Origin of the sequence: Kitasatospora sp. GP82 (genome assembly GCF_029892105.1) — a bacterium.
Lineage (GTDB): Bacteria > Actinomycetota > Actinomycetes > Streptomycetales > Streptomycetaceae > Kitasatospora.
Map to the genome: position 1 here is coordinate 56,246 of NZ_JARZAJ010000027.1, position 40,660 is coordinate 96,905.

The following is a 40,660-nucleotide window of genomic DNA, read 5'->3' on the forward strand; positions in this document are numbered from 1 at the left end:
GTCCCCGGCTGCCGGTCCACCCGCTGCGGATCAGCCGTCTGCAGGTGGATTCGATGACCTCCACCCGCCGGTTCGACACCATCCTCTCCGGACTGGAACCAGCCGTGCAGCGCTGGCGCAGGCACCCCGGGGACTGATCCGCCGATGCCGGCCGAGGGGGCGATGGGGCCGGATCGGGGCCGGGGCTGCGGGCGCCGCGTCCAGGCCCTGTCCGGCCGGTCCCGGGTGCGCGGCCGGCCCTGCACCCCTCGGGCGGGCGCGGCCCTGAGGAACCGCAGGGTCCGCGCCCGTTGAAGGATCGGCCGGGCGGGTCGGCAGTCGAGTGCCTGTCCGGCGGTCGAGTGCGGTCAGCTCACTGCGGGGACGGGGGTGGCGAGCAGACGGCCCTCTGCGTAATGGGCGGCCGCGGCCGACAGTTCGGCGACCCGGCCGCTGTGCAGAACGGTCAGGCGGGCGGTGCCGGTACCGAGGGCGGCGTCGCCGATCCTTCGCAGTGCCTGGGCCGCGACGGCCTCGGCCGAGCCGAAGCAGACCGGCCCGGTGGCACCGGGGCCGCCGACGGCCGCGCGGATCCGGTCCCCGACCAGTTCGTAGTGGGTGCAGCCGAGCACGATGGTGTCCGTGCCGGCAGGCGTACGGGAGGCGGCGTCCGCGATGGCCGCGTCGATGGCGGCGTCGTCCCCGTGCTCGATGGCATCGGCCAGCCCTGGGCAGGCGATCTCCGTGACCTCCTCGGCTGCGCCGCCGAAGTCCTTGATCAGCCGAAGCTGGTACGGGCTGCCGGTGGTGGCCGGGGTGGCCCAGATAGCGACTCGCCCGCCCAGTGCGGCGGCCGGCTTGATTGCCGGGACGGTGCCGATGACCGGCAGCTCGGGCTCCAGTTCGGCCCGCAGCGCCTCCAGGGCGTGCACGGAGGCGGTGTTGCAGGCGACCACGAGGGCGTCCGGGTGGTACGCGGCGGCCGCCCGCGCGCAGGCGAGGGCGTGCGCGGTGACGTCCTCCGGCGTACGCGGGCCCCACGGCATGGTGTCGGGGGCGGAGGAGAGCACCAGGTCCGCGTCGGGCCGCAGATTTCGCACGGCTGCCGCAGCGGCGAGCAGGCCGAGTCCGGAGTCCATCAGTGCGATCTTCACAGGGGATGACTCTACTTGATTCGGGGGGTGCGGCTGCGGCGGACGGCCGTCCTCGGCACGCGCTGCGGAAGGCGCCTGCGGCGCAGGAGTGGGGGGCTTGAAGGCACCTCGTTGCGGTGGTCCGTCGGCGGTGGGGCCGGGACGGGTGCGGCCCGGACGTCCGCGTTCCTCGGGGATGTACCTGTGGCAGGGGCGTCCTGTTAGAAGGCGGGCGACGGTCTGCGGGGGTGGCTGGGCGCGGGAGGCGGGGGTTCGGGACGGGGGTGGCTGGGCGCGGGAGGCGGGGGTTCGGGACGGGGGTGGCTGGGCGCGGGAGGCGGGGGTTCGGGACGGGGGTGGGGCAGACTGCCGGGGTGACCGTGCTGCTGTGGCTGTCGGTGGTGTCTCTGGTCGGGTGGCTCTGGCTGGCGTGCTGCCACGGCCTGTTCTGGCGGACCGACCAGCGGCTGCCGCCGCGCCGTCCGCCCGTGCGCTGGCCGGAGGTCGCGATCGTCGTCCCGGCGCGGGACGAGGCCGAGGTGCTGCCGGTGAGTCTGCCCGGCCTGCTCGCGCAGAAGTACCCCGGGCGGGCGCGGGTGATCCTGGTGGACGACCACAGCGGGGACGGCACCGGCGCTCTCGCCCAGCGTCTGGCCACCACCGAGGGTCTGCCGCTGTCCGTCGCCGTCCCACCCGCACTTCCGCCCGGCTGGACCGGCAAGCTGTGGGCACTGCGGCACGGCGTCGCCCTGGCGGGCCCGGTGGAGTACCTGCTGCTCACCGACGCCGACATCGCACACGGCCCGGACTCGCTCGCCGAACTGGTCGCCGCAGCCGAGAGCAACCGTCTCGACCTGGTCTCGCAGATGGCCCGGCTGCGCGTGGCCACCGGCTGGGAGCGGCTGATCGTCCCGGCGTTCGTGTACTTCTTCGCGCAGCTGTACCCGTTCCGGTGGAGCAACCGGCCCGGAGCGCGAACGGCGGCTGCGGCGGGCGGCTGCTCGCTGGTGCGGCGGGAGGCGCTGGAGCGGGCCGGCGGGGTCGCCGCGATCCGGGGAGCGGTGATCGACGACGTTTCGCTGGCCCGCGCGGTGAAGTCCACCGGCGGCCGGATCTGGCTCGGGCTGGCCGACCAGGTGGACAGCGTCCGCCCGTACCCGCGGCTCGCGCAGCTGTGGCGGATGGTCTCGCGCAGCGCGTACGCCCAGCTGCGGCACTCGCCGCCGCTGCTGCTCGGGACGGTGCTCGGACTCGGGCTGGTCTATCTGGTGCCTCCGGCCTCGGCCCTGGCCGGGCTGTTCGCCGGTCGGCCCGCCGTCGCGTTGGCGGGCGGGGCGGCGTGGGCGCTGATGGCGGGCACCTTCCTGCCGATGCTGCGTTACTACCGGCAGCCCGCCCGGGCCGCACTGCTGCTGCCGTTCACGGCCTTCCTCTACCTGCTGATGACGGTGGACTCGGCCGTGCAGCACTGGCGTGGCCGAGGCGCCGCCTGGAAGGGGAGGACGTACTGACGCTCCGCCGGAAACGGTGCGCCCGGCACGACGTAAATGGGGCGACACTGCGACCCCGCTGCCACACACTGGCCCGATGGACCGTCACCTGATCTCCCGCATCGCCCACACCGATCACCCCATCGCGGCGCCGCTCTTCGACGACTCGGTGCAGCGGCTGCTCGACCGCGCCCTGACGGGCGACGCCGAGCGGCTGCTGGATCTCGGCTGCGGCGAGGGCCCGTGGCTGCTGCGCGCTCTGGCGGCGCGACCGAAGCTGCATGCCGTAGGTGTGGACCTGGACACCAGGGGGCTGACCATCGCCCAGCAGGCTGCCGCGGCGCTCGGTGTCTCGCAGCGCCTCGGCCTGCACCACCAGGACGCAAGGGAGTTCAGCCACCCCGAGCCCTTCGACGCGGTGCTGTGCGTCGGCGCGACGCACGCCTTCGGCGGCCTACTGCCGACGCTCACCGCGATCGACCGGCATCTGGCGCCCGGCGGTCTGGCGCTGGTCGGCGAGGCGTTCTGGGCGCAGGACCCGGACGAGGCGGCGCTGGCGGGGCTGGGCGGGATGGCCGCCACCGACTACGACGATCTGGCGACCACCGTCGACCGTGTCGTCGCCGCGGGATGGACGCCCGTGTACGGGTACGTCAGCAGCCGGCCGGAGTTGGACGACTACGAGTTCTCCTGGACCGGCTCGCTCGCCGCCTGGGCACTGGACCACCCCGAGGACCCGGACAGCGCAGAGGCTGCGGCGGTCGCCGCCGAGCACCGCACCGGGTGGCTGCGCGGCTACCGGGGCACCTTCGGTTTCGTCACCCTGGTGCTGCGACGGGCCGAGTAGCCCCGGCACACCGACGGCGTACCGGGGCCCTGTGGCCGGCCGGGCGACCACAGGGCCCCGAAGTGCCGAAACGAACCGGTGCTCAGTGGCGGGCCACCAGGTCGTCCATGACCGCCGGCATCTGCTCCACGCCGCCCGCCTTGCTCGGGGAGGTCCGGTCGCCGCCCTCCACCACGACCGTGGGGACTTCGCTCACCCGGTAGCGGACCAGGAGGTCGGCCGCTCCCTTCGCGGACCGGTCGACCTCCGGCGAGCGGTAGGCGGCGCGGAACTTCGCGGCGTCCAGGCCCTGTCGCTGAGCCCAGGCGGTGGCCAGTTCCTCGGTGGTCAGATCGGCCTTCTGCCCGCGCACCGCGCGGAAGACGGCGAGCTGCAGGTGGTCGACCTCGCCGAGCCTCTCCAGCGTGTAGTACAGCCGGGCGTGCGCCAGCTGGACCTGCTCGGCCGGTCCGCCGGGCCAGACCGCGGGGACGCGGCGCAGGGTGACGTCGGAGCTGTGCCGGGCGGCCCACTGCTCGAGCGGGGCCTCCAGCTGGTGGGAGTGCACGCAGTCGTACCAGAAGAACTCGACCGCCTCCCGGTGTCCGACGGCCCGCACGGGCTGGGGGTGGCCCAGATGGACGAAGTGGGCCCCGTCGTGCGGGACGTCGGGGGCGGCGACGGCGTTGGGGCCGGTGAGCAGTCCACCGGCGAGGGCGATCAGGGCGGCGGTGCGCAGCAGAGAGTTCACGGGCGTCAGCCTGCCAGTTACGGAGAGCTATCGGCCATCACCGGGCGGGCGCGTACGGCCTCCTCACCCGTTCGGAGCAGTTTGAGAGCGCTTGGCACCGTATGTCCGTACAGACCCGGACAGGCGTTCCCCCTGGCGCTGTGGACGATCGTCCGTTTTACCCGAATCGCCCCGAGTCGAATCATGAACAAGGTCGGTGCATCCCCTCCCACCGTGCGACCGGCGGCCGCCCCTCCGGCCGTTGTGCAGAGCGCATGGAAAGACCACCCCGCATGTCGCAATCCCCTGCCGCCTCGCTGCTTGAACAGCATGGTGTCGAGACGATCCCCCGAGGCCGAGCGGACCAGCACACCGCGTGATGTGCTGAGCATCCTGGTCGGATCCGACCTCGCCTTCGGCGTGGTCGTCTTCGGCTGGCTCCCGGTCTCCTTCGGGCTCTCCTTCTGGGCCAGCACCGCCCCGCTGGCGCTGGGGACCGCCGTGGGGTGTCCGTCCTGCTGGTGGCAGGCCTGTTCGCCTTCGCCCCGCATCTCGACGCCTCCGCGCACGGGCACTACCTGCTGGGCGGGTTCTGGCAGACGTGGCTGCTGGCCGTGGTCTCGGCGGGCCTCAGCGGCCCGATCGCCTTCATCACCCTGCTCGGCGACTACGCTGCCGCTGACGGGTGGGATCGACATCAGCTTCCTGCTCTCCGGGCTGGTCTCGGCGGTCCTGTACCTGGTGCTCTCCCGCTCCCGGCGCGGGCGGGCCGGTGGCACGGTGGCCCCGGTCGTCGCCGGCGCCCGGCCGATGGACGAGCGGCGGCAGGCGGGCCGGGGGCAGTCCGTCCGAGTCGACTCCTGAGCCGCACCCGCGCGACAGCATGCGTACGGTTCGGCCAGCAACCCTGCCCGACAGCATCATTGACGACGCATCATCTCCGGAATCGGTGAACCGGGCTGCGCCGGCCGGGTCTTCGGACGGGCAAGCGCATTCGAGACTGGGACATGGCTGCGACGGTTAGGCAGATCAGGTGAACTCGGCTGGACCGCAGGCCCGTTGAGTCGGCAGGATCATCCGCCGGGCCCATCGGCCCCGTCCTCGCCCCATCACCCTCCCGCCATCACCCGAGTTTGGAGTTCCCGGTGTTCAAGGGATTCCGCAGCTTCCTGCTGCGGGGAAACGTCGTCGACCTGGCCGTCGGTATCGTCATCGGCGCAGCCTTCACCGCCGTCGTCACCGGGTTCGTCACCGCCTTCCTCACCCCGCTGATCGGCGTCGCGACCGGGGCCGTGGGCGACTTCAGCCAGAAGCACTTCTCCATCGCGGGAACGACCTTCCCGTACGGCGCGTTCCTCAATGCCCTGGTCAGCTTTGTACTGATCGCGGTGGTGATCTACTTCGTCGTGGTCGTGCCGGTCGGCAGGCTGCAGGACCGCTTCCACCCGGTGAAGGACACCCCGGTCACCACGACCGACTGCCCCGAGTGCCTGAGCAGCGTCCCGGTCGCCGCCACCCGCTGCGCCCACTGCACCTCCGGACTTGCGGGACGCCCCGGCTTCCCCGCCCAGGCCCTGCATACCCGCTGACGCCGGTTCAAGCCTCCGCGGCCACGCCCTCACGGCCTGTTTCCAGGGGTCGTTCGTCCCCGCTCGGCCCGGCAGGCCCGCTGCCGGGCCGAGCGGCACGACGGGGGCGCCGGATGGGGGCTCGCCAAGGGGGTCCACGCGCCCTCGGATGTGCACCGGGAGGCCGGAATGCGTCCGGAAGATGCCGTTCGTCCACTGTTCGACTGCCCGTCAGGCGTCAGATCTGGCCGAATCGGATCCTTGAAATGTCGGATCTACATACTTTCGAGCGGATTGTCCTAGCGAAGACTCTGTAAACACTCGAACTCCTGGGCCTCCCAGTCTCCTCAGCAGGCACAGTTGGGCTTACCGTATGCCCCATGACCTCGCCCCGCTCCTACGACGGAGTCGGCTACCCCTCTCCGTCCTACTCCTCCGGCACGCCCATCTACGACAGCCTGGTCGCTGAGCGCGGAGTGCCGCAGATCGCCCCCATCAACGTGCCGGCGGCGCTGCCTCCGGCCCTCACCTCCGGCTACGCCTCGGCCCCCGCCTACGGCGCGACCGGTTACGGTCCCGGAGCCCAGGGCTTCGGCGCACCGGGCCAGGCGGCGCCCGGCTTCGGTGCGCAGAGCTTCGACAGCCCCGCGAGCAACCTGCCCGCGCTGCCCCCGGCCCGCCTCGCGCTCGGCCCCGGGCCGAGCAACAGCGGACCGGCCACCGCGTACCTGCCGGCCCAGGCCGCCTACGCTGCCGCGCCGCAGCCGCCGGCGCCCGGTTACGGCGGCATGCAGCCGCTCGTTCCGTCCCAGCGTCCGCTCGCTCCGGCGCCCGCACCCGCTCCGGTCCAGAGCTTCCAGCCGCAGGCCGGCCAGAGCTTCGGCGGGCAGGGCTTCGGCGGCCAGAGCCTGGGCGGGCAGAACAGCTTCGCCTCGGCCCCGCAGGGTTTCGCCGGGCAGCCGTCCGTCGGCCAGGGCCAGCCGGGCCAGGGCTTCGGCGGCCAGCCGTTCGGTGCCCAGGGCTTCAACGGCCAGGCGCAGCAGGGCTTCGCGGACCAGAGCCTGGGCGGCAACCAGTTCCGCGCAGCCGCGCCGGTCGCACCCGTGCGTCCGGTCCAGCCGCAGCGCCCGGTGCAGTACGGCGAGCAGCAGTACCAGCAGGCCGCGGGCCAGCAGTTCACCAACCCGCAGTCCGGTCTCCAGGCGAACGCCTACTGACCGACGGGGCAGCACACCCGGAGAACCACAGGGCCCGGCGAACGAGGGCGCCGGGCCCGGCAGGGCAAGGGTCGTCACCGAGGGCCGTCCCGGTCGCAGCGAGGCTGTGACCAGGACGGCCCTCGTACATATGCACCAGCGGTACTGGCAGGATGGGCCTATGCCACAGTTGACCGGACTCCACGTCTACCCGCTCAAGTCCGCCTACCGACTGAGCCCCGAGAGCGCGCACGTCGAGCCCTGGGGCCTGACCGGGGACCGGCGCTGGATGCTCGTCGACGAACGCGGCAAGGCATACACCCAGCGCGAGAACCCGGCGGTCGGCCGGTTCCGTACGCTGCCCGCGCCCGACGGTTCGCTGACCGTCATCGCCCCGGACGGCTCCCGTCTCGAGGTGGCCGCCCCGTCGAGCGCGGACGGCGCCGAGGTCGTCAAGGCGGACATCTTCGGTTCGGTCTTCGAGGCGGCACAGGCGGCCGAGGAGGCGCAGCAGTGGTTCGGGAGCCGGCTCGGCGCCGTCCGTCTGCTGCACCTGGACAACCCGCTCAGCCGCGCGACGAGCCCGAAGTACGCCGGCCCCGGCGACACCGTCTCGATGGCCGACGGATTCCCGCTGCTGGTCACCACCACCGCTTCGCTGGCCGCACTGAACGAGCTGATCGCCGCCGACCACCCGGGGGACGAGGTCAAGGGCGCCGCTCTCCCGATGGAGCGATTCCGTCCCAACCTGGTGGTCGACGGCACCGACGCCTGGGCCGAGGACGGCTGGCACCGGATCCGGGTCGGCGAAATGACCTTCCGGGTGGTCAAGCCCTGCGGCCGGTGCGTGATCACCACCACCGACCAGGAGACCGGCGCCCGCCCGTCCCAGGAGCCGCTGCGGGCCCTGGCCAAGTACCACCGCTTCGGCAAGCGGCTGGTCTTCGGTCAGAACCTGATCCCCGAGCGCCCCGAGGGCGTGAGCGGGGATCTGCTCGGCACCGTCCGCCTCGGCGACGAGGTCACCGTGCTCGAGGAGGGCCCGCGCCCGGAGCCGGACCGGCGGGGCTGAACCGGCCCGATGGGAACGACACTGCCCGGCGGGGCCGATACTGCCTCCGGCGGGGCTGGTACTGCCTCCGGCGGGGCTGGTACTGCCTCCGGCGGGGAACTGGATGTCCGCTCGCTCGTTGTCCTCGGTGAGCGTCCGTGGAGCCGGGCCGGGCACGCTACCGTGGGCACGGGGTGGGCAGGTTCGACGAAGGTGGGATGACGGATCGTCATGGGTGAGCACAGGGTCCGGGTCACGCAGGACAGCGCCTCTCGCTGGCGGCGGCGCGCCGGAGAGTACGAGACGCTCCGCGAGGCCCTGGAGGTGGCCGAGCCCGGCGACACCCTGACGGTCCGTCCCGGTACCTTCCGGGAGGGCCTGGTGATCGACAAGCCGGTCACCGTCCTGGCCGCCGAGGGACCGGGCACCGTCCGGATCGACCCTCCCGGCGGGGTCGCACTGCTGGTCACGGCCGCCGTGACGGTGCGCGATCTGGTGATCGAGGGCGCCGAGCTCTCCGTCCCCGCCGTGCTGGTCACCGGCCCCGAGGCAGCCGCCGAGCTGCTCAACTGCCGGGTGGCGGCCAGGTCCTCGGTGGGCGTCGAGATCGCCGACCGGGCCAGCGCCACCCTGCGGGGCTGCACCGTGCACAACCCCTCGGGCCTCGGTGTGAGGCTGCGCGCGCAGGCCACCGCCGTGATCGAGGACAGCGAGCTCGCCGAGGCCGGGCAGGCCTCTCTCGCCGTCCTCGGCGGCGCGAGCGCCCGGCTGGAACGCTGCCGCCTGCACCACGCGAGCGGGGCCGGTCTGGTCCTCGCCGACCAGGGCAGCGGCGCCGAGCTGACGGACTGCGAGATCTACGAGATCCGGGGCAGCGGGGTGCAGGCGGAGGCGCAGGCCGTCGGCCGGCTCACCGACTGCACCATCCACCGGGTCTCGGGCAACGGCCTGACCCTGGACACCGAGGCCGAACTCACCCTCACCGGCTGCCGGGTGCACGACCTCCCCGAGAACGCCGCCGACCTGCGCGGCCGCTCCCGGCTCGTCCTGGAGCACAGCACCGTCCGCGACTTCGGCCGGGGCGCGCTCTCCATCTGGGACCAGGGCACCCACGCCGAGGCGCTCGCCAGCGAGATCCACAGCAGCGACGGCGACTACCCCGCCGTCTGGGTCAGCGACGGCGCCCAGCTCACGCTCACCGACTGCGCGCTGCACGACCTGCCCGACGCCCTGTTCGTCCTGGACCGCGACTCGCGCGCCACCGCCAAGGACTGCTCGTTCAGCCGGATCCGCAGCTCGGCCGTCTCGGTCAGCAGCGGCGCCACCGTCACCCTCGCCGACTGCCGCATCCAGGAGGCGGCCACCGGCCTGTGGTTCCGTGACCACGGCAGCGGCGGGCGGCTGACGGCCTGTGAGATCTCCGACGTCGCCACCGGCGTGATCGTCACCAAGGGCGCCGACCCCGAGCTGCGCGGCTGCACCGTACGCGGCAGCGTGGACGCCGCCGTGTACATCTCCGCGCAGGGGCGCGGCAGTTTCGAGGACTGCCGGGTCTCGCACGGCAAGGGCTTCGGATTCCACGTCATCGACGGCTGCCGTACGGTGCTGACCCGCTGCCGGGCCGAGCAGAACGGCCGGGCCGGCTTCGAGTTCTCCGAGCCGGGGCCGATCACCGAGGGCTGCGTCTCCGACGACGTACCGGCCGCTTTCGACCTGCCCTCGCCGCGCACCGGGCAGGTCTCCACCGCCTCCGCCGTGTCCACGGCCCAGGCCGTCCTGGCCGCACCGCTGGCGGCCGCCGCCTCGGCGGCGCAGATCTCGCCGATCCCCGACTGCCGCCCGGCCGACGAGGCGCTGGCCGAACTCGACAGCCTGGTGGGCCTGTCCACCGTCAAGCAGGAGGTGCGTACCCTGATCGACCTGATCTCGGTCGGCCGACGGCGCCGGCAGGCCGGTCTCAAGGCCCCCTCGCTCCGCCGCCACCTGGTCTTCACGGGCGCCCCGGGCACCGGAAAGACCACGGTGGCCCGCCTCTACGGGGAGATCCTGGCCTCACTGGGCGTGCTCCAGCGGGGCCACCTGGTCGAGGTCGCCCGGGTCGACCTGGTCGGCGAGCACATCGGCTCCACCGCGATCCGCACCCAGGCCGCCTTCGACCGGGCCAGGGGCGGGGTGCTCTTCATCGACGAGGCCTACGCACTGGCGCCCGAGGACGGCGCCAGGGACTTCGGCCGGGAGGCGATCGACACCCTGGTCAAGCTGATGGAGGACCACCGCGACGAGGTGGTGGTGATCGCGGCCGGATACACCGCCGAGATGGAGCGCTTCCTCGGCACCAACCCCGGTGTCTCCTCCCGTTTCTCCCGTACCATCACCTTCCCCGACTACTCGGCGGACGAGCTGCTGCAGATCGCCCGCGCCCAGTGCGCCGAACACGAGTACGCCCTGGCCGAGGCCACCGAGTCGGCGCTGCTCGACCACTTCGGCTCGCTGGAGCGCGGTCCCTCCTTCGGCAACGGCCGCACCGCCCGGCAGGTCTTCGAGACCATGGTCGAACGCCATGCCATGCGCATCGCCCAGCTCCCGGACGCCTCCACCGAGGATCTCCAACTCCTCGTCCCGGCCGATCTGCCCTGCTGACCATCTGCGAGGATGGTCCGGGACGACTTGACGGGAGCCTGTGGACGTGACCGACAACAGCAACCTGCTGGCCGAGCAGCGGCGCGCGCTGATCCTCGACGAGGTGCGGCGGCGCGGCGGTGTCCGGGTCAACGAGCTGACCCGGCAGCTGAACGTCTCCGACATGACGATCCGTCGGGACCTGGACGCGCTGGCCAGGGGCGGCGTGATCGAGAAGGTGCACGGCGGCGCGGTGATGGTCGAGGAGGCCCGCACCCACGAGCCGGGATTCGAGGCCAAGTCCACGCTTGAGCTCTCCGCCAAGGAGGGGATCGCGGTGGCCGCCGCCGGACTCGTCACTCCCGGCAGCGCGGTCGCCCTCTCCGGCGGCACCACCACCTACGCCCTCGCCCAACACCTCACCGAAATCGGGCAGTTGACGGTGGTCACCAACTCCGTCCGGGTCGCCGACGTCTTCGAGCGGGCGCAGCGTCAGAACGGCGCCCCCGGTGCCACCGTCGTCCTGACCGGCGGCGTGCGCACCCCCTCCGACGCCCTGGTCGGCCCGATCGCCGACCGGGCGATCCGCTCGCTCCACTTCGACCTGCTCTTCCTCGGCGCCCACGGCCTCTCCCCCGAGGCCGGTCTCTCCACCCCCAACCTCGCCGAGGCCGAGACCAACCGGAACTTCGTCGCCTCGGCCCGCCGCGTCGTCGCCGTCGCCGACCACACCAAGTGGGGCGTCGTCGGCCTCTCCACCTTCGCGGCCCTCACCGAGGTCGACACCTGGGTCACCGACTCCGCCCTCCCGCCCGAAGCCGCCGCCACCGCCCGCGACCACATCCGCGAACTCGTCCTGGCGAGCTGACGCCTGACCGCCGTTGTCGACGACGTGGCCGACGAGCCCTGCGGGCCGCTCCGGGCAGGGGGCGAGCACGGTGGGCTGTCAGCCCAGGAGGCCGGTTCCGTTGAGGAAACGTTCCATCTCCTGCCGGTAGGGCTCGATGTCGATGCCCTGCCCGGCCAGCCAGGCGTCGGAGTAGTACTTGTCGAGGTAGCGGTCGCCCGGGTCGCAGATCAGGGTGACGACGCTGCCGTGTTCTCCTGCCGCCCGCATCTCGGCGACGATCCGCAGCGCGCTCCACAGCCCCGTGCCGGTGGAGGCGCCGGCCTTCTTGCCGAGGTGGTGCTCCAGGACCCGGATCGCGGCGATCGAGGCGGCGTCGGGGACCTTCATCATCCGGTCGATGGCCCCTGGCACGAAGCTGGGCTCCATCCGGGGGCGGCCGATCCCTTCGATCCGTGAACCGCTCTCGCAGGTCGCGGACTGGTCGTGGTTGACCCAGCCCTCGAAGAAACAGGAGTTCTCCGGGTCGGCGACGCAGATGCGGGTGTCCTGCAGGGTGTAGTGCACATACCGGGCGATGGTGGCGGAGGTGCCACCGGTGCCCGCGGTGGCGACGATCCAGGCGGGCTCGGGGTGCGGCTCCAGCCGGAGTTGGGCGAAGATCGACTCGGCGATGTTGTTGTTGCCGCGCCAGTCGGTGGCCCGCTCGGCATACGTGAACTGGTCCATGTAGTGGCCGCCGGTCTCCTCGGCGAGCCGTGCCGAAACCTCGTACACCTCGGCCGGGTTGCCCACCAGATGGCAGCTGCCGCCGTGGAACTCGATCAGGTCGATCTTGGCCTGGCTGGTGGTCTTGGCCATCACCGCGATGAACGGCACACCGATGAGCTTGGCGAAGTACGCCTCGGAGACGGCGGTCGAGCCGCTGGACGCCTCGATCACCGGCTTGCCCGGTCTGATCCAGCCGTTGCAGAGTCCGTGCAGGAAGAGCGATCTGGCCAGCCGGTGCTTGAGACTGCCGGTCGGGTGGGTCGACTCGTCCTTCAGGTAGAGGTCGATGCCCCACTCCTCGGGCAACGGGAAACGCAGCAGGTGCGTGTCGGCGGAACGGTTGGCGTCGGCCTGCACCCTGCGGACGGCCTCCTTCAGCCATGCCCGGTACTCGGTGTCCGAACGGTCGACATCCAGTGTCTCGACGGCCATTTCAGTCTCCTCGGCTCTGCGGATTCAATCAACCGAGTGTAACAATCGACTACGAAAAGTAATCGTTGCAGTTCCTCCAGCTTCCGCTTATCGCAGCTGTCGAGCGCAGGGCCGGAAGCTCACAAGCAGCGACGCCGGTCGGGCGTGGGCCCGACCGGCGTCGTCAACTCCCGGTTCGGCGTTCGGCGCCTACGGTTTCGGCTGCTTGCCACGGCCCTCGTGCTGCTCGGTGAGCACCGCGCGCCGAGCCCGGTACTCGTCGGCGTCGATCTCGCCCTGTGCGTAGCGGCGGCCGAGCACCGCGAGCGGGCTGTCACCGAACGGGGCGCAGTGACGACGCAGGACCGTACGCCGCAGGAGCACCACGGCGAAGAAGATCAGGGCCAGCCAGAACAGCGGGACCAGCAGCAGCCACGGGCCTGCCCAGTGGTGGTATTCCGCGATCGGCATTGCGTACAGCATGGTGGACATCGAAGGCATCTCCTCGGGGTGGTTCACGTTCCGGGACAGTTCGAGCATCCCGCTGGAGCCGCTGCCGGTCGTCGTACCGGCAGCGGTAGTTGTGCTACTCCCGGGGAAGTAGCACGGGGCTGCGCCGTCCGCCGGGCCGCTCGGAGCCGACGAGTGCCGACGAGTGTCGTCCGGAGCGGAGGGTGCCTAGCCTGGTGGGAGGAGGTGGTGGAGATGTTGGCAGATGCCCCCGTCTACGCCGTGATCCCGGCCAGCGACCTTGAGCGGGCCACGGACTTCTACCGCGACACCCTGGGCCTGAAGCTTGCGGTCCAGAGCGAGGAGGAGGTCCGCTTCGAGAGCGGCGGCACCCTGTTCTCGGTCTATCGGACACCCAGCGGCGGGAAGGCCGCCCACACCCTGGCCAGTTGGAAGGTCTCCGACCTCGACGCCGAGATGGCCGACCTGCGGTCGCGCGGAGTCGTCTTCGAGGACTACGACCTGCCGGGCCTCAAGACCGTCAACGGCGTCGCGGAAGCGGAGGGCATGCGCTGCGGCTGGTTCAAGGACAGCGAGGGGAACACCCTCTGCATGGCCGAGGAAAGGACGCCATAGGGCATCGCGCCCCTGGACAGTGCAACCGACTCCGACGAATGCCGACTGGCGGAGCCTCTCGGCTGGCAGCGGCTGTGGGGTCAGCCGAGCCAGCCCGGTCTGACCAGGCCGGTCTCGTACGCGAGCACCACCAGCTGTGCCCGGTCGCGGGCGCCCAGTTTCACCATGGCCCGGCTGACATGGGTCTTGGCGGTGAGCGGGCTGACCACCAGGCGGCGGGCGATGTCCTCGTTGGACAGGCCCATGCCGACCAGTGCGAGCACCTCCCGCTCCCGCTCGGTGAGCCTGGCCAGGTCGGCCGCAGCCTGGGCCGGGGCCTTGGAGCGGGCGGCGAACTCGCCGATCAGACGGCGGGTCACGCCCGGCGAGAGCAGTGCGTCACCGGCCGCGACGACCCGGACGGCGCGCAGCAGGTCCGCCGGTTCGGTGTCCTTCACCAGGAATCCGGCGGCGCCCGCGCGCAGTGCCTCGAAGACGTACTCGTCGAGTTCGAAGGTGGTCAGCACCACCACCTTGACGTGAGCGAGCGAGGTCTGGGCGCCGATCCGGCGGGTGGCCTCCAGGCCGTCCAGGCGGGGCATCCGGATGTCCATCAGGACGACGTCGGGCATGAGCCGGGAGGTGAGCTCGACGGCCTGCCCGCCGTCGTCCGCCTCGCCGACCACCTCGATGTCGGGCTGGGCGTCCAGCAGCGCCCGGAACCCCGCGCGCACCAGCACCTGGTCGTCGGCCAGCAGCACCCGGATCATCGCCCGCCTCCCTGCCCGCCGCCGGACGGGCGCGCGCTGTCGCCCGGGGGCGCGCTGTCGCCCGGGCCCGCGTCGCCGGTCGGCAGCCAGGCGTGGACGCGGAAGCCGCCGTCCGCTCGCGGCCCCGTCTCCAGCGTCCCGCCGAAGGCTGCGACGCGCTCCCGCATCCCGACCAGTCCGCTGCCGGAGCCGTCGGCGTCGTTGCCGCGCCCGGCCGGGCCCGGGTCGTCCACCTGGACGGCGAGGCCCTCGGGCGCCTGCCAGTCCAGCAGGACGTCCGCACCGCGGGCCGCCGAGTGCCGGATCACGTTGGTGAGCGCCTCCTGGACGATCCGGAAGGCCGCCAGGTCGAGACCGGCGGAGAGCTGACGCGGGGTGCCCTCGGCCCGGACGGTCACCGTGAGGCCGGCGTGACCGGCCTGGCGGACCAGCTCGTCCAGCCGGGCCAGGCCAGGAGCCGGGCTGCGCGGCGCACTTGCGTCGGGCCCCCGCAGCCGGCCCAGCACCTGACGGACCTCGCCCAGCGCCTCCTTGCTGGCGGCCTTGATCGTCACCAGCGCCGTCCTGGCCTGTTCGGGCCTGCTGTCCAGGAGTTCCAGGGCCACGCCCGCCTGGAGGTGGATCAGCGAGATGCTGTGGGCGAGGATGTCGTGCAGCTCGCGGGCCATCCGCAGCCGTTCCTCGTCGGCCCGGCGGCGCTCCGCCTCGGCTCGGGCCGCCCGGTGTGCGGCGATCTGCTCCCGCCGGAAGCGCATGATCTCGGCGGCGGCCAGAATCAGCAACAGCCAGGCCGCCACCCCGAGTTCCGACCACCAGCTGGGCCGGGGCACCGGCCCGCGCTGCCCACCGGCCGGCACGACGTAGGAGAGCAGCAGGTGCGCGGTGTAGAAGGCGGCCGCGCTCAGCCACGCCGCCCGCCGGTGCCCGCACTGCACGGCCACGAACAGGGCCACCACCGGGCTCAGGAAGACCGGACCGTACGGGTAGCCGGCGATCAGGTAGACCACGGTGACGGCGGAGACGGCGCCCGCCACCACCGCCGGCCTGCGCCGGCGGAACAGCAGCAGCGCCGGGCCGAGGAGCAGCAACAGGTACCCGAAGGCGTCCAGTCCGGGCCGGCCGCTCTGGTGGGCGGCGGCGCCCTTCGTCCCGGCCACCTGGACGAAGGCCACCAGCACCGAGGAGGCCACCGGCCAAGGCGCCCGCGCGGTACGAGCCCACGGCGGGCGCCAGGGCGGGCGTTCATCGGTCATGCCGGGAAGGCTATCCGCGCGACCCGCCGTCGGACGTCAGCCTGACGCGGTGCGCGTGCCTACTCCCGCCGTAGTACGTACGCGGGCCCTGGCCCTGAGCGCATGGGGCGTTCCGGGGGCGCAGGCGGAGGAACTCAGCGCCAGGCGTGCACCCCCCCCCCCCCCCGGTCCCGCGCCCTGCACATGTCCACGCGCCGCCCCCGCAGCGCCTGCGCGTTGCCCCGCCGGCCCTGGCGCCTGCGTTCGCTCGCAAAGCCGTGCCGCCTACGCCGTCTCGGTGTCCGGGATGCGCACCGCTGCGCCGCTGACCCGGATCCTCGGATCGCCCGGGCGCAGCTCGACCCGCAGGCGGCCGGGGCGGCCGAGGTCGTCGCCCTGGTGCAGGGTCAGCACGGTCACCCCGGCGGCGCCCGGCTCGCCGGCCTCGTCCGTCGGGCCCGCCTCGCCGAGTTCCCGCAGGTACGCGCCGAAGGCGGCGGCTGCGGCACCGGTGGCCGGGTCCTCCACGACGCCACCGACCGGGAACGGGTCGCGGACGTGGAAGGTGCCGGCCGTCTCCCGCCAGACCAGCTGAAGGGTGGTCAGGTCACGTGCCGTCATGAAGTCGGCCAACCGCCCGAAGTCGTACGCCAGGTCGGCGAGGCGACGGCGGGTCGCCGCCGCGAGGACCAGATGCCGCGCGCCGGCGTACGCGATCCTGGGCGGCAGCGTCGGGTCGAGTTCGGCGCGGCGCCAGCCGAGTGCGGCGAGCGCCTCGTCGACATCCGCGTCGGTGATCGCCTCGACATGCGGCTCGACGCTGGTCAGCGTGGCCTCCAGCACTCCGCCGGGGCCGGAGGTCACCTCGACCGGAACGGCCCCGGCCCCGGTCTCGAAGACCACGCGGCCAGGGCCGATCCGCTCGGCCAGCGCCACGGCGGAGGCCACCGTGGCGTGCCCGCAGAAGGGCACCTCGGCCTTGGGGCTGAAGTACCGGACGGCGTAGGAGCGTTCAGACCCAGGGGTGAGGAAGGCCGTCTCGGAGTAGCCGAGTTCGGCGGCGATGGCAAGCTGGGCGGCATCGTCGAGGCCCGTCGCGTCGAGCACCACGCCGGCAGGGTTGCCGCCGTTGGGATCGACGGTGAACGCGGCGTATCGCAGCACCTCTGCAGAGATCGTCATACCCGAACGCAACACGGCCCCACGCCGGTTGATTCCGCGGCGCTGCGCACGTGCGGCTCCGGCAAGCGGGACGTCAGCCCATGGCGGTGAACCACAGCGCGGCGCCGTTGAAGAGCGTGGACGCCGAGGCGGCGAGCACCGCGCAGCAGGTGGTGACGGCGCGGTTGGCCAGCGCGCCCATCACCTTCCGCCGACCGGTGAAAGCCACCAGGGGCCAGAGCGCGAAGGGAATGCCGAAGCTCAGTACGACCTGCGAGATCACCAGCGCCTGCCCGGGTTCGACGCCGGCACCCAGCACGACCAGAGCCGGCACCAGCGTGATCAGGCGTCGCCCGGCGAGCGGGAACGCGCGTCCCAGGAAGCCTTCGAGGATCACCGCTCCGGCGTACGTTCCCACGGCCGTCGAGGCGAAGCCGGAGGCCAGCAGCGCGAAGGCGAAGAACGCCGCGGCCGCCTGACCGAGCGTGGCGGCCAACTCGCCGTACGAGGACGCCATCGAGTCCCCGGCCTTTGGGGTGAGTGCGGCGGCACCGACGACGAGCATGGCCAGATTCACCAGCCCGGCGATGCCCATCGCTGCCAGCACGTCGAACCGGGTGGCGGCGAGCAGACGCGACTCGCGGCCCCGGGTGTCGCCGTGCCGGTCGCGGACCAGCGCGCCGTGCAGGTAGATCGCGTGCGGCATGACGGTCGCACCGAAAATTCCGCACGCGAGCACCAGGCTGTCCCCGCCGGCGAGCCGCGGGGCCAACCCCGAGGCGATCCCGCCCAGGGAGGCTCCGCTGCCGACGGCGTCGTAGACGAACCCGATGGACACCACCGCCAGCAGAGCGACGACGACGGCCTCGAACGGCCGCTGTCCGCTCCGCGACTGCACGACGATCACCACCCACGACACCAGCCCGGTGAACACCCCTCCGGCCAGCAGGGGAACGCCGAAGAGCAGGTTGAGTGCCGCGGCTCCGCCCACGACCTCGGCGAGGTCGGTCGCCATGGCGACGATCTCCGCCTGGGCCCACAGCAGCAGTCTCGCCGGCCTGCCGAAGCGCCGTGCACACATCTCTGGCAGGGTGAGGCCGGTGGCGATCGTGAGCTTGGCGGACAGGTACTGCACGAGCAGAGCCGTGAGGTTGGCGCCGACCAGGACCCAGACGAGCAGGTAGCCATAGCGTGCGCCGGCGGCGAAGTTGGTGGCCACATTGCCCGGGTCCACATAGGCGACGGCCGCCACGAACGCGGGACCCGCCAGCCGCACCAGGGTCAGGGCCCGGAAGCCCGCGACAGCTGTCGTCACCGGGCTATCGCGCTTCTCGTTCCGGCAGGCCGACCGCCGGTCCGACATCACGGCCGATCCTGCCGACGGTCATCGCTCCCCCGGGCGAGCCGAGCCCGGCGAAGAACTCCGCACCGGCCTCGGTGTAGGCCGACCACTTCTCGGGCACGTCGTCCTCGTGGTAGACGGCCTGCACCGGGCAGGCGAATTCACAGGCGGCGCAGTCCACGCACTCGTCCGGCTGGATGTACATCATCCGATCGCCCTCGTATATGCAGTCCACGGGGCATTCGTCGACACATGCCTTGTCGAGCACGTCCACGCAAGGCTCGGCGATCACGTAAGCCACTTGCTCACCCTCTCATCCGTGTTGAGGCTTCCGTACGGCGGATTGCCCGTGCTTTCCAGGTGGTTGTGACCAGAGCGACCAGGGTCATGGCGGCCAGTACGCTCCAGCCCGGCGTGTAGCTGTGGGTGAGGTCCTTGAGAAAGCCCAGGGCCGGCGGAGTGAGGATGACCGCGATCTGGTTCACGGCCATCGCGAACCCGAGCGCGAATCCGGACTTCCCCGATGCCGCGGACTCCGCCACGTACGTCACCCACGGGCCGTACCAGCCGAACCCGAAGAATCCGAGCCACGCGAACAGTCCGCCTACCGCGAGCGCGGAATGCAGTGGAACGGTCATCAGCCCGACGAGTCCGAGCACCACCGCGCTCATACAGACCAGGACGGGGACATAGCGTCCGGACTTGCAACGGTCGCTCCAGGCGGCGAGGGAAATTCGCCCGGCGATGCCGGCGCACTGCGCGACGAGCAGATACAGCGCACCCTGCTCGATCCTCATCGACGCCTTGTCATGCAGGTAGAGCTCGGTGAGGACCAGAATTCCGTACTGCACGGCGATCAGGCTCGTGCCGGACAGCACGATGTTCAGCATCGAGGGCTCGCGGATCATCGCGAGACGTGAGCCCAGCTCCGCCCTGAGCGACCTGCCGGACGCCTTTCCGACGGGCGCGGTCGCCGGTTCGGGCACCTGCGATTCCGGCGTGCGGTAGAAGCCCATGAACACGCCGGCCCCCAGCAGCGCCACCAGCCCGCCGGTGGCGAGGGACGAGCGCCAGCCCAGGTGGTCCGCCAGATAGGGCAGCAGCGCGGCGGCGAGTGCTCCGCCGAGCGGCAGGCCCGCCTGCCGGATCCCCATCGCGAATCCGCGCTGGGACGCGGCGAACCAGGTGGCCACCGACTTGCTGCCGCCGGGCTGCGCGGTGCTGTACCCCGCGCCGACGACGATCAGGAACAGCAGGAGGGACAGGTACCCGGTCGCCAGGCTCCCCGCGAGGAGCGCCAGAGCCACCGCCAGGGTGCCGATTCCCACCACCCAGCGTTCGCTGTAGCGGTCCAGCAGCTCGCCGGCCACCAGCAGCCCGACGAGCGGAACGAGCTGGGCCGCCGAGACGAGCAGGCCGACCTGACTCGTACTCAGCTGCAGATCCCGCTGCAGAAAGCCGCTGATCGCCCCGATCCCCTGGACGAAGAAGCAGGCGCTGGCCTGGGCGAAGGTCGCGATGGCCAGGATGACCCAGCGGTACCCGGAGAAGCGGCCGGCGAGTGCAGCCGAGCTCATCCGACCAGCACCGGCGTCGCCGGACTGTCCACGGCCTCGCCGAGGGGACGCTGCCGCTGCGCGGACAGCAGTTCGCCCTGGACCTTCCGCAGGCCCATCCGCTCGAAGATCACGTCATGGTCGAGCTCGACTCCGGCGCCGTTGACATCCAGCTCCTCCAGGGCGTGGCTGAGCAGTTGGAGATTGTCGGAGAGTTGCACCCGCCCCTCTCCGTCGACCGCGTAGGGCGTGTCCTCCATACCGACCCGCAGGATGTCGACCTGGCTGTCCGGCTGGGCGGCGTACGCCGCGAGGCGGCGCAGCGCCGGGACGGGCGTACCGCGGCGCGGCCCGACGTCCAGCGGCTTGAAGTGCTGGGAGGCCTGCTGCGGCAGTACGGCCGCACCCACGGTGATGGTGACCTGACGCTTCTTCACCCCGGGCTCACCCAGGTCGTACTCCAGGCTCTTCGCCGCCTCGACGACGTTCCTGAACTCGGCGTAGCTCTCCGGGAACGGCAGCCGCGGCGAGAAGCCGAAGAGCAGTGTGATGTTCAGCTGCCCGGAACTGCCCAGGCGAATGGCCGGGTGCTCGATCGCGTAGCGGGTCATGGCGAAGCTCCGGAGCAGCTGCACCCACTCCACCTCGTGGAACAGGCCGAGCCGCTGCCGGGCCTGAACGGCGTTCCGATAGACCTGGTACTGGACCAGCGGCGAGGTCTTGCCGTAATCCGAACCCTTGCTCGTCGAATGGGTTTCCAATTGGGCGTCCTGGACGAGACCGGACGGCTCATAGCCCTCGACCGCCTCCAGGAAATCCGGAGCGGAGATGTAGTCGAGGCTTAACGGCCGGCTCAGCTGCCGTTCTAGCTCGCAGATCACCTGAAGCTCGACGGCGGCCTGAATGGTGACGAAATGCGCGCCGCCCAGGTGCAGCGGAACAGCGCACTGGCTGACGCGTTCCCATTCTCCGAAGCGGAGGATTCGCTCGCGGACCTCATTTCCGTTCCGGCTGGCACCGAAGCTGATCAGCATGTCGCTGCAGCGGCGCTGCACACCCCGGCTGATCTCCTGGTAGATCTCGTTGTCGGTGGTCTGTTCGTGCGTCAGGGGATTTCTGGCATGGTAGTGGTAGTACCGGCATCCCATTCCATAGAGCGCTTCGGCCTCGGCAATCGACGCCCGCGCCGATGTCCTTATAGTGGCGCCGGTGCAGATACTGTCCAGGACCACGTCTCCGGTCAGCCGGTGGTTGTTCGGGGTGAATTTGGCCCCCGTCGAAGCGCAGCCGATGATCAATTTTTTCAACGTCCGCCCCCTGTAAAACGGCATGGGTCATTCTCGGATCGCTCGAACGATCACAACCCTAACCGATGGCAACGAACTGGCAATATGATAATTTTGATACAAAGCGGAATGATCAGTTATCATTTCACGCAGCGTCACCGCACTCCAGAAAGAGAGCCTCGGGCAGGCGACCCCTGTAGCGCTGCGTGGACGAGGTGACAGAGATCACAGATATCACGGACGGCAGGTCGGGGGCCCGTCCAGGGCTGACGTGGCGTCACCGCGATGCATCCGTCAGCGGCAGAAACGCCGACCCCGGCTCTCCTTCGCCCGCCGGAACGGCCGTCAGGAGGCCGCGACCGCCTGAGGATCGTGCAGGTACGGCTCCCAGGCGAGTTCGGCCGCGCCGACCAGGCCCGCATGGCCGACCTCGGCGGGGACGATCGGCACTCGGCCGCTGCGCCCCCAGAGGCAGCGGTCCGCGACCACCGAGGCGAGGCGCTCCGGTGCGGCGGCGAGCAGGTCGCGGTGCAGGCCGCTGAGCACGATGCGGTCGGGATTGAGGATGTTGACCATCCCGGCGAGTCCGAGGCCGAGGCGGTCCACCACGCGTTCGACGGCGGCGAGGGCGTCCGGGTCCTCGGCGGCCGACCCGGCCAGCTCGCGGGCCTGGGCGAACAGCGGGCGCTCCGGATCCGGGGTGCGACCTGCGGCGGCGAACAGGGCGTCCGGATCGGTCTCCGCGTTGAGGCAGCCCCGGTTGCCGCACTGGCACGGCCTGCCCTGCGGATCCACCGTCAGATGGCCGACCTCCAGGGCCAGTCCGGCGCTGCCGGTGTGCAGGCGACCATCGATGACCAGCGCCCCGCCGACGCCCCGGTGGCCCGAGGTGACCAGTAGCAGGTGCCGGGCGCCGCGCCCCGCGCCGTGGCGGTGCTCGGCGAGGGCGGCCAGGTTGGCGTCGTTGGCGACCGCGCTGGGGAAGGGACGCGGGACACCGGGGCCGAGGTCGGCCTTGCGCATCTGCTCGGCGAACAGATCGGCGACCGGCGTACCGCTCGGCCAGGCGAAGTGCAGCGCGGCCAGCGCGGTGCCGTCCGGCTCGGTCACCGGATTGGGCAGCGCGAGCGCGGAGCCCAGGCAGCGGCGGCTCGACGCCCGGGCGAGTTCGGCCCCGGTCCGGGCGACCGCCCGCAGCAGCCGCACCGGGTCGGTCGCGCCGGGCAGCGGCAGATGGACCGGCTGCTCAAGTCGCCCGCCCAGACCGGCCAGTGCCACGCTGAGTCCGTCCGCGTGGATCTGCGCGGCGATCACCACCGGGCCCGCCGGGTCGATGGCCAGCCGGTGCGAGGGACGGCCTCGTCCGCCGCCCGCCGGGCTGGAGTCGACGGTGATCAGGCCGAGCGCCTCCAGTTCTCCGCTCACCGCGCCTGCGGTGGCGCGGGTGACGTCGAGGGCGCTGGTGAGCGCGGACCGGGTGGGCGCCCGGCCCGTGTGGATCAGCGCGAGGGCCGGGCCCAGCAGGGTGCGACCCCGGTCAGGCGCGCTCCGGCGCACATCGCCTGCCCCGGGCCGGCGTTCGACCGCTGCGGCGCGCGGGCGCTCGGTCGGAGCGTTGCGCGGTTGCTCGGTCAGGTTGCGCGGGCGCTCGGCCGACGCGTTGCGCGGGCGCTCGGCTGGTCGGTCGCGCCGGTGCGGGGCAGGCGTCGCAGGCGGGCCTGGCTCCGACGCCGCGAGCGGGCGCGTGTCCGGCGTCGCGTGGCGCGCAGCCGTGGTCGGGCGCTGGGCGGCTCCGGCGCTCCTCGGAGTCTCCCGGTCGGCCTGCCTCCCCTGGGCGGCTTCTTCCCGGTCGCCGCCGGGGCGGCCCTGGGCTCCACCGGGCGGATTCGGACTTGTTGGTGTGTGCGGCACTCCCCTATTCTGACTTTGTGCCGCTCCTAAACAAAACCCGCGCCCGTTCAGAAGCCCACAACCCCCCGATCGGCCGATCCGGCACCGCTCGCAGCCGCACCTGGTCTGCCGCCCGGACCGCCCTCACCACCTTCTTCGCCGTCGACGGCTTCCTCTTCGCCGCCTGGGTGGTGCGCATCCCCGACATCCGCGCACAGGTCAGCGCCTCGCACAGCGCGCTCGGTCTGGCCCTGCTCTGCATATCGGCCGGAGCGGTCGCCACCATGGCGCTGATCGGCCGACTCTGCGTCAGATACGGCAGCCGCCGGATCACCGTCGGCTCGCTGGTGGCACTCAGCCTCTCCGTACTGCTGCCCGCCCACCTGCACTCGGTGCTCGGACTCGGCCTGGTCCTGCTGCTGTTCGGAGCAGCCTACGGCGCCGCGAACGTCAGCATGAACAGCGCGGCCGTCGATCTCGTCGCCGAGATCCGGCGCCCCGTCATGCCGAGCTTCCACGCGGGGTACAGCCTCGGCGGACTTCTCGGCGCGGCGGTCGGCGGGCTGCTCGCCGGCCACCTCAGCGCGGCCTGGGCGCTCAGCCTCAGCGGGGCCCTCGGCCTGCTGGTCATCGCGCCGGCCGGTACGGCCCTCCTCCGCAGCCCGGCCCCCGCCTGGACCCCGGCTCCCGTCACATCCGTCGCACCCGTCGCACCCGTCGCACCCGTCGGATCCGCCTCGCCGAAGCGGCCGAAGCCCGTCGGCGCCGCCCGGCTGCTCGTCCTGCTGCTCGGCCTGACGGCCCTGTGCGACGCATACGGCGAGGGCGCGCTCGCCGACTGGGCGACGCTCCACCTCACCGACGACGTCCACGCCGGTGCGGGCCTCGCCGCAACCGGCTTCGCGGCCTACGCCTTCGCGATGACCGCCGGGCGGATCAGCGGTACCTGGCTGTCCATGCGGCTCGGTCAGACCCGGGTGATGCTCTTCGGCGGCCTCACCGCCTGCACCGGCATGCTGCTCGGCGCCCTCGCGCCGAACGTGCCCGTCGCGCTGGCCGGTTTCGTCCTGGTCGGTCTTGGCCTGGCGAACATCTTCCCGCTCGCCATCGCCCAGGCCGGAGCCGCGGGCGGCCCCCGGGGAGTCGCCACCGCCTCGACCCTCGGCTATGCGGGCATGCTGATCGGGCCGCCGGTGATCGGCTTCCTCGCCGACGCGACCACCCTCCCGGTCGCCCTCACCACCGTCGCCGCCACCTCCGCCCTCGCGGGCCTCCTCGCCTTCACCGTCCGCCCCACGCGCTCCCACGGGCACACCGATCACGGTCAGCGGCAGTCCCTTCACTGACGCCCGGCGCCCCCGGCCGGGCCGGCGTCGGCCCGGCTCTCCGGTCCGCCGATCGACCGGCCCGGCTTCCGTCGGTCAGGGCACGATCCGGGTGACGACCGTCTCCACCAGCCTGTCCAGCTCGGTTTCGGAGAGCACCTCGGGCAGCGTGAAGTGTTCCAGCAGCAGGCCCGTCATCGCGAGGTGGAGGACGAGCACGGTGTCCGCGTCGCCGGGGAGCCCGGCGTCCAGATGGAACCGGACGTTCTCGGCTAGGGCGGCGCGGACGGCACGGTTGAGCTCGTTCTGGAGCGCCGGGCGGCGGGTGGCCTCCAGGCGGAGTTCCAGCATGGCCAGATAACCGGTTCGCTCCTCGGCCATCCGGCGAACCAGCCATTGCATCAGTTCGACGACCAGCTCACGCGTGGGTGCCGGGCGCATCGCCTCGTCGACCACGGCCGGATCCGGGGCCATCCGGACCTGGATCCGCCCGCCCGCCTGCGTGAACAGATCGTCCCGGCTGGCGAAGTAGTTGGACGCCGTCCCGACCGGGACACCTGCCTGGGCGTCGACGGCGCGGAAGGTGAGCCCGCGGGCACCCTCGCGTGCCAGCACCTCGATGGCGGCATCCACGAGGGCTGTCCTGCGCTCCGGGTTTCTGACCATCCGATACCTCCTCGATCCCTTCGGAAAAAGGGACTTGTTCAACCACTACAGATGAAGCACTATATTCGAAGTGGTTGGCCGGGGACACCCGCCGCCACCCCCTTCCTCCGAACCTCAAGGATCAGCTTGCGAACGCTCACCTACTTCATCGCCACCTCGATCGACGGCTTCATCGGGGCTCCGAGCGGTGATGCGGAGTTCTTCACCCGGTTCATGGACGAGGAGTTCTTCGACTTCCTCAAGACGGAGTACCCGGAGACCCTGCCGACCCACGTCCGCCAGGCGCTGGGCCTCGACGACCTGGAGAACAAGCGGTTCGACACCGTCGTCCAGGGCCGGGCGAGCTACCAGCTGGCACTCGACGTCAAGGTCACGAGCCCCTACGCGCACCTGCGCCAGTACGTGGCCTCGCGCAGCATCGAGGAGTCGCCCGATCCCGCGGTGGAGATCGTCTCCGACGATGTGATCGGGAGGATCCGCGAGCTCAAGCAGGGCGACGGGCTCGGGATCTACCTCTGCGGAGGGGCACAGCTGGCCGGCGCGCTGCTGGAGGAGATCGACGACCTCGTCATCAAGACCTACCCGGTCGTACTCGGCTCCGGTATGCCGATGTTCGCCTCGGACTTCCGCCTCACCGACTTCGCACTCGCCTCGGTCCGGACCTTCGACAACGGCGCTCTGGTCCGGAAGTACAGCCGCAGGCGTTGATCCCGCAGCGGTACGGGTCACGAGGAACCAGGACGCACCTCATAGCCGTTCCGGCCTCCTCCCGTCCACTTGTCGGCAGCCTCCGGGCGCAGCTGTGAGAAGCTCGCTCGCAGCACAGGGGCACTACCGGCAGGACGGGGTGAGTGATGGCGGTTCAGGTACTTCGGGCCGATGAGCGGGTGGCGGCGCCGTGGCTGAACGGTGGCGGGGTGACCCGCGAGGTGGCCGGGTTTCCGGCGGGTGCCGGGCTGACCGAGTTCGTGTGGCGGGTGAGCCTGGCCGATGTCGCGCAGGGTGGTCCGTTCTCCCGCTTCGAGGGCGTGGACCGGGTGATCACGGTGGTCGAGGGCGCCGGAATGGCCCTGACGGTGGCGGGTGCGGAACACCGGCTTGCGCAGCCGTACCGGCCGTTCGCCTTCTCTGGGGAGGCGGAGACCGAGTGCCGGCTGCTCGGTGGCCCGGTGGTCGACTTCAATGTGATGACGCGGCGCGGCCGCGCGAGGGCCGAGGTCGAAATCGCCGACTACCAGCGGCCGGTGAAGGTCCCGCACTCCGCCGTCGTCCTGCTGGTCTGCCTCTCCGGCACCGCCGAACTTGGCGCGGCCCACCTCCGGCTGGCCCGCTACGACGCCGTACTGCTCGACCGGGGCGAGGACCTGCTGCGGGTGGACGGCGTTGCGGCGGTGGTGACGATCCACCAGCTTCCTTGAAGTGCTCTCCCGCGTGAGTGCGGGGGATTCCTGCTTGCCTTGCGGTAGCGGGCTTGGCGCGGTTCGCGCGCCTGACGGCTGCCCTTCCGGCAGCCGGGACGAGCGCGTGGCCCATCCGGTACAGGTGCAGGATGTTCCGGGCCGCGTTCCAGTCGGCGTTGCCCGACCAGCCGCAGCCGGGGTTCCTGCACACGAACACGGCCAGGCTCTCCCGGCTGCCGGGTGTGGTGTGACCGCATATCGAGCAGCGTTGGGAGGTTCCGGGGCGGGGACTTTGGCGAGGACGCCACCGTGTCGGGCGGTCTTGTACGTCAGCCTGGTCAAGGTGCCGCTCCATGCCTCCCGGCTGATGGAGCGGTTCACTCGGACTTCGCGAGGCCGGCCTTCCGGATCGTCATGCGGCCGAGCGTGTCAGTGGGGTGTGCCGGCGGGCAAGGGGTTTTTCCGGTCCGCATGCCGTCCCGCCGCCTGGCGGTGGGTCAGCTCGGCTCGTCGGGGAGGCGGAGGTCCCAGCCGACCAGGGCGCGGAGCTGTTCGGCCGTGATGCCCTCGGGCAGGGGCCTGGGCGGGTCGTGGCGCAGCGGGGGCTGCCAGCCGTCGGCGCTGGTCCAGTTGCGGACGACCTTGGCCGGGGCGCCTGCGACCACGCTGTGGTCGGGGACCTCGCCCCGGACGACGGAACCGGCCGCGACCACCACGTTGCTGCCGATCCGCGCGCCGGGCAGGATGACGGCCCCGGTGCCTATCCAGGAGCCCGAGCCGATCTCGACCGGCTCGTTGCGCGGCCACTGCTTGCCGATCGGCAGCTCGGTGTCGTGGTACGAGTGCGCGGTGTCGGTGATGTAGACGTACGGTCCGGTCCAGACGTCGTCGCCGAGCACGATCGACTGATGGCCGACGATGTGGCTGCCGCGTCCGATCACGCAGCCGCCGCCGACCCGGACGATCGGTTCCGGTCCGAGGTCCAGGCCGGGCAGGAAGCCTGCGGAGATGGTGACGCGCTCGCCGATGATGGAGAACGGCCCGATGGTGATCCACTGTTCGTTGAAGACGGCGCCGAGCGGGAAGGCCAGCTTGGTGCCGTCGCCGAGTTCCCGGAACCGGTACGGGCCCGGGTTCTCGTTGGAGACCGCGCCGACGCCCTGCACCCACTTCCAGCCCCGGTGCACCAGGTGGCCGGCCACTCGGCGCCCTCGAGTGCGGACGGCATTCAGGAGCGTACGGGCGTTCGACATGCGCCCACGCTAGCTGGCGCGCGGCCCGGCCAGGGCGACAGGGGACCAACATCACAGCAGAAACCGGGGCCGGCAGCCGTGCCCTCTCCGGGAGGACGGCTGCCGGCCCCGGCCGGGCGGACTACTCGGCCCAGCGGGCAGGGCGGCGCTCCAGGAAGGCGCGCATCCCCTCCTGTGCCTCCGCCGAGCCGAACAGGCGGGCGGACTGGGTGACCCGCTCGTCCGCGTCCCGCTCGAAGGAGGCCACCACCTCGGCGTTGGCGAGGCGCTTGGACTCGGCGAGACCCTGCGGCGAACCGAGCCGGACGGCGTCCAGCAGCACCTTCAGCGCCGCCTCCGGATCCTCGGCCGCCTCGGTGATCAGACCGATCCGTGCCGCCTCGGCGGTGTGGAAGGTCTCGCCGGTCAGGTAGTAGCGGGAGGCGGCGCGCGGGTCGAGCTTGGGGCGCAGCGGGAGCGAGATCACGGCAGGCGCGAGGCCGAGCCTGACCTCGGTGAAGGCGAAGGTGGAGAGCGGTCCCGCGATGACCATGTCGGCGGCGCCGAGCAGCCCCAGGCCGCCCGCCCGGACATGGCCGTTGACCATGGCGATCACCGGCTTCGGGTTGTCGATGACGGCGCGTTGGAGGTCCACCAGGCCGCGCGGACCGACCGTCGGGTCGGCACCGGTCGCCTCGGAGAGGTCCGCTCCCGCGCAGAACACCTTGCCGGTGTGCCCGAGCACCACCGCCCTGACCGCCGGGTCGGCGGCCGCATCCGCGAGGCCCTTGGACAGCTCGGCCATCAGCCGGGTGGAGAGGGCGTTGCGGTTGTGCGGGGAGTCCAGCTCCAGGGTGGTGACGGCGTCGGTGGTGCTGATGCGGACGAGCGGTACTTCGCGGGTCATCGCGGCTGGGCCTGCTTTCCGGCTGAGGGTGGGTCGGACGGCGTGCGCAAAGCTCTGGGAACGACCGGCGGTTGTCGGCCGTCCAGCAGGAGACTCTGGCATGCGCAGGCACCCCGGAACCAGAGCCCGGGACAAATCCGCTGGTCCGCGCCGTGGTCGGCGTTGCGGTATCCCCTCGTGACCAGAGGCCGCCCGCTCCTCCTCGTACCGCGGATCAGGCCCTGCTCAGGCCGGGGCGGCCGGGGCCGCGTTGCGGCGCCGGGCCCAGCGGACGGTCGGGGTCATCGCCGACCCGCCGACCACGAAGACGGCGGCCAGCACGGTCCAGCCGATCAGTCCGTGCGCGATGACGACCGTGGTGACGAGGGCGGGGCCGAGCATCTGGGTGGCGGACATCCCCATACCGAAGACGCCCTGGTAGGCGCCGTGGGCGCCCTCGCCCGCCAGGTCGTAGCTCAGCGCCCAGCCGGCGGCCTGGGAGAAGACCACGCCGAGTGCCTGGAGGCCGACGCCGCCGACCACCAGCAGGGCGGCGGCCCAGCCTGGCACGCCGCTCGCGAGGGCCCGCACCAGGCAGGAGGCGGCGACCAGGAATCCGCCCCGGCCGAAGATCCGGCCCTCCGCCTCGGGCTTCTCGGTGCCCCTGGTGGCGCGCAGTTGGAGGGCGACGACCAGTACGGTGTTGACGATCATCGAGCCGGCGACCATCACTCGCGGCGCCTCGGTGTGCTTGACGATCCACAGCGGGACGCCGACCTCCAGCATCGCGAACTGCAGGCCGAGCAGGGAGTTGAGGACGGTCACGGCCAGGAACGGCAGGTTGCGCAGCGCGGGGTTCCTGCCCCCGGGCCGCTCACCCGCTTCGGCAGCCCTGCGCCCGGCCCGTGCGGGCACCGGGATCAGCGAGAACAGCACCGCCACCACTGCGAAGGAGAGCACATCGCCGAGGAAGGCGGTGACGTACGCGGACCTGGTGTCGGCCTGGAGGGCCAGTGCGGCGAGGACGGTGCCCGCTCCGATCCCTACGTTGGTGACGACCCGCAGGTACGCCCGGCCGGCCACCCGGCGGTCGGCGGGCAGGACTTCGGCGTAGAGCGCGTTGCGGACGGCGGAGGCGCCCCGGTCGACGGCCGTGACCAGACAGGCGAGCAGCAGGAACGCGACATAGGCGTGGACCACGACGTACGCGGCGGTGCCGACGGCCTCGACGGCGACCAGGGTGACGAGCACGGGCTTGCTGCCCCAGCAGTCGGCGGCCCGCCCCGCGGGGATGTTGGCGAGTACCCCGCACAGTCCGGCCGCGGTGAGCGCGCCGCCGACCTGGGCGGCTCCGAAGCCCAGGACCCGGGTGAAGAAGAGGACGCTGAGGGTCCACCACCGAACTGGCGGCCCGGCTGGGTGTCACCCCGGGTGCGGTGAGCCAGCATCTGGGCGTGCTGTTCGCGACCCGACTGGTCGGGCGCACCCGGCACGGCCGGGTGGTGCTGTACGCGCGTACGCCGCTCGGCGACGAGCTGAACGGCTGAGCGGACACGGTTCGCCGGCACGGGGCTCCGACAGCGGCACGGCCGGTCGGCTGGCCGAAACTCCGGCAGCGTCCGTCAACTCCCCTGCATTCTGGACCCGTTGACTCATTGGTCCAGTCCTCCCACAGTGCCCGGGAGACTCCCCCGAAGCACCCCTGTACGGATCCCCACACCAGACAGGGAGAACCATGTCCGACCGGTTGAGAGGCCCGGGCGCAGCCCTCCGCCCGAAGCCCCGCCGGGCCGATCCCCGCACCCCCGAGGAGTGCGGGGATCAGCCGGACAGGGTCTGATCCGAAGGCCCGGCTGCCGGGTCAGCGCCCCGCGAAGGAGGCCAGCTTGCGCGCCGCCCGGTGGTCGCGCATCACCTGGGCGAAAGTGGTGTGCCCCTGCGTGGCCCGGGCGAAGGCGCGCCAGGCCGGGTTGATCAGGCAGACCGCCGCGTGGAACAGGTGCGGCCGCCGCTCGAAGGCGTTCAGCATCACCTTCCCGGCGCGCATCTCCACGCCGAGCCCGGCCTTGATGGCGAAGGCGTAGTTGAGCGCCTGACGGCGCACGGCCGTCGTACCGTGCGCCTCGGCGACCTTGACCGCCCACTCGCCCGCAAGGCGGCCCGAGCGCAGCGCGTACGAGATGCCCTCGCGAGTCCACGGCTCCAGCAGTCCGGCCGCGTCACCGGCGACCAGGACCCGGCCGCGCGAGAGCGGCGAGTCCTCGGCGCGACAGCGGGTCAGATGGCCGGACTCGATGCTCGGGGTGAACCCGGCCAGGCCCAACTGCCGGATGTAGTCCGCCAGGTACTGCTTGGTCCGCTCACCGTCGCCGCGCGCCGAGATGACGCCGACGGTCAGCGTGCCGGAGTCGGTCTTGGGGAACACCCAGCCGTAAGAGCCGGGCAGCGGGCCCCAGTCCAGGTGGATCTTCCCGGCCCAGTACTCGGAGACGGATTCCGGCACCGGGATCTCCGCCTCAAGACCCAGGTCGATCTGGTCGAAGCTCACTCCGACGTGCCGGCCGATCCGGCTGGCGCTGCCGTCCGCGCCGACCACCGCGCGGGCCTCGATCCGGCGTCCGTCGGCGGTGGTGACGAAGGCGGTGTGCGCCTCCTCGTCCTGCTCCACGCCGCTGACGGTCACTCCGGTGACCAGCACCGCACCGGCCTGCTCGGCTGCCTGCACCAGGCGCAGGTCGAACTCGTCCCGGTTGACCAGGCCGAACAGCATGCGCTTCGAGCGGCGGGTACGGCTGAAGCGGCCGCCGAGGGCGAAGGTGACGGCGTGGATCCGGTCCTGCAACGGCAACTTGAAGTCCGGCGGCAGGCTGTCCCTGGAGGGGCCGACGATGCCGCCGCCGCAGGTCTTGTAGCGGGGGTGCTCGGCCTTGTCGAGGAGCAGCACCCGGCGCCCCTGCGCGGCTGCGGCGTACGCGGCGGAGGACCCCGCCGGTCCTGCGCCGACCACCACCACGTCCCACACGCCCTCCAGCGGATCGGGCTCGGCGGGGATGTCGATACGGTCCTGGTCGTGGGAGCTACCGGAGTCAGTCACGGGCAACAATCTTAGACCGCCCGGCAACAGGGCCGGCAGCGTCGCGTTCCGGTCGGTCCCACCGCGCGCATCCGCCCGACCCGCCCAGCGGGTTCGGGTCCATGCGGTGCCCGTCCCGTGGCCCACCTATGATCGGGAGACCCCCGAATGACCGTCCCCGAACACCCCTCGGAGAAGTTGATGACCCAGCAGCCCCTGGCGGCGGCCGTCCGTTCCCTGATGCCGCGTGCCAAGGCCGACCTCGCCGAGCTGGTGGCCTTCCCCTCGGTCGCCGACCCTCGCCAGTTCCCGGTGGAGGAGTGCGAGAAGGCGGCCCGCTGGGTCGCCGACGCCTTCGCGGCAGAGGGCCTGACGGGCATTCGCCTGATCGACACCCCGGACGGCACCCAGTCCGTGTACGCCGAGCTGCCGGGCCCCGAGGGTGCCCCGACCGTCCTGCTGTACTCGCACTACGACGTCCAGCCCCCGCTGGACGAAGCCGCCTGGCAGAGCCCGGCGTTCGAGCTGACCGAGCGCGACGGCCGCTGGTACGGGCGCGGCGCGGCCGACTGCAAGGGCAACATCCTGATGCACCTGACCGCCCTGCGCGCCCTGCGCGAGGTGGACGGCGGCTTCCCGGTCGGCCTGAAGGTGATCGTGGAGGGCTCGGAGGAGCAGGGTACCGGCGGCCTTGAGCGCTACGCCGAGCAGCACCCCGAGCTGCTCGCCGCCGATGTCATCGTCATCGGCGACACCGGCAACTTCGCCCCCGGTCTGCCCACCGTCACCGCCTCGCTGCGCGGGATGACCGTGGTCGAGATCGCCATCGAGACCCTGGCGGGCAACCTGCACTCGGGCGCCTTCGGCGGTGCCGCGCCGGACGCACTGCAGGCGCTGATCCGGGTCCTGTCGACCCTGCACGACGAGCACGGCGATGTCGCCGTGGCCGGGCTGAAGGCCGACCAGAGCTGGCAGGGAGTCGCATACCCCGAGGAGCAGTTCCGGGCCGACGCCAGGGTGGCCGAGGGGGTGGCGCTCACCGGCACGAGCTCCGTCGCGGACCGGCTCTGGGCCCGCCCCTCGGTGACGGTCCTGGGGATCGACGCTCCCCCGGTGGTCGGCGCGACCTCCTCGGTGCAGGCCACCGCCAAGGCCAGCGTCAGCCTGCGGATTCCGCCGGGCACGGGCCTGAAGGAGGCGCAGGACGCCCTGGTCGCCCACCTGGAGGCGGCCGTCCCGTTCGGCGCCCGGGCCACCGTCAGCCGGATCAGCGGCGGCGAGGCGTTCAGCGCCGACACCACCGGACCGGCGTACGAGGCGATGGGTGCCGCGATGCGCGAGGCGTTCGGCACCGAGATGGTGGCCTCCGGCGAAGGCGGCTCGATCCCGCTCTGCAACTCGCTGCGCACCCTCTTCCCGCAGGCGGAGATCGTGCTGATCGGCGTCGAGGACCCGACCACCCAGATCCACGCGGTCAACGAGAGCGTGGATCCGCAGGAGCTGGAGCGGATGGCCCTCACCGAGGCCCTGTTCCTGCGCAACTACGCGGCTTCCTCGGCCTCGTAGGGATTTCCCGAGGCACCCGGCAGCGGCCGGTACGGAGGACGCCTGAACCCCTCCCGTACCGGCCGGCCGGGCAGCACGGTCCCTGCTCGCGAGTCCTTGTCCGGGCACAGCGACGACAGGGCGGGGCGGGGTCGGTGTGCCATCTGCGCCCGGGTTCCGCTACCCCGCCGCCGTGGCTCCGGCCGCGGCCGGGAGGCCCGCCTCCAGATAGCGGAGCTGGCCGTGCTCGCGGGCGTCGAGGGCGGCGGCGAGCCTGCGCAGGCGGGCGGCGGGGAGCAGGGCGGCGGCCTCGTCCAGGGTGACGAAGCGCCAGCCGCGCAGTTCCTCGGGCGGCAGCCGAAGGGCCTCCCGCGCGGCGGCATCCAGGCGGCCGCCGTCGTAGACCAGGCGCAGGCCGCCCCGGCGCGGTCCGGTACGCGGTTCCCAGTCGACGGCGAGCAGGCGCAGCGCGGGTGCCTCAAGACGCAGGCCCAGTTCCTCGGCGGTCTCGCGCAGCGCCGCGTCCGTGGGCGCCTCGCCCCGCTCGACGACCCCGCCGGGGAACTCCCAGGAGGGTTTGTAGACGGGGTCGACCAGCAGCACCCGGTCCTGCTCGTCGAAGAGCAGGACGGCGGCGGCCACGGTGTCCCCGGTGGTGTCGACGCTCTGGACTATGGGGCAGCGGGCGGCGCCGTCCTTGACCAGTTCGGCCAGCCGCTGGGCGGTCTGACGCGGAGTCAGCTTGCCGGTGTCGATCAGTTCGGCGTCGCGGCTGAGCCACCGTCTGGCCGTCCGGTACTGGGACAGGTGCTCCAGGCACCAGGTACGGACCCGGGCGCTGGCCTCGGGATCGCCGGGGCACTCCTCGCGTTCCGCGATCCGCTGGTGCAGGATCGTTTCCTCAGGGTCCAGAACGAAGTGGTGCACGGCCAGCCCACGGGCGGCCAGCGCACCGAAGATCTCGTCCCGGTAGTCCTCCCGGAGCAGTGTCATCGGCACCACCAGCGGCCCGGCCACCTCGGTCAGCAGCGCCGCCGCGACCTCGGGCACCAGGCGCCGCCAGGACGCCAGGTCCTGGTAGTCGGCGACCGTGGCCATCCGGTCCGTCGGCAGCATCAGGCGCAGCCCGGCGCCGACCAGCTCCGGGTCGTACAGCACGCTCCCGGGCAGCAACTCCACCAGCTCGCGGCAGGCGCTCGTCTTGCCCGCCCCGAATGTGCCATTGACCCAGACGATCACAGCGTCCCCTGCCCTCGGCGCGCCCCGGTGCCGAGCGCACCGGGCAGCGCGGTCCGTACACTCCTGGCCCCGCGCCAATCGAGGTGGTACCCGCGCCGGGGGCCCGGCCATGCCTGGGCGCCCACGGCACCGTCACTTCCCGGCCGTGCGGCACATGTCGCTTGCTGGCCCGTCCACGGGCCGGCTCAGGCGCGATCGAGCAACTGCTTCTTCAGCACCTTGCCCATCGCGTTGCGCGGCAGCTCCTCGACCAGCACCACCCGCCTGGGCCGCTTGTGCACCGAGAGCCGCTCGGCGACGAAGGCGGTCAGCTGGTCGCCCGTCACCTCGCCGTCGGCGATCACGTACGCGACCACGGCCTGGCCGAGATCGTCGTCGGGGGCGCCCACCACCGCGGCATCGGCCACGGCGGGGTGGTCGCGCAGGGCGGCCTCCACCTCGCCCGCACCGATCCGGTAGCCGCCGCTCTTGATCAGGTCGACGGAGGCCCGGCCGACGATCCGGTGGAAGCCGTCCTGCCCGATCACCGCGACGTCCCCGGTACGGAACCAGCCGTCGGCCGTCCAGGCCTCGGCGTTGGCGTCCGGCCGGTTCAGGTAACCGGCGAACAGGGTCGGGCCCGCGACCTGCAGCTCCCCGACCGTCTCGCCGTCGTGCGGGACGGGCGCGCCGTCCTCGCCGGCCAACCGGGTGCGCACCCCCTCGACCGGCAGGCCGACGCTGCCAGGACGCCGCTCGCCGTCGGCCCTGGTGCTGACGGTGATCAGCGACTCGGTCATCCCGTACCGCTCGATCGGAGCCCGGCCGGTGAGGGCCGCCAGCCGTTCGAAGACCGGCACCGGAAGCGGCGCGCTGCCCGAGACCAGCAGCCGTGCGGCGCTCAGCGCCCGCGCCGCGGACTCCTCTGCGGCCACCCGTGACCAGACGGTCGGTACCCCGAAGTACAGGCTGCCGCGCGCCTGGGCGTACGCCCCGGGCGTGGGGCGACCGGTGTGCACCACCTTGCTGCCGGTGCGCAGGGCGCCGAGCACACCGAGGACCAGTCCGTGGACGTGGAACAGCGGCAGTCCGTGCACCAGGGTGTCCTCGGCGCTCCACTGCCAGGCCGCGGCCAGTGCGTCCAGGTCCGCCGCGACGGCCGAACGCGGAATCAGCGCTCCCTTGGGCGCGCCCGTGGTGCCGGAGGTGTACAGCACGAAGGCCGTACGCTCCGGCGCGGGCTCCGCGTACGAGCCCCCGGAGTCGCTGGAGGCCCCGGTGCGCCCCGTCATCTCGACCGGCAGCGTCTCGACGCCCTCCCAGCCACCGTCCCCCGGCCGTACCGCGAGCAGCGTCGCCCCCGAGTCCCGGAGGATGTGCGCGCGCTCCTTGGGCCCCGAGTCGGGCGGCAGCGGCACCACGGGCACGCCCGCCAGCAGTCCGCCCACCACGGCGGTCACCGTCTCGGCGGTCGGCCGGGCGAGTACGGCCAGCGCAGGGGCTCCGGCCACCCGGTGGGCCACCACCGTCGCCGCCGCGAGCAGCTGCTCGCGCGACATCGCGCACCCGTCGATCCGCAGCGCGTCGGCGGCATCGCCGTACGCACCCTCAAGTGCCGTCAGCAGTCCCATGCCCGGGACTCTACGCGCCGCCCGATCACTCCCGCCGGGTAACCCTCCCGGAGCCCGGCCCCGGGACGCCGAAGGGCGCAGCCCCCGGAGTCCCGGGGAGCTGCGCCCTTCGTACGGCCTGCCCGAGGGGCTGTCAGCCCTTGCGGGCCTTCACCTCGGCGGTGAGCTGCGGCAGCACGGTGAAGAGGTCACCGACCACGCCGTAGTCGACCAGCTCGAAGATCGGCGCCTCTTCGTCCTTGTTGATGGCGATGATGGTCTTCGAGGTCTGCATACCGGCGCGGTGCTGGATCGCGCCGGAGATGCCCGCCGCGATGTACAGCTGCGGCGAGACCTGCTTGCCGGTCTGGCCGACCTGGTTGCTGTGCGGGTACCAGCCGGCGTCCACGGCGGCGCGCGAGGCACCGACGGCGGCACCGAGCGAGTCGGCGAGCTCCTCCACCACGCCGAAGCCCTCGGCGGCACCGACACCACGGCCACCGGAGACCACGATCGCGGCCTCGGTCAGCTCCGGGCGGCCCGAGGACACGCGCGGGGTGCGGGCGACGACCTTGGCCGCCTTGCCGGTGAACTCGACGGTGACGTTCTCCACGGCGCCGGCGGCCGGGGCGGCCTCGGGGCTGGTGGAGTTCGGCTTGAGGGTGATGACCGAGGTGCCGTGCGACACCTTGGACTTCACCTGGAACGAGGCGGCGAACACCGACTGGGTCGCGACCGGACCGCTGTCACCGGCCTCCAGGTCGACGGCGTCGGTGATGATGCCGGAACCGAGGCGCAGCGCCACGCGGGCCGCGACCTCCTTGCCCTCGCCGGAGGAGGTGACCAGCACGGCGGCGGCACCGGCGGTCTTGGCGATCTGCGTCAGGGCGTCGACCTTCGGCACGACCAGCTGGTCGGCGAACTCGGCGCCGTCGGCGACGTACACCTTGGCCGCACCGAACTCGCCGGCCTTGGCGGCGATGTCGGCGGCGGCGGAACCGGCGCCCAGGACGACCGCCGAGGGCTCGCCGATACGGCGGGCCAGGGTCAGCAGCTCCAGGGCCGGCTTGCGGACCACACCGTCGGCGTGGTCGACGAGGACGAGAATCTCACCCATCGCTCAAACTCTCCTGTTTCTCCGGACTGCCCGTCGTTTCGGGCCGGGCAGTCACCACGTCAATGGGTCAGATGGATCAGATGAACTTCTGCTCGGCGAGGTAGGCAGCGAGCTGCTTGCCGCCCTCGCCCTCGTCCTTGACGATGGTGCCGGCGGTGCGGGCCGGGCGGGCCGCGATGGCCTCCACCGCGGTCCAGGAGCCGCCGAGGCCGACCTCGTCCGCCTCGATGCCCAGGTCGTCCAGGTCGTACTCGTCGACCTTCTTCTTCTTGGCGGCCATGATGCCCTTGAAGGAGGGGTAGCGCGCCTCGCCCGACTGGTCGGTGACCGAGATCACCGCGGGCAGCTCGGCCTCGAGCTGCTCGGTGGCGGCGTCGCCGTCACGGCGACCCTTGACGGTGGTGCCCTCCAGCGAGACCTCGGAGAGCAGGGTGACCTGCGGCAGGCCCAGACGCTCGGCCAGCAAGGCTGGCAGGACACCCATGGTGCCGTCGGTGGAGGCCATACCGCAGACGACCAGGTCGAACCCGGTCTTCTCCAGCGCCTTGGCGATGATCGCCGAGGTGCCGATGACGTCGGTGCCGTGGATGTCCTCGTCGTTGACGTGGACGGCCTTGTCGGCACCCATCGAGAGGGCCTTGCGCAGGGCGTCCTTGGCGTCGTCCGGGCCCACGGTCAGGACGGTCACCTCGGCGTCGCCGTGGGCCTCGGCGATCCGGAGCGCCTGCTCCACGCCGTACTCGTCCAGCTCCGAAAGGAGGCCGTCCACGCCCTCCCGGTCGGTGGTGGTGTCGTCCGCGAAGCGACGGTCACCGGTCGCGTCGGGCACGTACTTCACACAGACAACGATCCTCAAGCTCACGGCCTGTCTCCTGTACTGGTCTCGTCCGGCGGCTACGGCTGTGCAAGTGGGCTGCAGACACACGCCAGGCCCACTCCGGGCAGCGGTTTTTGCTGTGCCCGTCCGGAACTCCCTGGCAGCATACTCGCCAGTAGCTTAGCCGTCACTACTGGCCAGTAGCTTAGCGCTGCCGGACCCCGGCCGAGCGCCCCGCACCCCCGGAAGCGCGCTGGCCAACGGGCCCCTCCCTACCCATTGTCGGGCCAGGAGGGCGGGTACGGGACGGCTGCACTGCCGTCTGCGCCCATCCTGCCCCAGGCCGGGCCCCACTCCACCTGACTGCGCAGCAGATCCACTGTGAGATTGAACGGTCTTGACAAGATTCACCTGGCCGGACGGGTCCCCGCCAGCCCGCCGGAAGCGGCTCCGGACGGCCCCTCAGAGCGCCTCGCCCAGCGCCGCGATCACATCCGCGCGGCGCGGCTGGCCGGCTGCCCGGCGCATCACCCGGCCGTCCGCGTCCAGCACCAGGACGGTCGGCGTCCGCAGGATCTCCAGCCGTCGCACCAGCTCGAGGCGCTCCTCGGCGTCGATCTCCACATGCGCCACACCCACCACCATCCCCGCGACCTCCGCCAGGACCCGGCGGGTCGCCCGGCAGGGCTGGCAGAACGCCGTGGAGAACTGCACCAGCGTCGCCCGCTCCCCCAGCTCCTGCCCCAGCTCGTCCGGCGACAACCGCACCGCACCGTCCTTCGTCCGCACTCTCAGCCTCCCGTCGCGCCTGGCCCGCAGCAGCCCGAAGGCACTCGCCACGACGAGCACCGCAGCGCACACCAGCAACCCGGTCATCGCCCCAGTGTGCGCCACCGCCTCGCACTCCCGTTCCCCGGCCCGTCACCCCTGGGGAGGAATCCGCGCCCACCCGGCCGGGCGGCCCTCGGGGCGGGCGTAGGATCACGGCCGTGGACTCCATCGACCGACGCCAAGTCCGGCTCACCAGCCGCCGCGTGGTCGACCTCTGCCGGGCCACCGCCTCGCGCTGTCGTTGACCGGTCCCAGCTGTCGGCTGTCGGCCGTCGGTCTCCGGTCTCTCCGGCCGACCGCCTTCAGCGTTCACCCCCGAGGCCCCAACACCCGGAGTCCACTGTGCAGATCGACCCGCGCGGTCCGCGCTTCGCCGCCGCGCTCACCAGCCTGGTACTCGCCCTCGTCCTCATCACGGGCAGCGGCGCACTTCTCGCGGTCCAGGCAGCCGTCTTCGCCATCGGCAGCCTCGCGGGACTGCGGTACTCGCCGTACAGCTGGCTGTACCGCGTACTCGTCCGCCCGCGACTGGGACCGCCCGGCGAGCTTGAGGACGCCCGCCCACCACGGTTCGCCCAGGCCGTCGGCCTCGTCTTCGCGACCGTCGGCACCATCGGCTACCTGACCGGCCTCGACTGGCTCGGGCTGACCGCCACCGCGCTCGCCCTCGGCGCCGCCTTCCTCAACGCCGCCTACTCGTACTGCCTCGGCTGCGAGATGTACCTGCTCGTGACCCAGGGCCGCGCGGCCCTGGGGGCCACTCAGCGCTGACCGCGCCACACCTTCTACGTCGCACCAGCCTGTTCAAGACGCCCCGGGATGCGGCATTCGTCACCTCCGGACGTGCTCAGATGACAGAGGGCACCCCTTCGGGGGATTATCTCCGTGTATCACCCGTGGCCGCCGCGGCGTGCCGCCCCTTCCGTCGGCCCCCACTCCCGGCCCGGGTACAACCGGACCGGGCGGCAGCCCGTGGGAAGTAGGGCTGACCATGGCAGAGTTCGTGTACCCGCCGGTGATCGGAACGGCGCTCACCGTCTTCCGAGCGCTCGACCTCCGCATCAGGATCGAGGGTGCCGAACACATCCCCGCCGAGGGCGGCGCGGTCCTGGTGAGCAATCACATCAGCTACCTGGACTTCCTCTTCGCCGGGCTGGGTGCCTACAAGGGCGGCAAGCGCAAGACCCGGTTCATGGCCAAGGACGACGTCTTCCGGCACGGTGTGTCCGGCCCGCTGATGCGCGGCATGAAGCACATCCCGGTGGACCGCACCGACGGCCAGCCCGCGTACGAGGCCGCCGTCAAGGCCCTCAAGGAGGGCGAGGTCGTCGGGGTGTTCCCCGAAGCCACCATCAGCCGCTCCTTCATGCTCAAGAAGTTCAAGACCGGCGCGGCCCGGATGGCAGCCGACTCCGGCGCCCCGCTGCTGCCCATGGTGCTCTGGGGCACCCAGCAACTGTGGACCAAGGGCCGGCCGAAGACCCTGACGAAGCGTCACGTCCCGGTCACCATCATGATCGGCGAGCCCATCGAGCTCACCCCCCAGGACAAGCCCGTCATGGTGACGCGCCGCCTGCGGGCCACGATGTCCGAGATGCTCGACCGCGCCCAGCGCGAATACCCCGGCAAGCCCAGCGGCCCCGACGACACCTGGTGGCTCCCCGCCCACCTCGGCGGCACCGCCCCCACCCTGGAGGTCGCCGAAGCCGAGGACGAGGCGGAGGCGGCCGCCAAGGCCGAACGTCGCGCCCAGGGCTGAGCCCACACCGCCACTCGGACCCTTCGGCGTCCTGCGCGGCCGGCAGTCCCTCTCCCGGTAGACCTTCTCGGGGTCGAAGCTCCTCATTCGAGCTTCGACCCCGTAGTTGTCTCGGTGTACTCGTCTTGATGCAGTTGTCCCGATGTACTTGTCGCGACGGTCCGCCCGGAAATGCGAGAAGCCCCTCCCGGTATCCCCGGGAGGGGCTTCTCTGAAAAATTGTTCGGCGGCGTCCTACTCTCCCACAGGGTCCCCCCT

General features: G+C 72.0%; 36 protein-coding genes and 4 pseudogenes (1 of these 40 only partly in view). 17 read left to right on the top strand and 23 right to left on the bottom strand.

Annotated features, from left to right (window positions below; genetic code table 11):
• A protein-coding gene (locus P3T39_RS25555) for a polysaccharide deacetylase family protein (RefSeq protein WP_280701286.1) crosses the window boundary here: on the top strand, positions 1 to 137 show its final stretch. 871 nt of this gene lie to the left of the window's left edge; 137 of the gene's 1,008 nt are visible here — the last part of the coding sequence; the start codon falls outside the window, past its left edge; it ends in the stop codon at positions 135 to 137.
• Between the two features lie 210 nt (positions 138 to 347).
• Here P3T39_RS25555 and P3T39_RS25560 read toward each other — a convergent pair whose 3' ends face one another.
• Positions 348 to 1,133, bottom strand: a complete 786-nt coding sequence (locus tag P3T39_RS25560) for an aspartate/glutamate racemase family protein (RefSeq protein WP_280701287.1) — start codon at positions 1,131 to 1,133, stop codon at positions 348 to 350.
• Between the two features lie 353 nt (positions 1,134 to 1,486).
• Here P3T39_RS25560 and P3T39_RS25565 point away from each other — a divergent pair, with 353 nt between their 5' ends.
• Together P3T39_RS25565 and P3T39_RS25570 are read left to right on the top strand one after the other, a co-directional pair.
• Positions 1,487 to 2,623, top strand: a complete 1,137-nt coding sequence (locus P3T39_RS25565; RefSeq protein ID WP_280701288.1) for a glycosyltransferase — start codon at positions 1,487 to 1,489, stop codon at positions 2,621 to 2,623.
• Between the two features lie 76 nt (positions 2,624 to 2,699).
• Complete coding sequence (locus P3T39_RS25570; protein ID WP_280701289.1) at positions 2,700 to 3,449, top strand: methyltransferase domain-containing protein; 750 nt, start codon at positions 2,700 to 2,702, stop codon at positions 3,447 to 3,449.
• Positions 3,450 to 3,531: 82 nt separating this feature from the next.
• On the opposite strand, the gene P3T39_RS25575 is transcribed toward P3T39_RS25570, so the two are convergent.
• On the bottom strand, positions 3,532 to 4,179 hold the full coding sequence (locus P3T39_RS25575) for a thiol:disulfide interchange protein DsbA/DsbL (RefSeq protein ID WP_280701290.1): 648 nt from the start codon (positions 4,177 to 4,179) through the stop codon (positions 3,532 to 3,534).
• A gap of 272 nt (positions 4,180 to 4,451) precedes the next feature.
• Here P3T39_RS25575 and P3T39_RS25580 point away from each other — a divergent pair.
• From P3T39_RS25580 to P3T39_RS25605, 6 genes and pseudogenes are all read left to right on the top strand, one after another.
• Positions 4,452 to 4,829 (top strand): annotated as a pseudogene (locus tag P3T39_RS25580) (cytosine permease); the annotation flags it as partial.
• Positions 4,830 to 5,303: 474 nt separating this feature from the next.
• The gene (gene mscL, locus P3T39_RS25585; protein ID WP_280701291.1) at positions 5,304 to 5,747 is read left to right on the top strand and encodes a large conductance mechanosensitive channel protein MscL; all 444 of its coding nucleotides are present in this window, start codon (positions 5,304 to 5,306) and stop codon (positions 5,745 to 5,747) included.
• 359 nt (positions 5,748 to 6,106) lie between these two features.
• The gene (locus P3T39_RS25590) at positions 6,107 to 6,943 is read left to right on the top strand and encodes a DUF6643 family protein (RefSeq protein WP_280701292.1); all 837 of its coding nucleotides are present in this window, start codon (positions 6,107 to 6,109) and stop codon (positions 6,941 to 6,943) included.
• A 160-nt stretch (positions 6,944 to 7,103) separates the two neighbouring features.
• Positions 7,104 to 7,994: an MOSC N-terminal beta barrel domain-containing protein gene (locus P3T39_RS25595; RefSeq protein ID WP_280701293.1), complete on the top strand. Its 891-nt coding sequence runs from the start codon at positions 7,104 to 7,106 to the stop codon at positions 7,992 to 7,994.
• 210 nt (positions 7,995 to 8,204) lie between these two features.
• The gene (locus tag P3T39_RS25600; RefSeq protein WP_280701294.1) at positions 8,205 to 10,613 is read left to right on the top strand and encodes a right-handed parallel beta-helix repeat-containing protein; all 2,409 of its coding nucleotides are present in this window, start codon (positions 8,205 to 8,207) and stop codon (positions 10,611 to 10,613) included.
• 46 nt (positions 10,614 to 10,659) lie between these two features.
• Positions 10,660 to 11,460, top strand: coding sequence for a DeoR/GlpR family DNA-binding transcription regulator (locus P3T39_RS25605; protein WP_280701295.1), 801 nt, complete (start codon positions 10,660 to 10,662; stop codon positions 11,458 to 11,460).
• 78 nt (positions 11,461 to 11,538) lie between these two features.
• On the opposite strand, the gene P3T39_RS25610 is transcribed toward P3T39_RS25605, so the two are convergent.
• Positions 11,539 to 12,642: a PLP-dependent cysteine synthase family protein gene (locus tag P3T39_RS25610; RefSeq protein WP_280701296.1), complete on the bottom strand. Its 1,104-nt coding sequence runs from the start codon at positions 12,640 to 12,642 to the stop codon at positions 11,539 to 11,541.
• Between the two features lie 189 nt (positions 12,643 to 12,831).
• On the bottom strand, positions 12,832 to 13,113 hold the full coding sequence (locus tag P3T39_RS25615) for an SHOCT domain-containing protein (protein ID WP_280701297.1): 282 nt from the start codon (positions 13,111 to 13,113) through the stop codon (positions 12,832 to 12,834).
• 213 nt (positions 13,114 to 13,326) lie between these two features.
• Between P3T39_RS25615 and P3T39_RS25620 the strand changes: the two genes are divergently transcribed.
• Positions 13,327 to 13,707 carry a VOC family protein gene (locus P3T39_RS25620; protein ID WP_280701298.1) on the top strand — a complete coding sequence of 127 codons (381 nt, stop codon included), beginning with the start codon at positions 13,327 to 13,329 and terminating at the stop codon, positions 13,705 to 13,707.
• Positions 13,708 to 13,787: 80 nt separating this feature from the next.
• Here the strand turns inward: P3T39_RS25620 and P3T39_RS25625 are convergent, their stop codons facing one another.
• The 8 genes from P3T39_RS25625 to P3T39_RS25660 form a co-directional block, all read right to left on the bottom strand.
• Positions 13,788 to 14,456 carry a response regulator transcription factor gene (locus tag P3T39_RS25625; protein WP_280701299.1) on the bottom strand — a complete coding sequence of 223 codons (669 nt, stop codon included), beginning with the start codon at positions 14,454 to 14,456 and terminating at the stop codon, positions 13,788 to 13,790.
• Complete coding sequence (locus P3T39_RS25630) at positions 14,453 to 15,709, bottom strand: sensor histidine kinase (protein WP_280701300.1); 1,257 nt, start codon at positions 15,707 to 15,709, stop codon at positions 14,453 to 14,455. Before P3T39_RS25630 ends, P3T39_RS25625 begins: the two co-directional genes overlap by 4 nt.
• A gap of 264 nt (positions 15,710 to 15,973) precedes the next feature.
• The gene (locus P3T39_RS25635; protein WP_280701301.1) at positions 15,974 to 16,870 is read right to left on the bottom strand and encodes a PhzF family phenazine biosynthesis isomerase; all 897 of its coding nucleotides are present in this window, start codon (positions 16,868 to 16,870) and stop codon (positions 15,974 to 15,976) included.
• Positions 16,871 to 16,943: 73 nt separating this feature from the next.
• The gene (locus tag P3T39_RS25640; protein ID WP_280701302.1) at positions 16,944 to 18,164 is read right to left on the bottom strand and encodes an Nramp family divalent metal transporter; all 1,221 of its coding nucleotides are present in this window, start codon (positions 18,162 to 18,164) and stop codon (positions 16,944 to 16,946) included.
• A 4-nt stretch (positions 18,165 to 18,168) separates the two neighbouring features.
• Positions 18,169 to 18,492, bottom strand: a complete 324-nt coding sequence (gene fdxA, locus P3T39_RS25645; protein WP_280701303.1) for a ferredoxin — start codon at positions 18,490 to 18,492, stop codon at positions 18,169 to 18,171.
• A 4-nt stretch (positions 18,493 to 18,496) separates the two neighbouring features.
• Positions 18,497 to 19,768 (bottom strand): MFS transporter, encoded by a 1,272-nt coding sequence (locus tag P3T39_RS25650; protein WP_280701304.1) that lies wholly within the window; start codon positions 19,766 to 19,768, stop codon positions 18,497 to 18,499.
• Complete coding sequence (locus P3T39_RS25655; RefSeq protein WP_280701305.1) at positions 19,765 to 21,078, bottom strand: 3-keto-5-aminohexanoate cleavage protein; 1,314 nt, start codon at positions 21,076 to 21,078, stop codon at positions 19,765 to 19,767. Before P3T39_RS25655 ends, P3T39_RS25650 begins: the two co-directional genes overlap by 4 nt.
• Positions 21,079 to 21,378: 300 nt before the next feature.
• Complete coding sequence (locus tag P3T39_RS25660; protein ID WP_280701306.1) at positions 21,379 to 22,590, bottom strand: ROK family protein; 1,212 nt, start codon at positions 22,588 to 22,590, stop codon at positions 21,379 to 21,381.
• Positions 22,591 to 23,012: 422 nt separating this feature from the next.
• On the opposite strand from P3T39_RS25660, the gene P3T39_RS25665 reads away from it, so the two are divergent.
• Positions 23,013 to 24,269 carry an MFS transporter gene (locus P3T39_RS25665; protein ID WP_280701324.1) on the top strand — a complete coding sequence of 419 codons (1,257 nt, stop codon included), beginning with the start codon at positions 23,013 to 23,015 and terminating at the stop codon, positions 24,267 to 24,269.
• Between the two features lie 75 nt (positions 24,270 to 24,344).
• On the opposite strand, the gene P3T39_RS25670 is transcribed toward P3T39_RS25665, so the two are convergent.
• Complete coding sequence (locus P3T39_RS25670; RefSeq protein ID WP_280701307.1) at positions 24,345 to 24,914, bottom strand: TetR/AcrR family transcriptional regulator; 570 nt, start codon at positions 24,912 to 24,914, stop codon at positions 24,345 to 24,347.
• A 126-nt stretch (positions 24,915 to 25,040) separates the two neighbouring features.
• On the opposite strand from P3T39_RS25670, the gene P3T39_RS25675 reads away from it, so the two are divergent.
• Both P3T39_RS25675 and P3T39_RS25680 read left to right on the top strand, forming a co-directional pair.
• Positions 25,041 to 25,622, top strand: a complete 582-nt coding sequence (locus tag P3T39_RS25675; protein WP_280701308.1) for a dihydrofolate reductase family protein — start codon at positions 25,041 to 25,043, stop codon at positions 25,620 to 25,622.
• Between the two features lie 146 nt (positions 25,623 to 25,768).
• Positions 25,769 to 26,332: a HutD family protein gene (locus tag P3T39_RS25680; RefSeq protein WP_280701309.1), complete on the top strand. Its 564-nt coding sequence runs from the start codon at positions 25,769 to 25,771 to the stop codon at positions 26,330 to 26,332.
• Positions 26,333 to 26,369: 37 nt separating this feature from the next.
• On the opposite strand, the pseudogene P3T39_RS25685 reads toward P3T39_RS25680, so the two are convergent.
• The 4 genes and pseudogenes from P3T39_RS25685 to P3T39_RS25700 form a co-directional block, all read right to left on the bottom strand.
• Positions 26,370 to 26,695 (bottom strand): annotated as a pseudogene (locus P3T39_RS25685) (transposase); the annotation flags it as partial.
• Between the two features lie 116 nt (positions 26,696 to 26,811).
• Positions 26,812 to 27,567, bottom strand: coding sequence for an acyltransferase (locus P3T39_RS25690; RefSeq protein ID WP_280701310.1), 756 nt, complete (start codon positions 27,565 to 27,567; stop codon positions 26,812 to 26,814).
• A gap of 121 nt (positions 27,568 to 27,688) precedes the next feature.
• Entirely contained in the window at positions 27,689 to 28,453 is a 765-nt protein-coding gene (locus P3T39_RS25695; protein ID WP_280701311.1) for an enoyl-CoA hydratase family protein, read from the bottom strand.
• A 225-nt stretch (positions 28,454 to 28,678) separates the two neighbouring features.
• Positions 28,679 to 29,797, bottom strand: a pseudogene (locus P3T39_RS25700) (MFS transporter); the annotation flags it as partial.
• Between the two features lie 29 nt (positions 29,798 to 29,826).
• Between P3T39_RS25700 and P3T39_RS25705 the strand changes: the two are divergent.
• Positions 29,827 to 29,979, top strand: a pseudogene (locus P3T39_RS25705) (ArsR family transcriptional regulator); the annotation flags it as partial.
• A gap of 314 nt (positions 29,980 to 30,293) precedes the next feature.
• Here P3T39_RS25705 and P3T39_RS25710 read toward each other — a convergent pair.
• Positions 30,294 to 31,490 (bottom strand): geranylgeranyl reductase family protein, encoded by a 1,197-nt coding sequence (locus tag P3T39_RS25710; RefSeq protein WP_280701325.1) that lies wholly within the window; start codon positions 31,488 to 31,490, stop codon positions 30,294 to 30,296.
• Positions 31,491 to 31,706: 216 nt separating this feature from the next.
• Here P3T39_RS25710 and P3T39_RS25715 point away from each other — a divergent pair, with 216 nt between their 5' ends.
• The gene (locus tag P3T39_RS25715) at positions 31,707 to 33,071 is read left to right on the top strand and encodes a dipeptidase (RefSeq protein WP_280701326.1); all 1,365 of its coding nucleotides are present in this window, start codon (positions 31,707 to 31,709) and stop codon (positions 33,069 to 33,071) included.
• A gap of 159 nt (positions 33,072 to 33,230) precedes the next feature.
• Here the strand turns inward: P3T39_RS25715 and P3T39_RS25720 are convergent, their stop codons facing one another.
• From P3T39_RS25720 to P3T39_RS25740, 5 genes are all read right to left on the bottom strand, one after another.
• Positions 33,231 to 34,289: an NUDIX hydrolase gene (locus P3T39_RS25720; protein WP_280701312.1), complete on the bottom strand. Its 1,059-nt coding sequence runs from the start codon at positions 34,287 to 34,289 to the stop codon at positions 33,231 to 33,233.
• Positions 34,290 to 34,474: 185 nt separating this feature from the next.
• A complete protein-coding gene (locus tag P3T39_RS25725) occupies positions 34,475 to 35,899 on the bottom strand; it encodes an acyl-CoA synthetase (RefSeq protein WP_280701313.1) in 1,425 nt (474 codons plus the stop codon).
• A 133-nt stretch (positions 35,900 to 36,032) separates the two neighbouring features.
• Entirely contained in the window at positions 36,033 to 36,995 is a 963-nt protein-coding gene (locus P3T39_RS25730; RefSeq protein ID WP_280701314.1) for an electron transfer flavoprotein subunit alpha/FixB family protein, read from the bottom strand.
• A 76-nt stretch (positions 36,996 to 37,071) separates the two neighbouring features.
• On the bottom strand, positions 37,072 to 37,857 hold the full coding sequence (locus P3T39_RS25735) for an electron transfer flavoprotein subunit beta/FixA family protein (RefSeq protein ID WP_280701315.1): 786 nt from the start codon (positions 37,855 to 37,857) through the stop codon (positions 37,072 to 37,074).
• Positions 37,858 to 38,274: 417 nt separating this feature from the next.
• On the bottom strand, positions 38,275 to 38,688 hold the full coding sequence (locus P3T39_RS25740; RefSeq protein ID WP_280701316.1) for a thioredoxin family protein: 414 nt from the start codon (positions 38,686 to 38,688) through the stop codon (positions 38,275 to 38,277).
• Positions 38,689 to 38,985: 297 nt separating this feature from the next.
• On the opposite strand from P3T39_RS25740, the gene P3T39_RS25745 reads away from it, so the two are divergent.
• Positions 38,986 to 39,414, top strand: coding sequence for a DUF4395 domain-containing protein (locus P3T39_RS25745; protein WP_280701317.1), 429 nt, complete (start codon positions 38,986 to 38,988; stop codon positions 39,412 to 39,414).
• A gap of 220 nt (positions 39,415 to 39,634) precedes the next feature.
• The gene (locus P3T39_RS25750) at positions 39,635 to 40,402 is read left to right on the top strand and encodes a lysophospholipid acyltransferase family protein (RefSeq protein WP_280701318.1); all 768 of its coding nucleotides are present in this window, start codon (positions 39,635 to 39,637) and stop codon (positions 40,400 to 40,402) included.
• The last annotated feature ends 258 nt before the right edge of the window (positions 40,403 to 40,660 follow it).

Bases quoted from the DNA above. Each gene is read 5' to 3' on its own strand.
- P3T39_RS25635 (WP_280701301.1), bottom strand. From the start codon at position 16,870: ATGACGATCTCTGCAGAGGTGCTGCGATACGCCGCGTTCACCGTCGAT.
- P3T39_RS25655 (WP_280701305.1), bottom strand. From the start codon at position 21,078: ATGCCGTTTTACAGGGGGCGGACGTTGAAAAAATTGATCATCGGCTGC.
- P3T39_RS25590 (WP_280701292.1), top strand. From the start codon at position 6,107: ATGACCTCGCCCCGCTCCTACGACGGAGTCGGCTACCCCTCTCCGTCC.
- P3T39_RS25730 (WP_280701314.1), bottom strand. From the start codon at position 36,995: ATGGGTGAGATTCTCGTCCTCGTCGACCACGCCGACGGTGTGGTCCGC.
- P3T39_RS25610 (WP_280701296.1), bottom strand. From the start codon at position 12,642: ATGGCCGTCGAGACACTGGATGTCGACCGTTCGGACACCGAGTACCGG.
- P3T39_RS25680 (WP_280701309.1), top strand. From the start codon at position 25,769: ATGGCGGTTCAGGTACTTCGGGCCGATGAGCGGGTGGCGGCGCCGTGG.
- P3T39_RS25625 (WP_280701299.1), bottom strand. From the start codon at position 14,456: ATGATCCGGGTGCTGCTGGCCGACGACCAGGTGCTGGTGCGCGCGGGG.
- P3T39_RS25650 (WP_280701304.1), bottom strand. From the start codon at position 19,768: ATGAGCTCGGCTGCACTCGCCGGCCGCTTCTCCGGGTACCGCTGGGTC.
- P3T39_RS25740 (WP_280701316.1), bottom strand. From the start codon at position 38,688: ATGACCGGGTTGCTGGTGTGCGCTGCGGTGCTCGTCGTGGCGAGTGCC.
- P3T39_RS25630 (WP_280701300.1), bottom strand. From the start codon at position 15,709: ATGACCGATGAACGCCCGCCCTGGCGCCCGCCGTGGGCTCGTACCGCG.
- P3T39_RS25570 (WP_280701289.1), top strand. From the start codon at position 2,700: ATGGACCGTCACCTGATCTCCCGCATCGCCCACACCGATCACCCCATC.
- P3T39_RS25725 (WP_280701313.1), bottom strand. From the start codon at position 35,899: ATGGGACTGCTGACGGCACTTGAGGGTGCGTACGGCGATGCCGCCGAC.
- P3T39_RS25690 (WP_280701310.1), bottom strand. From the start codon at position 27,567: ATGTCGAACGCCCGTACGCTCCTGAATGCCGTCCGCACTCGAGGGCGC.
- P3T39_RS25695 (WP_280701311.1), bottom strand. From the start codon at position 28,453: ATGACCCGCGAAGTACCGCTCGTCCGCATCAGCACCACCGACGCCGTC.
- P3T39_RS25715 (WP_280701326.1), top strand. From the start codon at position 31,707: ATGACCCAGCAGCCCCTGGCGGCGGCCGTCCGTTCCCTGATGCCGCGT.
- P3T39_RS25670 (WP_280701307.1), bottom strand. From the start codon at position 24,914: ATGGTCAGAAACCCGGAGCGCAGGACAGCCCTCGTGGATGCCGCCATC.
- P3T39_RS25600 (WP_280701294.1), top strand. From the start codon at position 8,205: ATGGGTGAGCACAGGGTCCGGGTCACGCAGGACAGCGCCTCTCGCTGG.
- P3T39_RS25620 (WP_280701298.1), top strand. From the start codon at position 13,327: ATGTTGGCAGATGCCCCCGTCTACGCCGTGATCCCGGCCAGCGACCTT.
- P3T39_RS25750 (WP_280701318.1), top strand. From the start codon at position 39,635: ATGGCAGAGTTCGTGTACCCGCCGGTGATCGGAACGGCGCTCACCGTC.
- P3T39_RS25615 (WP_280701297.1), bottom strand. From the start codon at position 13,113: ATGTCCACCATGCTGTACGCAATGCCGATCGCGGAATACCACCACTGG.
- P3T39_RS25595 (WP_280701293.1), top strand. From the start codon at position 7,104: ATGCCACAGTTGACCGGACTCCACGTCTACCCGCTCAAGTCCGCCTAC.